We start from the raw sequence: 57,671 nt of genomic DNA on the forward strand, positions 1-57,671 counted from the left end.
GCAGATCCTGCTCGCTACGAATCTCCAAAATGGCCTTCGAATAGGGTGAGAACTCCTCCACCCGCGCACGCGGATAGGCCAGCACATAGCGCTCGGCCCGCTCCCAATCGTCCACATTTCGGTGCATAAAGGCGGCGCGAATAGCTTGGGTTTCACCGCCCTTCTGCAATATAAGTGGACAGAATTTGAAGGAACGATGGATATCGAAAATACCTTCACGGTTCTCGAAACCAAACAGCCACTGCCAGTCACAATGACTAAGGAACAGCTCGCGCAGGTCAGTAGTACCCTTGTCGGTATAGATTCCGCTGGGCACGATCATGCCCATGCGGCCTTGCTTGCGTAGCAGGGCGTGGCTGAGTTCCAAAAACATCTTTTGCAGGTACGGCTTGCCTGAGCCCTGGTGAATAAAGGGATGCGCTGGATCGGCAAAGCCCTTGTTCTTTTTACGCTGCTGCTGCCATTTCTTGTGCTCGGCCGCCGAGGCTTCGAAGCTCTTTTTACCACGTCCTCCCAGATTCAGGTCGTGTCTCTTATTGCCTTCCTTATCTTCAGTGACCCGGTCACCAAAGGGTTTCCCTGCCGCATTCATCCAGTTGGCAAAGGCTTTGAAGCCTGCCATGTAGGCAATCCAGTCAGTCTCCAATTGCGGCCAGGCGCGGAAATATTCCAACTGCTTGGCCAGCGCATCCTGCTTGCCGTAGGCACGGTAGAGTGGATCGTGGTTAGAGAAAAACTCCTTAGAATTGGGCTGCATGGTTTCCCACGGAGGATTACCCAATAGTGCATCAAAGCCACTTTGAGAGCTTGTGAACACATCCGGGAACTCCAGCTCCCAGTGGAAGAAACGCTGACGGCGCGCCACCTCGGCGACAATGGCCAGAGCCTGCTCATTGGGGTCGGCAAATTCCCGCGGTAACGGTGCAAGTTCAATCTCTTCGCCGGGCCAGAACCAAAGCGCGCACCATAGGTCCATGCGCGCTTTCAGAGCGTGGTAGTGCGGATTGTTCAGCACCTCATTACGATAGACTTCGGAGCGTTTCTCGCTTTCGTGTACAGGCAGGCGATGCAGCTTCTTGAACACCTTAAGCAGCTCGTCATGCACATTACCGGCATCCATCGCGGCATCAAGGTTCATCTGTCTATTGATGACCGCCTGCAACTGCTTGGGCACAGCTTTAGACCGAGCTTTGATGGCATCGGTAAATACATCACCCTTGCGCTTGCCCTTGGCATCTTCGTACCAGTGATTGATCAGGTTGTCAGCCTTCTTCTTCTGGTAGTCCTTGTCGCCGCCTTCCCGCTCCCAAGCCATGACCGGATAGTCACGGTAGGTATCAAACCAAGTACCGACCAGGGCGTTGCCAACCTTGAGCTTGTGATCGAGGAAACCGAAGGGCAGGTCGCGATCCATGGTTTCCACCCACAGCGCCATGCGCCCCAGCTCCACAGCCAGAGGGTCGAGATCCACTCCGTACAGGCAGTTTTCTACAATATGACGCTTGAGTTGAGCGCGCAGTGCATCTTCAAACCCATCATCCTTGGGATTGAGCTTGGTCAGTTCATCACTGAGCAGTTCAGCCAATTCGCCATCGGCCATACGCGGCACACCGCCGTCTTCGCTGCGTTCGATCAGCTTGTGATGGAACAACGACTGAGCCAGTGCGTCGGTTAGGTAGCGCAACGCCCCCGCAAGGAAAGAGCCGGAGCCCATGGCCGGATCGCATACCTTGAGTGCCAAAATCTGCTCGGGCCTTTTCGGCGCCCACTCCACTACAGTGTCCAGACCGGTGCGCGGGTCGGTTTCACTGCGCACGGCTTCATAGGCCAGCGGCTGCAGGGTGCGGCGTACGGTGGGCGCGGCCAACTGCGGTCGGGTGTAAAAAGTGCCAGCACCTTTACGGGTACCACCCCAGCGCACCAAGAAAAACTGACCAGGCGTAACCATACGGGCGCACAGCTGTGTACCAGCTTTTTCCAGTGCCAGTTGTTCTTCATCGCCAGTGGCGTTAGCTTTGCGCCCACGGGGCTTTTTCACCAAGCCAACAATCTGGGCAGCACGTTGCAACCAGGTATTGGCGCGTGCCTGGTGGTCCTCGCTGAGAGTGAGCTCATCGCCACTGTCTTCGCTGGTGGCATTTTCTTCTTCGCTTTCGTCTTCGATAGACTCAACGTCTTCGTCGGCGCTGTCTTCGCTGTCATCGGTCTCGTCAGCTTCCTCGGCATCTTCTTCACCTTCATCGCCGCTGTCATCTCCTGACTTGTCCTTTTTCTTCAGAGCCTCGAACAACTGCTTGATAGCCTTGTCGCCCATCGCCTCCAACTGCGAGAGGGTGAGGGCCGGCTGGTTACCCACGGCAAGGAAGATCACCGGGTCATTGTCGCTGGCCTGTTTGAGCTCGAAATCGAGCAAGCCTTCGTAAAGAATCCCAATATATTCCGAAGACAGGGTGGAAAAATCCACTGGCGCATCCACCCAGCGGCTACTGCGGCCCTGACGCACCTTCATCTTAGTGCGGGTCAGCAGGCGCAGTAGTTTGTGCACCTGTAGATCGCTGACCATATTCTGATTGCTTTCCAGCAACGCCAGCGCGCGGGAGATGCCATCGTTACTGGACGGGTTACCCGGCTCGAACAGGGCACCACCATACTGAGGAACGGCAAGGCGCTCATGGGCCGAGCCTTCGTGGATCAGGTTGAACAAACTTATCAGCCGCGGCCAGGCGCTGCGGCCCTGGCTCAGGCGTTCGTTGCCGCGGCCACCGGCCCGGCGATCCAGCTGATGGCGTAATCCTTCCAGGCTGTAGGCTTGCTGATATATAGGGTTGTCGACTGGCATCAAGCCACGGGCTTCGGCAAACAGGGTAATGATGCAGCGCATGATGATGCGCGAGCCGGCGACGTACAGATCTTTGTAATCATTCGCCTGTCCTTGCTGTTGAGCCTGTTCGATGGCGATATGGGAAGCCGTGATCAGTTCCTCGACACCCTGGCGAACACGCTCACCCAGTACACTGGACAGCTCCGCCTGGCCTTTGCGCGAGGCGCTAATAGCCTGCAGGATTTGGCTTTGGCCGTGCTCAAACAGGAGAGCATTTCGGTTGAGCAGGGTACGCCATACTACGGTTTGGGCAGAGGGCTGACCTTCGTTGAACCAAAGGTCGATATCCCACTCACACCAGGCGTCGTAATCAGTACCGGCATGCACGAGGCGCCATTGGCGACCATTGGTTACCAGCGCTAGTGCCTGTCCAGTGCGACGCAACCACTCCACCACCCGCCCAAGCAACTGACGTGAGCGACCTACTCCAAGACGACTGGCAAACTGACGTGAGCCACCATCATCAGGTACGAATAATGCCAGAACTTCCCCGTTTGGCCCCTGCCACAGGCGACGAGGCTTGATTTGGGCACCCGTAAAGCTGCGCACAGCCCAACGGCTATCGACACCTTGGGCCTTTTGCCATTCCTCTGCTGGCAACCCTGAAAGATCCTGCAGGATGTAGTCCAGCATACTGCTCAGGGTTTCATTGCTGCCGTCAAAGGCCGTGAGTGCTCGCCGGAGCCTCTCAGCCTGGTAGTCGGACATCTTCGCAGCTGGTTGCGGAAAAAACTCATCCAGTTTGGACGGAGAAATCAGTAGGCCGCCGTGCTTGAGTTGCGTCCATCCTTCTGCATGCAAGCTCATGCAACCACCTCCGGAAATCGAATTTCAATAGTGACCGGGAAGACTTGAGCTTCGCCTCGCAGGGAAAAGCGACGAGGTAGCACCTGCTCCAAAATGCGCCGCTTCTCTTCGGTCAAGCGTTCTTGTAAATCACCTAAATGGTTCTGACGACGTTTGAGCTCATCCTCCAGATCACGCAGACGCTTTTCCGCCAGTGCATCGGCATCGTCGAACAATTTCTGTTGGATACTGGCAACGCGCTGCTCTTCGATCGCTCGCTTCAGCTTCTCGATACTCTGTGCTTTCTGCAGCGCGGCGACCTCACGAATACGTTGCTCGAAGGCTTCCTTTTCATGGTTTTTCGCCTGCTCATACGCGGTCTTGAGTTGGCTGCGCAGGATCTGAGTCAGCTCATCTCGATAACTGCCCACTAGCGCTCTGATGTCGTCTTGCACCTCGTCCCATACCTCACGAGCACAAGCTACGTCGGCAACGCTTTGCTCCGCCAACAAACCGTGATGTGGCCCGTTGAAGGACACGGGTTCACCTAACATGCGGTTGCTCACTGGCAAGGCCAGGGTGCGGGTCCAGTGGTGGAAGGTTTCACGTAGATCGTTGACGGCCATCTCTTCAACGGTGAACAGCACCAATGCATCGACGCCGGCCGGAACCTGGCCGCGAGTAACCAACCATCGGCTAGGCGGTTGGAAGTCGGCCTGCCCGCCAGGAAAGCGCAAACGCGCAAAAGCATTGAGCGACTGACGCAGCAACGGATGCCCCAGATGCAACAGCACGGTATCTGGAGATGGGCGGAAGACTGGGCGTCCATTGATGTTGTGGATAAAGAAGTGGTTGTCGAACACCAGCCAAGGCATGGCGCCGCTGACACCTCTCTGCGAAGGTAAGCGTAGACTGTCATCAACTACTGCCTGCCAACGCATTGGTAGTGGTGTACGCAAGCGCATGCGACCCTTAGCATCCGGGCCATCCAGTACTTCGCGCGAGACTCCTAGACTCATGGCGACACAGAGTGTGTCCTTGAGCGTTTCGGGGCTCAGATCCAGGTCCGCCAAGAGTTGCTGAAGACGCTGCTTTTCGTCTTCACCTCGCTCTTGGGTGTGTACCTGGGCGTCTTCGGTCGCACTTCTGCGACTGCTGATCTGATGATCGAGATCATCTAGCACATCGCGGTCTTGATTCATTTCCATCATGCGGCGCTGGAACGCTGCATCGAACAACTCACCCACCGAACCCAAATCCTCACGGATATCGTTGACCTTGCTAAGCACACGGGCAACGAACTGCAAGTCACTGTCATCTTCGCTGGTGAAGTGAAAGATGGTGACATCTCGAGATTGGCCATGGCGGTCGATACGGCCGTTTCGCTGTTCAAGACGAGAGGGGTTCCACGGAATCTCGTAATGCATCAACAAGCGTGCGGTGTGCTGCAGGTTAAGACCTTCAGAAGCAGCATCGGTCGCTATCAGGATTCGTACCGGGGCATCAGGGTCGTTAAAGGCGCGTTTTACCGCCTCTCGCTCGTCCTCATGCATACCACCATAAAGCTGGCAGATGCTGCCGGACTCAGCCCCATATTCGGCATTTAACCGGTTCACCAGGTAATCGAGCGTGGTCTTGTACTCGGTGAAGATGATCAGGCGCTCATCGACTTTCCATTGCTCAGCGTTACGCAGCTCCTTGCCAATCAGCTCGCGCAGTCGATCAAAGCGGGCATCAGACTTAGGCTTTGCTTGAATCACTGGCTGCTTGTCGAGCCCCAATGACTTCAATGCAGTATCAATTGCCTCAATTTCTGGCTGCAGTAAAGCCACGTAGGGGTGCATCCAGGCGCCGACGACCTGAGCGGCATGACGGCTGCGGCTCTCACGCTCCTGATCATCATCGATATCTTCTTCACTGGCACGGCGTGCCGCTGCAACCTCAATAGCCTGCAGTGCCTCTTTGGCGGCCAAACCCTCTCTAAAACGCAACCAGCTGTCAGCAAAGGCTACAGGACACGACAGCAAGCGCTTGCGCAGAATCTCGATGGCGAAATTGAGCACCATGCGTGCTTCAGGCGCGGTGCGGATAATGCCTTTTAACTGCGAACAAAACCTGCGAACGGCAACCGCCAGCTCCTGCTCCGGCTTGAACATGTATAGAGGCAGGGGTTCGAGATAGCGTTTGGCAAAACGTGGCACCCTACCAGCCTGGCGATCCTGGTCGTTGATCTCGCTTTTCAGCCGCCGGATCAGCACATCGCCGATCATCTTGCGTTCTTTGTCGGTAAAATCCGGTGTTTGAGTGAAACGTACCGGGTCAAGCTGTTCCAACAGACCAGAGAAACAACGGGTATGGCCATTGTGGGGGGTTGCGGTCAAGAACAGACGATGTTCAAAGTACGGCGTAAGGACCCGCAGCATCTTCGCTAGGTCGCTGTCCTCACCGAAGTTAGACGGCATCAGGTTGTGGGCTTCATCGACAATCAGTAGATCCCAGGGCAGTTGTGCCCCACCGCGCTGCTTGATGGATTCACAGTTGGCGATGAACTGCTCCAGCACATCTGGCTGGCGCAAGTAGTGGTAGGACGTAATGATTCGCGGCAATGCGCGCCAGGGATTTGCATCCAGCCCCATCTCTTTTTGCAGCTTGTGAGTGGCAGCTTTGTCGACAATATCGAAGCCGAGAGAGAACTTTTCCTCCATCTCCTGCTGCCACTGGGTGCGCAGAGCCGCTGGGGTGATGATCAACACCCGACGTATACGACGCTTACGGATAAGCTCAGCCAGAATCAGACCGGCTTCGACGGTTTTACCCAAACCCACATCATCGGCCAGCAGTAGAGAGACACGTGGCATGCGCATGGCTCGCGCCAAAGGCACGAGCTGGAAGTCATCAACGCTGACCGCTCCATATACCGGTGCAGTTGGCACTGACTCAGAACGCTCATAGGGATCACTTGCGGATAAGAACGGAGTAAGGGCGCTCCAGCGAGCGGCACGCTGCAAAGCCAGGAATTCTCTCTGCTGCATCGGCGCTTCGCGATCAATTTTGGGCAGCGCATTCGGCTCCAACACCACCGGGCAGCGCTCACGCTCCCAAAGTAGGGACTCTTCCGCATCACCATCGGCATCGCTGAACTCGATAGTAACCAGATGCAGCAAAGCAGACGTCTTGCTATCACTGAAGGGTTCTACAGAGGAGATCACACCGCGGCGGTTACGGACGGTGGCAAGCATGCCAACCCGAGGTAGATGACTGACCGCTGTGTCTGAATTGTTCATTGGTGATTCCGTTCGATTTGAAGTCGGCATAATGGCTATTAAGAACTGGATCTCTAGCTCTGAGCGAGGCAATCCTCAATAGCCACAAGAGGATACGGTTTACGCAGATTCTAAACGTTAACCGTCTGGAGCGGATCGAGCCAGAGCCGGTTTGTTGAGTTCCAGATCTAATTTTATCGACGAGGTAGCCTCAGCTGACCAGTCCGTAGACACCGAGCCCCATCGGGCCTCAAGCGCAGGTGCTGAGCATCCTTGACAAGATACTTCACTGCCTTGTGCACATGACGCCGAATGACTCGATCACTCCTAAGGATGCGGCCGATACCACACCCGTCTCCGTATTGCTCCTTATCGTGGTTACAACTGTATATGTACCCCTGACCGTGCGTAATGCCCTCCCACAACTCGCCGAGCTGGATGGCCTTATAGACATCACCCTGCACCTCGTTGCCATTGAAAAAGTAGGCTGCATGGACGTGGTAGCCCCCACCATCATTTCTGTCTCCCTGCTCCACCGAATAAATGTGGCCGATGAGGTGCTCAAAGATCACATTGTGCCTGTGCTTGGCAATCAGTTGATCCAGATCATCGAACACATGCTCAACTCGCAGCCTGGCCTGTGCCTCACAACGGTAGTGGAAGTCGACCCTGATGATAGTGATGCGCGAGTAGAGCTCACACAAGGCATCGACGTAGCCGCATACTTGAATCTCCTGCTCCTTGGCCTGGTGTCGGAGATCATGCTTCCTACGGAGATACCATCGTTCACGAGTCAACTGACGGATCCGGGCGACCAAAACGTTCATGCTGTGATGATGATCCAGGTAGGCCGTACCCCGCTCATTCAGACAAGCAGGGCCATCAGGATGGCGCTCCAGCCCAACGTCCTGACATGCAGCCCTGAACGCCTGGAGGTGCTCGTTGTATCTGTATTCGATACGGTCTTCGAATAAGTCGACCATCTGCTGGATATGATCGAAGTACCGAGAGAGCCGAGTCTCTTGGATGCGTTCGTAGCCCGATCGCACCGGCTTGATTCGGAATGCCGGTGAATCGGAATCTCCGATGACCTGGACAAGCCGCTCAATCTGAAGAGCAATGTCGGATTGGGAAAGGTGGGTGTAAGTCTCGCGAGTGGTCATAGATGGGTCACCTGGTTGGTTGTTGTGCATACCAGGCATGGGTTGTGTATTTTTTAACCGATTACCTATACCTGCCTGCGCAGTAGGCGCAGCACTAGATAAATTTCAACGGCTATTGACACATTAGACATTGATAGACTTGGCTAGCTATTGGCTATATCAATAGAAGCAGCCCAGCACATTACCGATCCGACCGGGGAGAGCTGGCAATAGTGAGCAACATTGCCTCCTTGCCGAGAGATTTGCCGGATCGCATCCTGGGAGAGTTAGCTGAGAACACGGGATCTACCCGAAGCGGCATAAACGCCATGACCAGCCGTAGCCAGTCATGGCGTAAATTGTCAGTTCTAGCTGGCCAGAGCGCGCACCACAGTACCCTCCTCCAGGTCACGCTCCTCGATTTTAGCCAAGATCCAGTCATGCACCTCGCTGTGGACCCAACCGACGCAGCGATCCCCCAGCGAGACAGGTTTAGGGAAGGTGCCTTCCGCGATGTATTTGTATATGGTCGACCGCGCCAGGCCAGTCGAGTCGACAACTTCTTTCAGGCGGATGATCCTCATGAACGGGGCTCCTCTTTTTCGTTCAGAGAATCGGGTTGTCCTGTAAGAAAATACTACACATGCCTGAGCGAGTATTACTGAAACTGATGCTACTGAGAACGCACGCGTACTTTCCTCTGTTCTCCGTCGCTCATTTCATGGCCAACAGTTTACCGCTGAACGAGAGGATCAGCAGTCGTTGCAAGCCTTGCACCTTGTCCCACCTGCCTTCTCGTGTTGCATTGGTGATACGGACCTAGAGTCGTTTTACTTGCGACTCGACCTGGCTCCAGTGTAGGAGTCAGGCCGATATTAAGTTCAAAGGCGCAGGCCCTTGTCTCGCAGGTAGTCGTTGAAGGTTTCAAGAATCCCAGCCGTCAACTAGTATTTCTCCTGGAGATGCCTGAAATTCATAATCTTAGTGGCTTCAGGGGTCGGGCGCTGAGCATATTTCCGCAGGAGGCAGACTGCCTGTGCTGTTCGGAGTTTCCCTAGCGCAGTCTTTTCCATGGCAAATTCCGGTCGACTCCGGACCGGAGTACAAGCATTACAGCATCAGGGCTATGTGAAAGCACAATTCTGTGGACTTGCAAAGAATACGGCGTAACTGAGCACACTGTTTGCAGTGTCAAACCTGTGGATGGTAAGCGGGCATTTTTTGACTCCTGCGGAAGAGGTGCGTCCGTAAGGAATGATCACCAGGATCTGCCCTAGTTCTTCAATAATCAGCGCCTAAAGATCGAGCCTTTGCTGAGACAAAAAGTCGGCCATTTTCGGCTGCTGGGCGACTTGATCGAAGCCTTCCGAGCCTCCTAGTGATTTCTTTCTCTTCATAGTGGCTGCTCTTTTGAGAGAGATCGCGGATCTGTGTCTTTCCATTTCGCTGATGAGGGAACACCCTTCAAAATTCGCGGCAGATTTTATTCGGCTTAGGCCGTTTTAACCGGTAGGCGGGGGTAGCTAGTGGATTCTACTCTCAGCTTGCGCGGGCGTAAGTCGACTCTACTGGGAGCAGCATTGACTGCACCTTGCTCCAGAGGTGTCTCCGACGCGCAGGAGGAGAGTGTAGCTTCAAAGAAGAATGCCCATAGCCCCAGGTTTTCGGGCACAAACGGTAAACTACAAAGCATAGAAAATTCCTAGAATGAACAACGAATATTTATAGAGCAGGCAGTAAAAATTCATAGGTAGTGGATAGGATTGAAACAGAATCTGCTAGAATACATCGAATGATAGATTTTTTATTTGCACAACCTCACTCTAATAGAACAAATACATGAAACAAAAAGATAGTTTTATCCTGGCAGACGACTGGAATGACGATCTGGCTATCCTGCTTGAGGACGTGCGAAACGATCCGCGCCGGGACATATGGCTATGGCTATACCTTGTCATTTATAAGAAAGCTCAACTCCCATATGCATCCTGTAATGGGTCAACCATGCGAGAGGAAATCGCCCGTTTTGTGGAAAGTAGGCAATCCATCCTCAGGCGGCTAGGGGAACTTACGGACCATCATCTACTTTCCACTGAACGTATAAAATGGATAGATCAGAGCGAACGGCAATACCGATGGCTGCAACCCAGGATTCAGAGAATGACTACAGAGGGAACTCATTCGGGGTTGCCCCAGGGATTAGTGCACCTAACCGGCAGGAGTCGTCTCATCGCCATGATCGATCTTTGGGACGTCTACATTGCAGAGAAAGCTGAAAAAATCGAGCTTCTCCACAATGAATGGCTACAGCACAAGGCACGAGACAGTGATTTCGAATGGTTTGGAGAAAAAAAAGAAGGTCCCCTACGCTGTAAATGCGCTTGGGACTGGCTGAAAAAAAATCGTTTACCCCCACATTTAATAGCTACACCTATAACGAACTACACTGAACTAGTTATGTTCTTCGACCACGCTGACTATGGCCCTACTGAGCAAAAAGCAATCATTAAGGCGATCAAGCAGTTGTGGAGTCGGAGACAATTCGATGTGCGCGCAGTAGATAAGAAGCAGGTTAACGTCATGCTGGCAAAAAGCGCCATCAGCCTACTCGATGGGCTAGCAGAGAAGCACAAACTGAAACGAGCTGAAGTCCTGGAACGGTTGATAACCATGGAGTCCGAGACCGGGGAGTATTTAGCAGGCAAACCTTAGAACCGTGGGAGACCTAAAATATTTACTCTGCAACCAACAATGCACGGCGTCTCACCTCAGTTTGGTGAGGTTTCCAGCTGACTATGGCGTCGAAACCGGGGCATAGCACCCGCAGCGGTCAACAATTTCCGCCGCCGCGCGATGCGATCAACGCCACCAATCAGCTTCACGGCACACCCGTTCTATTTCGGCCAGGAAACGCTCGCAGCGGGACTGCTTGCGTTTTTCGCCTATTCGAAATTGGAAGCTCATGTGACTATGGGATAGGGCTGATGTTGGGAGGCTGAAATATCCGAAGCTCACAGGGGATATATCCACGGCAGAGACACAATCCGACGCCTACCTTCCTCTTCCGTCGACAACCCTGACTCCGGTATTCCAAAAAGTATTCCACGCGAATTCAGACAATCAAAATAATCTTTCAAATCAATCCATTGCACGACAAGTTCAAATGCCCCCGGCACTAGGCATCAAAAAACTCAGCACTAACCGACGCCCAGCCTCTAGCCAGCCCCTCTCCCCGACAAGCACACCTCTAACCGTTCACCCAAACCCCAACCCTCACTCCATAACGCCCTCTTCTTTAAGGCTCAGCCGAAAAGTATCCCGAGCAGTCTTCCCCACATACTTCGTCAACGCATAATTCGCCGTGCCGCCCACTACAACCCCAATCCCAAAAGGAATCACTTTAGCGGCAGCCTTCTGGGTGAACGTAATCCCGATCTTCTTGAACAAATCCTTGATCACTTGCAAAACCGGACCCGTGAGGTACTTCTTGACCATCCGCACCCCAGCCTTGCTGGCGATTCGGGTCGTTCCCGTAGTCCCCATCTGCTCCAGGGAACCGTAGAGGGCGATGATGTACGACATGTGCTTGGCGTCCTCATTGGACATCTTCCCGTTGATCGCCACCGCCAGGCACATCGTCATATCAATCTGAAGCTTCATGCACACCGAAATGTCCGCCAGCCCGCCGCCCACAGCACTCACCGCAGTTCCGATACCCGGGATAACACCCGGCAGTGCAGTGGCAGCACCAGAGGTGGCGGCCAATTTTGAGTAGCGGCTGATAATCTTGTCGACCACCGTGTCCTCGATTTTCTGCTCCGAGGCAGACGGCGAGGCCTTGCGCGCCTGCGCCTGGTACTGGGCGACCAGCTCCCGCGCATCTTGGGGACTAATGGCGATGGCTTCCACCATCTTCATCAACGATGAGCTGCTTTCTACTACTTCAGTGGTCATGCCGGATTCCGTTCGTAAAATGGTTTGCCAACTGCCCGCAAAAGCGAAGCATGGGTATCAAGGCGGTCAACATGGCGTCTGGCGCAGGGTCTCACACAACCCGATACTGGCTGCGCCGCTAAAGGTCCGTGCCCCGCGCAGGGTTGCAGCAGCCCTTAGCGCTCAAGAAGCCGCATGGCTGATGAGGCATAATGCCATCATTTGATTGCAAGTCTCCACCGGGCCAGGTGAAATCGGTTTTAAACCGTTCCATAGGCATTCAGCACTGCACCTGCCCAAGCAGCGGCCTATTCAAAAGCCTCCCTTAACGGCCTTGTGTCACAGCCATGTCCTGCAAAATGACCACCTTGCGCTGCAACTGCGCAACATGCTCTCGCTCCGCCCGCAACGCTGACCGTAGCTCGCGGTTTTCCATCTCCCAAATTTGCAACCAACGCAAATCCCGCTGGCAGTGCTCCACCTTCTTGCCAAGCTCCCCCAGCTTCAACCCTTGCTGGATCAGCACCAGCAGGATGATCCCCATTGCCACCAAGGCCCCCGTCGCAATCACTTCCGGCATCGTCATGTTCATGTCCTTTGATGCCTCCGATGCATTCCGAAGGCGAGCCAAAGGTATGTAATGAAAAACTACACGTCTAGAATGTAGACTTATACAGGTAAAGTAATCGCGCACATGGAGAGGGTATGAAACGCAAGCAATCCATCGAGCAGGTACGCTGGGACCTGGCACTTCGCTATCGTTTGATCGAGACCGTTGCCTGGTGGGAAGGCCGGCTGACCACGGGGCACCTGATGCAGAGCTTTGGCATCAGCCGCCAGCAGGCGTCTAAGGACATCAATACCTACATCACCGAGCATGCGCCCGAAAACTTGACGTATGACAAGCAGATAAAGGGGTATGTACCGAGCGAGCAGTTCGAGCCACGGTTCATCGACAACAGCGCCAGCGCCTATTTGCACCTGCTGTACCAGAACAATGAGCGCGCCCCGCACATCGACGGGCTGGCACTGGCCTATGCACACACCCGGGTGCTGGAAGTACCCGATCGCCCTATTCGGCCAGAGGTGCTGCGCCCCTTGCTCAAGGCCTGCCGTGAAGGCCTGCGCCTGGAAACCGAATACGTGTCCTTCAACACCCCCAACGTCGAGGTACGCCTGATCGCCCCGCACACGCTGGTGTACACCGGCATGCGCTGGCACGTGCGGGCTTATTGCGAAAAGAACGGCCAGTACCGCGACTTCGTGCTGAGCCGCTTGCGCGGGCAGCCGGACTTGCTCGACGCATCGCCGAACACGCGCGAGCAGGATGAAGACTGGAATGTGGAAGTGCCCGTCATCTTCGAACCTGATGGGCGGTTGAACGCGGCGCAGAAGGCAATCATCGAAACCGACTTCGGCATGACGGATGGGCAATTGGTGGTACCCAGCCGCAGGGCGTTGGTGAAGTATGTGTTGCAGCGGTATCAGATCGACCACCGCAACATGGCGATACTGCCCGAGGCCCAGCAACTGGTGGTAAGCAACCTCAAGGAATTGAAACAGTGGTTGATGAATGACTAATAGCTGAGTACCGGGGCCGGGAGTTGCTGCCGCAAGTCTCAGCCCGGCAACCGCGCTCAGCTACGACCACCTGTTCCATTGCTTGCTGGGGTTATCAGGGCTCATTTGCGCAGCAATTCGTGCCTGAAACGTGCTTCCAGCGAGGGGATTTCAAGCAGCACATCTTCGTCTTCCCACACATCGTAGGAGCGTTCCATCTCAATGTTTCCGGCCATGAAATCTTCATCGAACGGAGCATCATCATCGATTTCCTCGTAGAGCGACGAGGTGTAGCCCTTGATCCAGAGCTTGCGCTTTTCTGCACTGACCACATAGCCGGAAGAGTACTCACTACCCAGCAGGCGCTGGGGCTCCGCAGAGCCTTTACGGCCAAGGGCGGTAATGGCAATGACCAGATGCGCCAGTTCATCCATGTCTGGGCAGACGAACTCATGAAACGCTGGCCAAAACTCCATATCGGCGTCAGAAGCGCGCCAACCTTTCGCATCGTTGACCTCGCTCAGGTCTTCGTAGGGGTGCGAATGGAACGTGCCGATGAGCTCCAACTGCGGCCAGTACTCTGCGAAGAAGTCGCGCTTCATCGCGATGGATTCGAAATCGGGCTTTACCCATTCCGAGTGCCTGAGTGCCGAGGTTTCGACCGTGGCGACCACCGCAACCAAGCGGGCAGGAAGGTTGTTGCGCACGGGTAAGGCATACCCCCACAGCAAGCCGAATGTTTCGAGCTTCTTATTGCTTCGTCCCCGCGCGTGCGCCCTGTGCGACACCTCGTACGCCTCAATCGCCGAAGTAAGCAACTGCGGCAGGACATGATCCTCAATAATTACCTGTGTGCGCATTTATTCCTTCCTGGGCGTTGTTGATGGCTTGCGCCGCGTTATCAATGCCCAAGACACGCCAGGCAGATAATGGCAAATAGCCTTTATCCTACCTCATTTAGCTGATCAGAATACGGTGGAGGCTGGCTGAATGCCCAGCGTCCACTCGGTACACATTTCCCCTACCAGCTATAACTCACCTTCGCCGTCACCTCACGCCCCGGGTTGTAGTAATTCGCCGTCCCCGACCCCACCACATGCTGCTCGTCAAACAGGTTGCTCACATTCAGCGCCAGGTCGGTCCCTTTGGCGATCTTGTAGTTCAGCGCCGCATCAAACAATGTGGTCCCATCGCTCTTCTTGGTATTGGCAGCATCCATGTAGTACGCCCCCACATACCGCGCGCCCAGGCCGACGCTCACGTCAGTGCCAGGTATGTCGTAGTAGCTCCACAGCGATGCAGTGTGTTTGGGCGCCGTCGTGAACTCATTGCCCTTCAAGGAAGAACCGTCATATAGCGACCCGCGCAGCACCTCGGACTCCATGTAGGAGTAAGCACCAATCACGCTGATGTCTTGCGTGACTTGTGCCTTGGCTTCCAGGTCAAGGCCTCGCACGCGTGACTCGCCCACCGTCTGCTGCTCGATGATGCCGCTTGGCAACACCACGGCAATGGTGACGTTTTCCTGGGTCAGGTCATAAACAGCGGCGGAGAAGAGTGCGTCCATGCCCATGGGCGAATACTTGATGCCCACTTCGTATTGCTTGCCGGTCTGCGGGGTAACGCCAACTTGCGGGGGCGAGACGGACTCCACCATGCTCACGTAGGTAGACACTTCATCGTTAACGATATAAGTCAGTGCCGCGCGGTAGGAGGTTTCGGAGAAGTTGTCCTTTTCCGTCTGCTCGCCACCGATGTATTCCTTGCTCGACAGGTCCATCGAGTCATTGCGCACGCCTGCGGTCGCGATGACGCGGTCAAAGAACGACAGGTTCTGCTGCAGGAAAACCGCCTTGGTGGTGGCGTCATTCTTTTTGCGGGTATAGGGCGTGATACCGCCAGGCACGCCGGTGAATACCGGGTTGGCGATGTCGATGGAGGGCGCCAGGCCGTAGACCGAGCTCTGTTTGGTAGTCGAGTCGAGGTACTCGACGCCCACCAGCGTGCTGCTATCGATGTGCTCGAACTGGGCATCGTACTGCAGCATCAAGTTGCCATTGAGCTGATCGGCATCGCTGTCGGTGCCGAAGACATAGCGTGGAATGGTGGTGCCTACGCGCGAGGCGTTATCGCTCAGGTAAGCGTAGCCAAAGTCATCGGTCAGCTCGCTGTAGCGCAGGTTGCTGCGCAGGGTGAAGCCATTGTCGAAGTCGTGGGTGATGTTGCCACTGAGGCTGGTGCGCTCGACGTTGTGGAAGTTGTAGCCGGGCTCGCCATAGAAATCGCTGCGGTCGTATTCCTTGTCCAGCGGGTAGCCGCCGCTGTTCGGCGAGCTGTCGGTTTTCAGGTAGTCGAGAATTAGGGTAGCCGAGGTGTAGTCGGTCGGCGCCCAGGTCAGGCCGCCCATCACGAAGCGGTTGTCGTCCTGGGAGTGGTCGTACTCGCGGTCGCTGTTCTGCATCTTGGCCGTGAAGCGGCCGGCCAGGGTTTGTTCGTCGTTAAGGGCATCGCCCACGTCGATCCCGGTTTCGGCATGGTCATAGGAGCCGTAGGTCACGTAGCCTTGGCCAAACTTCTCGAAGCGCGGTTGCTTGGTCACGAAGTTGACCGAGCCACCCGGGTCGGCCGGGCCGAACAGGGTGGAGTTGGCACCCCGCAGAATTTCGATACGCTCGTAGGCGAATGGGTCTTCGCGCACACCGCGCATCGAGCTGAGGGTCAGGCCGTCTCGGTAGGTGGTGGCCTGGAAGCCGCGGATCAGGAAGTAGTCGTTGCGGTCGTCTGAACCGTAGTAGTCGCTGACCACGCCGGGGGTGTACTGCAGCGCCTCTTCGGTGGTGCTGACGCTGCGCTGCTGCATTTCCTTGTTGGTGACCACAGACACGGACGCGGGGGTGTTGAGGATGCTGGTCGCCACCTTGCCGCCTACCCACAGCTCCTTGGCCACCACCGAGTTGGCGTCATCGTCGGCGCTGGCCTTGACCTTGGCGTTGATGATGACGGGCGCCAGGCGGTAGTCCTCGGTGGCGCCAAGTTCCAGCGGGCCGGTAGGCTTTGGTTGTGGAATCACCAGGTAGGCGTTGGGGCCTTGCTGCTCGACTTGTAATTCGGTGCCTTGCAACAACGACGACAACGCTGCCGACGTTTCCAGGTTGCCCTGAACGCCCTGGGTGCTGCGGTTAGCTACATTTTGGGCATCGAAGGACAGGCTGATACCCGCCTGGCGAGCAAAGCGGTCGAGCGCCGGTGCCAAAGGGCCACCCGGAATGTTCCACTGCTGCAGCTGGTTGTTGTGCTCAGCGTTTACGGCTTGTGCAAGCGATGGCAACGCGTAGCTGCTGACAACCATACCCAAAAACGCGCCGCGCACGGCACGGCTCAATGGATGGCGCTGTGGAACCGGGGTCAAACTCATTTTCTCGCTCCGTAGAGTGTCGGCGGGCTGGCCTGTATTCCGGCCTTCTCTACAAGCCGAACGAGAATGAGAAAACACCTCATTTATTTTTCGGGTAGCGGGAGGCACCACATCGCGGGCGCCTCCAGCACTTAAACCTTATTCGCTTTCGCGGCTCGCAAACGGGTCAAACTCGGGGTCGTTCAACTTCAGGATGTGGTTCTTGATGGCATAACCGGCCAGCTCGACGTATTCCATATAGAAGTCTTTACCCAGTTGCCGCAGCGGTGAGCCCTTCAATGAATCAGCGACAGCTCTTAACGTTATGCTCCCGGATTCTTCAGCGATGGATTCCACACTGCGCACACGCCTTTCAGGGTGGTCATAGGGCTTCTGGTACCAGGTCGCGATCTGATACTGGATATCCTCTCTTTCCAGCGCCTGATACAGATGGCTGGCAAACGCGATGCTGGTTTCGCGAATCAGGCCCGGGTCGATATCGAGCTTTTCAAGTAGCGTTTCAGTGGGTTGGTAGGCAACATAAAGCAGGTCGGCGATGGTGTAGCCCGGCATCGGCGGGAAAACGCCTGGCGGTAGTTGGTCCGCCGGGATTGATAGCTGGTCGGAATAGTCGTCGTTGTGCACAGGAAGCTCCTTGCCTCGGCATAGTTTTACTGGCCAGCGCCAGCATCATCCTCGCGCCATTGCTGGCGCGCAGTTAAATGACATTCTCCGGTTGTATTAGTTGCGCGCAAGGGTGAAATAACTGCGGTCAGCTACCTACTCATCCGAGTGCGGTTTCAAAGCGGTTTTGCCGGTGCGGGTACATGCCTTTTACAGGGGTTGGCTTTGCGCCAGTAGCGTTTCCTGCGTAGCGGGCAGCGGGCGGCTCAGCAGCACGCCAACCACCACCGCGAACACCAGCGCTGCAAGGCCCGCAACCTGCAACACGGCCTCGAAGCCACCCACGAACGCCTGGCGGGCCAAGGGTGCCACCGCTTCACGCAAGCCCGGATCAAGCAGCGCCAGGGCCGCCTGCAGGTCGCCCGCCGCTACCCGCGTGGCCATCGCAGTAATCTGGCCCACTTGCGATGGCGCTACGGCAACCAGGGCTTCGTGAAGCAATTGCCCGCTGCGGGCGGCCAGTACGCCGCCCAGTAAACCGATAGCCAGGACGATGGCCCCGAAGCGCGTAGTTGTACTCAACCCGGAAGCCATCCCGGTACGCTGGCGCGGCACACAAGCCATGATGTTTTTCTGGGTGTCGCCATTCAGCAGCCCGGCCCCCGCCCCCAGCACCAGGCTGGCCAGGGCAAACGCTGCATAGCCGCCAAACCCGGCGGCCCAGGCACACAGCAGGTTGCCCACCCCCACCAGCACCAGGCCAAGGGCGAACACCTGCGCCGGGCTCAAGTGCGCCGCCAGGCGCATGCCCAAGCGCGGTGTCAGCAACATGGCCACGGCAAACGGCAGCATGCCGGCCCCGGCTGCCAGTGCGGACAGTTGCAGGCCGTTTTGCAGGTACAGCGGCAGCAAAGTCATCATCACCTGGGCGCAGGCGGCGTAGGCGAACATGCCCAGCAAAGCACCCACAAACCGCCCGCTGCGCATCAGCTGAAGGTCGATCATCGGCCGTTCCTGGTGGCGTTCGACCATGATAAACAGGCCAAACAGGAAGGCACTGATTAGCAGCCGGCCCAGGGTTTGGGCACTGCCCCAGCCCACCTGGTTGGCATCGATCATCGCCCAGATCAGATAGCCCAGGGCACCCGCAAAAGTCAGGCTGCCCCATGGGTCAAGCCGGGCCGCCGCGCTGTCGCGGGACTCTTCGACACTGCGCAGCACCATCACTGCCAACAACGCCACCAACGGCAGGTTGATGTAGAAGATCCAGCGCCAGCCCAAGGTACTGGCGATCACCCCGCCGAGCAGCGGCGCAAAGGTGATGGTGGCGCCCATGCAGGCACCCCAGAAGGCCCAGGCGCGCATGCGTTCCTGCGGCTGGTGGAAGCGGTTGCCGATGGCGGCCAGTGCCGAGGTCAACAACAGGGCCGCGCCGATGCCCTTGGCGGCCCTGGCCAGGTCGAGCAATAGCAGGCTGGGCGCCGCGCCGCAGGCTAGCGAGGGCCAGGCCGAGCAGCAGCATGCGCCGGCGGCCAAAGCGGTCGGCGAGGCTCCCGGCGGGCAGCAGGCAAGCTGCGAAGGCCAGCAGGTAGGCACTGACTACCCATTCGATATCGGCGAACGAGCCCGACAGGTCGCGGGCGATACTGGGCAGGCTGACCGCGACAATGTTGGTGTCGAGGATGATCAGGGCGCAGACCAGGGAGGCGGTAAGCAGGGTGAAGCGTGCAGAGGGCATGGTGGGGCTCCAGAAGCTGAGCTGGTTGGTTTGGAGTGCCTTTTACCTGCAGGATCGCCGGGACCGCACAGCGGTCCCCTGCAACCTGCGGATAATGCATAGCCCTTGAATGTTGTGCGGTCCCTGCAATTGCACAGGCAGGCTTTGCCGCCAAGCCACCAGCCTTGTAGTGTTGGCCTTACCATACCGCCGCCTGCGCCAAGGCTTGTTAGCCCCGGCGGCCCGCGTTATTACCCTGCAGGTAACACCTGATGGAAATCCGCCATTTCCGCTATTTTCTCTGCGTGGCCCGCCACGGCCATTTCACCCGGGCCGCCGAGCAGTTGGGCATCGCCCCGCCCACCCTCAGCCGGCAGATCCAGGACATGGAACGCGAGCTGGGTGTGCGCTTGTTCGAGCGCAGCCAGCGCGAGGTCAACCTCACCGCCGCCGGCCAGGCGCTGTTGATTGAGGCCGAACAGGCCGTGCGCCAGTTCGACGCCGCACAGCTGGGTGCACAACGCGCAGCCCGTGGCGAAAGCGGGCGTATCGAACTGGGCTACGTGGCTTCGGCCGCCTACTCGGGCATGCTCCAGCAGCAAGTCAGCCGCTACAGCGAAACCTGCCCTGGCGTGCGCCTGAATATCCGTGAACTGCCCATGGCCGAACTACCCGGCATGGTCCGCGACGGCTTACTTGACCTTGCCTACGTGCGCTCACCGATGGAGCTGCCTGACCGGCTGGAAGCCATCGCCTTGCACCAGGAAGGTTTCGTTCTCGCCCTGCCCGCCAGCTCGCGGATCAACGAAGTGCCGCAGATCCCGGCCTCGCGCCTGGCCAACGAAACCTTCATTCTGCCCGAGCAGATTTCCGGCACGCTGGAAGTGGCGGCGCAAGGTGGCTTCGTCCCGATGCTTGGCCCACAACCCGGCAGCCTGGTGGCCGTAATTACCTTGGTATCTCTTGGGCAAGGCATTGCAGTGGTCCCGGAATCGGTGGTGCAGCGCATCAACCTGCCGCAGGTGAATTACCGGCGGGTCGTCGATTGCCAGGCTAGCTCGTGGCTAAGCCTGGTTCACCGGCGCTTCGAGAAAGCGCCGGCTGTGATGCGATATGTGCAAAGCGTGCTGGGCGGCACTTGATGGCCGCTCAAGTACGCTGATCTTCTAATGGAAATCGAGCTTGCCCAGGTACTCAGGCTCGAAGCGGGGTATTGGGAGCCAAAGAAGCAGGAATCCCGGCCCAACTCCATCCAAGCCAGCGCCCGGTCGCCCGCACCGCCAGACAAGTGTTTCAAAAAACAAAGGGCACCCATCCACGGGTGCCCTTTGCCTTACAGCCAGGTGAACTGAATCACCCCATCGATCGCGCGCCCACTGGTTGCGCATGGCCCCTCGACGTCACGATCCCCAGGAAGGAAATCACGATCGCCAGGCCCAATGTCGAGCTCACTTCTGCCCGGTGCTCAGGCGTGTACATCATCACCGCCAACGCCCCGGCAATGAAAATGATCACCGCCCAGGTCAGGTACGGGAACAGCCACATGCGGAACTTCAGCTCGGTGTTCTCGCGCTCCAGACGGCGGCGCATGCGCAGCTGCGAGATGGCGATAACCATGTACACCAACAGGGCGATGGCGCCGGAGCTGGCCAGCAGGAACTCGAACACTCCCTTCGGCGCGAAGTAGTTGAGGACTGCGATGGCCGCACCGATCAGGGTGCTGCCGAACACCGCAGCACGCGGTACACCAACCTTGGAGGTCTTGTTGAGGAAGGCCGGGGCGTCACCGCGCTTGGCCAGCGAGAACATCATCCGCGAAGCGATGTAGATCGACGAGTTCATGCAGCTGGTAACTGCGACCAGTACCACTAGGTCGACCATGAACGCCGCGTTGGGGATGTTCATGATTTCCAGCGCACGCTGGTAAGAACCCACCACCGCCAATTGCGGGTCGTTCCACGGTACGACTGAGATGATCACGAAGATCGACAGGATGTAGAAGGTGCTGATACGCCAGATCACCGAGCGGGTGGCCTTGGCGATGTTGCGCGACGGGTCGCTGGACTCGGACGCGGCGATGGTCACCGCCTCGGTGCCGATAAAGCTGAACATCACAGTGATGAACGCGCCGACCACCGCCGACCAGCCCTTCGGTGCAAAGCCGCCGTATTCGGCCATCAGCCCGCTCAGCCCACTGACCTCGCGGTTGGGCAGCCAGCCCATCAGCGCGGCGAAGCCCAGGCCGATGAAGCCCAGGATGGCAGTGACCTTGAGGATCGCGAACCAGAACTCGAACTCGCCGTACTTGGCCACGCTGAACAGGTTGGTACCGGCCAGCAGCAACACCGAACCCAGGGCGAAGATCCAGCTGTCCACCTGCGGGAACCAGGCGTTCAGCACATGCCCGGCAGCCAATGCCTCGATAGGGATGACCAATACCCAGAACCACCAGTACAACCAGCCGATGGTATAGCCGGCCCAGCGGCCAATGGCCTGGTCGGCATAGGTGGAAAACGATCCGGTGTCGGGGTGTGCCACGGCCATTTCGCCGAGCATGCGCATGACCAGTACCACCAGGGTCCCGGCCACGAAATAGGAAATTATGGTTGCTGGCCCGGCTGCCGCGATGGCATGGCCAGAGCCGACGAAAAGTCCGGCGCCGATGATGCCGGCGATGGACAGCATCGTTACGTGACGTGGCTTGAAACCTTGTGCAAGGTTGCCATCAGATCCCACGGTGTTCATTGATGTTGTTCTCTTTTTGCTGACACAAGGAAGGACGGGCAGGCGTAGGCGAAAAATATCTCCTTTGAAATCAATAAGTCGACACGTTGTTCGCGCGCTGTTGTTGATCTTTGGCACGCGTCACAGAGCAAGGTGTCAGTGCGGTTCGGGGTTCATTTAATCCCCGCATGGCTGTGGGGAATTACACGAGAACGCCACGGAACTGTTCGATCACGACAGGGCATTTCCATCAACGCCAGATGTCGCGAATGGCATATCTGATCGCGCCACAGGCCCAAATGGAGGTTTTGTTTTTCATTTGGATGTGTGTTGCCTGTGCCGGCCCTTTCGCGGGTGAACCCGCTCCTGCGACGGTGCGGGGTGAGGCCACCGGTTGATGAATGCGGGGGCGGCTGGGACGGGGAATGACTGGGGGGGGGTTGGCTGGCAGGTCTGGCCTATTCGCGGGTGAACCCGCTCCTACGACGGTGCGTGCGAGGCCACCGATCGATGTAGGAGCGGGCTTGCCCGCGAAGAGGCCGGCAGCCTCAACGCACCAGGCAGGGCCGTTTGTTATCGAAGCGCCAACCCGGAATCAGGAACTGCATCGCCACGCTGTCATCGCGCGCCCCCAGCCCCATGTTGCGGTAGCACTCATGGGCCTTTGCCAGCTGGTCTTCATCCAGTTCCACGCCCAGGCCCGGCCGCGCCGGCACCCGCACATGCCCGTCGACAATGCGCAGCGGCTCACGGGTCAGGCGCTGGCCATCCTGCCAGATCCAGTGGGTGTCGATCGCCGTGATTTCACCCGGCGCCGCAGCCGCCACCTGGGTGAACATCGCCAGCGAAATGTCGAAGTGGTTATTGGAATGAGAACCCCAGGTCAGCCCCCAGTCGTTGCACATCTGCGCCACCCGCACCGAACCCTGCAAGGTCCAGAAGTGCGGGTCGGCCAGCGGGATGTCCACCGATTGCAGCTGGATGGCATGGCCCATCTGCCGCCAGTCGGTGGCGATCATGTTGGTCGCGGTGGGCAGGCCGGTGGCACGGCGGAACTCGGCCATCACCTCGCGGCCCGAGTAACCGTTCTCGGCGCCGCACGGGTCTTCGGCGTAGGCCAGCACATCGTGCTTGTCGCGGCACAGGGCAATGGCCTCCTTGAGCGACCATGCGCCATTGGGGTCGAGCGTGATGCGCGCTTCGGGGAAGCGTTCGGTCAGCGCTGTCACGGCCTCCATCTCTTCTTCACCACGTAGCACGCCGCCCTTGAGCTTGAAGTCGCTGAAGCCATAGCGCGCCTTGGCGGCCTCGGCCAGCCGCACCACCGCTTCCGGGGTCAGGGCCTTTTCGTGGCGCAGGCGAAACCAGTCGTCATCGCTGTCGGCTTCGTTGCGGTAAGCCAGGTCGGTCTGCTGGCGGTCGCCGATATAGAACAGGTAACCAAGCATCTTCACCGCATCACGTTGCTGCCCCTCGCCCAGCAGTGCTGCCATCGGTACGTTCAGATGCTGGCCGAGCAGGTCGAGCAACGCCGACTCGATGGCCGTTACCGCATGCACGGTGATGCGCAGGTCGAAGGTCTGCAGGCCGCGGCCCGCCGAGTCACGGTTGGCGAAGGTCTGGCGCATGGCATTGAGCACACGCTGGTAATGGCCGATCGGCTGGCCGACCACCAGGCTGCGGGCGTCCTCCAGGGTCTGGCGAATGTTCTCGCCGCCGGGCACTTCGCCCAGGCCGGTATTGCCGGCGCTGTCGCGCAGCACCACCACGTTGCGGGTGAAGTACGGGCCATGGGCGCCACTGAGGTTGAGCAGCATGCTGTCATGGCCGGCCACCGGGATCACGCGCAGGTCGGTGACCACCGGGGTACTGGTGTGAAGGGTCTGCATATTCATGAGGGTTGTCTCGCAGTCATCAGTGGGTATGGCCCAGGGCCGAGGAGGCCTTGAGGTCATCGGTAGGGACGCCTTTGGGGCGGGTGCGTACGAAGAAGATGGCAATCGCCGCCAGCACCGAGGTCACCGCCAGGCCATACAGGCCGCCCTGGATCGACCCGGTCTGCTGCTCCAGCAGCCCGAAGGTGGTAGGGGCGACGAAGCCGCCGAGGTTGCCGACCGAGTTGATCAGGGCAATGACTGCCGCCGCGATACGCGCATCCAGATAGCCCTGAGGGATAGGCCAGAACAGCGAAGAGGCCGACTTGAAACCGATGGCCGCAAAGCAAACCGCAACGAAGGCAAAAACCGGCCCGCCCGTCGTGGACATGAACATGCCAATGGCAGCGATCACCAAGGCGCCTGCCACCCAGGCCTGCTGGAACCTCCAGCGTGCGGAACCGGCAGCAAAGGCGTACATGGCCAGGATCGAGATCAACCACGGGATGGAATTGAAGAAGCCCACCTGCAGGTCACTGAGGTCGCCCATGCGCTTGATGATGCTGGGCAACCAGAAGGTGGCGGCATAGATGGTCAGCTGGATGCAGAAGTAGATCAGGCAGAACAGCAAGATCTGCCGGTCCTTGAGCAGGCTCCAGGCCGATGGCTTCACTGCGCCGGTCGCCTCGCGCTCGCGCTGCTCGCGGTCAATGGTCGCCACCAGCGCCTCCTGCTCCGCCGGGTTCAGCCACTTGGCGTCCTGCGGCTTCGAGTCGAGCCAGAAGAACACAAAGAAGCACAGCGCCACCGAGGCCATGCCTTCAATGAACAGCATCCACTGCCAACCATGCAGGCCCAGGCCCTGGATCTGCATCAGCGCCCCGGCCAACGGCCCGGAAATCAGCGATGCCAGTGCAGAACCGCTGAGGAAGATAGCAATGGCCTTGCCGCGCTCGGCCGCCGGCAGCCAGCGGGTGAAGTAGTAGATCACTCCAGGAAAGAAGCCTGCTTCGGCCACCCCGAGCAGAAAGCGCAGCACGTAGAACTGGGTTTCGTTCTGCACGAAGGCCATGGCCGTGGCCACCAGCCCCCAGGTGAACATGATACGGGTCAGCCACAGCCGGGCACCGACCTTTTGCAGCAGCATATTCGAAGGTACTTCGAACAGCGCGTAACCGATGAAGAACAGTCCGGCACCAAAACCAAACGCCGCAGCGCTGATGCCCAGGTCGCTTTCCAGGTGCGGGCGGACGAAGCCAATGTTGACGCGATCAAGGTAGTTGACGATGAACATGATGACGAACAGCGGCAGGACGTGGCGTTTGACCTTGGCCACGGCACTGGCCAGCGCGTCGCCTTCATGCCGGGCAGACGGAGCGAGGGTGTCGTTCACTTGCGGATCTCCCACTAATTGTTTTTGTGCGGGTCGGGTTGTCTGACAGGGCAGTGGGGAGGAGCTTATTCGCAGCGAGGTTGTACGACAAGATCATCAAAGTAGGCAAAATACCAAAATACAAGCTGTCATAAGGCCAATTTGCTCCTAACATGCAAAAACAGACCAATTACACGCTGAATTGAACGCGTGAAAAATCGGCAAAAAATATTTCTATCGATTAACTTGTCGTACAAGTAAATCAAGAAGCGGATCACACATGGAACCCGAACACGCTCGCAAACGCGGCCATAGCCGCGCCCATGACCTGGTCTCCAGCCTGACCCAGCAAATTCTGCTGGGCACCTTCAAACCAGGCGACAAACTGCCTTCGGAAAACACCTTGGTGCGCGAGCACGGGGTAAGCCGCACAGTGGTTCGCGAAGCCTTGTCGAAGCTGCAGGCCTCTGGGCTCGTGGAGCCGCGCCACGGGATCGGTACGTTCGTGATGGAGCGCCAGGCCCAGGCCGGCCTGCGCGTTGCGGCGGAGAGCGCGGCGAATGTGCGCGATCTGCTGGAGCTGCGTATTGGCCTTGAAGGCCAGGCAGCCGCGCTGGCCGCACTGCGTCGTGATGAGGGGCAACTGGCGCGCATGCGCCAGGCGCTGGATGACTATCAGGACCTGGCCGCTGCAGGCGACAGCTGCATCGAGGCCGACCGACGCTTTCACCTGCTGATTGCCGAGGCTACCGGCAACCTGTATTTCACTGAGATGCTGCTGCAGCTGGGTAACGGCCTGATCCCGCGCAACCGCATGGCCCTGGCCGAGCGCGCGGGGGCCAAGCTGGCGCGGCAAGCGTACCTGGCCAACCTGGAGCACGAGGCCATCCTCAATGCCATCCGCAGACAGGACCCGGATGCCGCGCGGGCGGCAGTGTGCCTGCACCTGTCCAACAGCCGCGACCGGCTATTGCCGGACTGATTGTCAGACCGTGCAACGCCCCCACTTCACCAGGTCAGGCAGATCTTGCCGAAATGCCGATTGCTCTCCTGGTAACGGAACGCCTCGACGATCTGTTCCAGTTCGAAATGCTTGTCCACCACCGGTCGCAGACCGTTGGCATCGATTGCCCGCACCATCGCCTGCTGCTGCGCCCGGCTGCCCACCAGCACCCCTTGCAGGCGAATCTGCCGCACCAGCGCCTGCACCAGCGGCAACTGCCCGGCCACCCCGGTAAGGATGCCGATCAGCGAAACATGCCCGCCAATGCGCGCAGCAATCATCGACTGCTCCAGCGTCGCCGGGCCACCCACTTCAATCACATGATCGACACCGCGGTTGCCCGTCAGCTCGCGTACTTTCTCGCCCCATGCCGGGGTGCTCTTGTAGTTGATCAGGTGGTCGGCACCCAAGGCCTTCAGGCGCTCCAGCTTGGCATCGCTGGACGAGGTGGCGATCACGGTCGCGCCCGCCAGCTTGGCGAACTGCAGGGCGAAAATCGACACACCGCCGGTACCCTGCACCAGTACCGTGTCGCCGGGCTTGAGGTGATCATCGCTCATCAGCGCGCGCCAGGCGGTAAGGCCGGCGGTGGTCAGGGTGGCAGCCTCGGCATGGCTGAAACCCTGGGGTGCCAGGGTGAATGCGGTGGCGCGGGCAGTCACCTGCTCACGGGCGTAGCCATCGATGCCGTCGCCGGGCACCCTGGCAAAGCCCTCGACATTGGCCTGGCCATCGAGCCAGTCGGGGAAGAAGGTGCTGACCACATTGTCGCCGACCTGGAAGTCAGTGACGCCAGCCCCCACCGCCACCACCTCGCCGGCACCGTCGGCCATGGGGATGCGTCGCTCGCTCGGCCCCCACATGCCGCTGACCACGGCGAAATCGTGGTAGTTGAGGGAACTGGCGTGCAGGCGCACGGTAATCTCGCCGGCCTTGGGGGCCTGGGCCTCGCAGCTGCCGACCTCGACCTTGTCGTAGCCGCCGCCGGGTTGTACGTAGATGGCCTTGCTGCTCATGGGTAGGTCTCCGTATCAGAGCAAAGAATGGGGTTCAGCATAGACAGGTCCGGCCTCTTCGCGGGTACGCCCGCGAAGAGGCCCGCATTGCCAACACACGCATCAGCCCAGCATCACCTTCAACGCTCGGCAATCCGCCGCATGCCAATCCACCAGCTCTGGCCAGGGATTGTCCGGCAGGTTCACCAGCACCGTGCGTGCCCCCGCCGCCCGCCCACAGTCCAGGTCAAAGCGGTAATCCCCCACCATCACCAGTTCGCTCGGCGTCACGCCCCAGGCGTTGGCAATCTTCAGCAACCCATCCGGGCTCGGCTTCGGTGCAGCCTCGTCACGCCCGAGAATATGTTCCACCGGGAAGCAGTCCGCCAGGCCGATGGCCTCCAGCGTTACATGCGCCAGCTCACGCGCATTGCGGGTCAGAATGCCCAGCCGGCACCCGCGCCCGGCCAGCTCGCGCACCAGTTCCACCGCCCCGGTAGCCGCCGTGGAGGCCGTTGCCAGGTCCCTTTCGTGCTCCAGCAACCAGGCATGCTTGGCCGCCGCTTCCGCTGCCGGCAAGGCCGCCAGATGGGTGAGGATGTCGTGTTCGGCCGGGATGTCCAGCGCCACCCGAATGGCGGCGAAGTCGTGCACGGCCACGGTCAGGGTGCCGTCCATGTCGAACACCCAGTTGCGCACCTCGCCCAGGCTCATGCCCAGTCCTTGCGATGGCGAATCAGGCCTTCCTGGGTCGACGATGCCACCAGTTGCCCGGCCTGGTTGAAAATGCTGCCGCGGCAGAAGCCACGGGAATTGCCGGCCCAGGGGCTGTCGGTGGCATACAGCAGCCACTCGTCGGCGCGCAGGTTGCCGTGAAACCACAGCGAGTGGTCGAGGCTGGCGATCTGCATGTCGCGCTGCCACACCGATTTGCCATGGGGCAGCAACGCCGTGGTCAGCAAGCCGAAGTCCGAGGCATAGGCCAGCATGTACTTGTGCAGGGCAGGCACGTCAGGCAGGTTGCCGTCGGCGCGGAACCAGGCGTATTTCACCGGGTCGCCCGGCTTGGGGTTGAACGGGTCGCGCTCGGTGACCGGGCGGATCTCGATCGGCTTGGCGCACAGCACCTTGTCGCGAATGCGCTCGGGCAGCTGGTCGGCCATGGCACGGGCCAGTTCGACCTCGGTAGGCAGGTTTTCCGGGCCAACCACGTCAGGCATCTGCGCCTGGTGCTCGAAGCCTTCCTCGTCGTACTGGAACGATGCGCTGCAGGTGAAGATGGTCTGGCCCTTCTGGATCGCCGTCACCCGCCGCGTACTGAAGCTGCCGCCATCGCGCACGCGGTCTACCGAGTACACCACGGGTAGGCTGGCATCGCCCGGGCGCAGAAAGTAGCCGTGCAACGAATGCACATGGCGCGCGTCCTCGACTGTCTGACTGGCAGCCGACAACGACTGACCCAGCACTTGGCCGCCGTAAAGCTGACGGAAGCCCAGGTCCTGGCTACGTCCACGGAACAGGTTCTCCTCGATGGATTCGAGGCTCAACAGGTCGACCAGGTCGTCCAACACATGACTCATCGGCGGTTCTCCGTAGGCGCGAGCCTAGCTCGCGATGCGCCGCCCGAGCGGCGTTCGATTTCACAGGCGCTGAACGTGTTACGGCAAGCGCCTTCCAAGTAGGCAAATGATACAGCGTTTGTCATTCGCGCCGGGCATGGCCGTGCATTCAGGCGCGCAGGGTACGCTCCCAGTGCGCGCGATCGATCCGGTACAGCACATGCGGGCGCAGCGGGTGGCCGATGGGCAGGCGGGGGTGCTCGAAGCTGCCGTGCAGATCCTGCTGCATGCCGATGGCTTGCATCACCTTTTGCGAAGGCAGGTTGCTCTCGCTGGTGAACGACACGACCTCCTCCAGGCGCAACTGGGCAAAAGCACAACGCAGGCAGGTCCATGCCGCCTCGCTGGCAAAGCCCAGGCCCCAGTGGCGACGTGCCAGGCGCCAGCCGATCTCCACCGCCGGGGCAAAAGGCGCGTCGAAGTTGACATTGAGCAACCCGGTCATGCCGATGAACGCGCCACTGTCCTTGCGCTCCAGGGCCCACAGACCAAAACCGTACTCATTGAAATGCCCACGCACACGGCCGATCAACGCAGCCGCCTCAACCCGCGTCAGCGGCGCCGGAAAGTAGCGCATTACCTGTGGGTCGGCGCACAGTGCGGCGAACTCGCGCAAGTCATCGTCATGCCATTGGCGCAGCACCAGCCGTGCGCTTTCGAGTTCAAGGGTGGGGGTCATCGGGCCTGCTCCGGTTTTACCGCCTTGCAGTTTACAGCGTAGGCGCGGGCGCGGGTTTCACCCAGCCGGCAGCCGCCAAATGCAATTTTCACACGCCCTTCACCGGCCCCCGACAGGCCGCTTGGCAGGATGCCGCCATCCACCACCGCGCCAGCCGCGGTACTGCCAACGGAGCAACGCATGCTATCGAGCAACACCCTGGGGCACCCTGCCATTCATGCCCGGCGCAAGCGACGCCTGACTCACAAAGCCGTCGGAGCCGCCCTGGGCCTGTGCATGGTCGTGGCGGCGTTGACCACCTGGCTGGCGACGAGGACGCACATCGTGGACCTTGGTAACGAGCAACAACTGAGTGACAGCGGCCTGCTGCAGGACTGGGCCGACGGTGCGGTGATCGTGATGATCCGCCACGCCGAACGCTGCGACAGTGCCCCCGGCCCCTGCCTGGACAACCCCGCCGGCATCACCGTGGCCGGCAGCCAGGCCGCTGGCCGCGTTGGCCAGGGGCTACACCAACTGGGCCTGAACAACGCCGACATGCTCAGCAGCCCGAAGCTGCGCACCCGGCAAACCGCCCACTTCATCCTCGGACAGGCGGTGGCCAGCGAGGACTGGCTCGAAAGCTGCGACAGCCAGTTCGCCAACGAAGCACTCGCACAAAAACGCGCGGGCCATAACCTGGTGCTGGTGACTCACAACGGCTGCATCGACCACTTTGCCCGCCAGCAGCACGTTGCCGGCGGCGAACGTCAAAGCAACTATGCCAGCGCCCTGTTCGTGTCGGTGGATGGCAATGGCAAGGCACGCATCCTCGGACGACTGAACGAACCTGACTGGCAACGCGTATTGGCCAGCACAGGTAAATAGCCTCTATGGGAGCGGCGCAAGAAACCGGTACTCCCGCAATCACCCGTCATGGCAAGATCAGCACTGGCCCCGATTGCGACCCCATCCATGCCGTTGCCGTTGATCTACCATGAAGATTACAGCCCGGAGTTCCCCGCTGAACACCGCTTTCCGATGGACAAGTTTCGCCTGCTGCACGATCACCTGGTCGGCAGCGGGCTGACCACCGACCAGGCCCTGCTGCGCCCCGACATCTGCCCCAACGACATCCTTGCCCTGGCCCACGACCGCAGCTACATCGCGCGCTACATGAACGGCGAGCTGTCGCGCGAGGACCAGCGCCGCCTCGGCCTGCCCTGGAGCGAGGCCTTGGCCCGACGTACCGTGCGCGCCGTCGGTGGCTCATTGCTGACTGCCGAGATGGCGCTGCAGCACGGCATCGCCTGCCACCTCGCCGGTGGCACCCACCACGCCCATTACGACCACCCCGCCGGCTTCTGCATTTTCAACGACCTGGCGGTCATCAGCCGCTACCTGCTGGAAGCAGGCCGCGTACACCGGGTGCTGATCTTCGACTGCGACGTGCACCAGGGTGACGGCACTGCGCGCATCCTGCACGACACGCCCGAGGCCATCACCGTGTCGCTGCACTGCGAGCAGAACTTCCCCGCCCGCAAGGCACAAAGCGACTGGGACATCCCCCTGCCCCGAGGCATGGGCGACGCGGCCTACCTGAAGGTGGTGGACGACGCCCTCAACTACCTGCTGCCGCTTTATCAACCCGACCTGGTGCTGTATGACGCCGGTGTCGATGTGCACAAGGATGACGCCCTGGGCTACCTGCAGCTGACCGACGCGGGCGTTGCCGCCCGTGACGAAGCCGTGCTGCGCCACTGCATGGGCCGCGATATCCCGGTAATGGGCGTGATCGGTGGAGGCTACAGCAAGGACCGCACAGCCTTGGCCAAACGCCACGGCATCCTTCACCACAGCGCGGCACGTGTCATAGGTTGTTCACAATGACTGTGGAACCGCTTGTGGATAACCTGCGCGAAAGCCGCTGTAGCCCTTTACTGGCAAGGCCTGCGTGACACTGGCTATTTTTTGACCAGTGCTTCCGTGTGCAGCGCTGCGGTAGAATGCGCCTCTTTTCCACAGCCTGCTGCCCACCATGCCCGATCTAACCCCCGCATCCCCTCCCCCCGCTATCGTCATCGGTGGCGGCCCCGCCGGCCTGATGGCTGCCGAAGCACTGGCCAAGGCAGGCCTGGCGGTCGAGGTGTACGATGCCATGCCTTCAGTGGGCCGCAAGTTTCTGCTGGCGGGTGTCGGCGGCATGAACATCACCCATTCCGAGCCCTACCCGGCGTTCGTGGCACGCTATGCCGAACGCCAAGGCGAAATCGAGGCCCTGCTACGCGACTTCGATGCGGACGCGTTGCGCCAGTGGATTCATGGTTTGGGCATCGAAACCTTCGTCGGCACCTCGGGCCGGGTGTTCCCCACCGACATGAAAGCCGCACCGTTGCTACGTGCATGGCTCAAGCGCCTGCGCGACAACGGGGTGGTTATCCACACCCGCCATCGCTGGCTGGGCTGGAACACCGATGGCAGCTTGCGCATTGCTTATCCACAGGGCGAACGGCAGGTGAAAGCCTCGGTCGTGGTGCTGGCGCTGGGTGGCGCCAGCTGGGCGCGCCTGGGTTCTGACGGCAGCTGGCAACCGCTGCTGGCAGAACGGGCTGTGGATATCTCGCCTTTGCAGCCGAGCAACTGCGGTTTTGAAGTAGCGGGCTGGAGCGCGCTGCTCAAGGACAAGTTCGCGGGCGCACCGTTGAAGAACATCGCCCTCAGCGTCCCGGGCAGCGCACCGCGCAAGGGCGAGTTCATCCTCACCGCTCAAGGTGTGGAAGGCAGCCTGGTGTATGCCTGGTCGGCACCGGTCCGCGAGGCCATCCACCGTGAAGGCCGCGGGGTGCTGTTGCTCGACCTGCTGCCGGACAAGCCTGTGGACAAGATTGCCCAGGCGCTGGCCAAACCACGCGGTTCACGCTCCATGGCCAAGCACCTGCACAGCCAGCTGGGGATTGATGGGGTCAAGGCGGCGCTGCTGCGCGAGCTGACCGATCAGGCGACCTTTGCCGACGTTGATGCGTTGGCTCGGGCCATCAAGGCATTGCCCATCACCCTGGTACGCACACGGCCGCTGGATGAAGCGATCAGCAGCGCCGGCGGCGTCCGCTTCGAGGGCCTGGATGAGGGGTTGATGGTCAAGGGCATGCCGGGGGTATTCTGTGCCGGCGAAATGCTGGACTGGGAGGCGCCGACCGGGGGCTATCTGCTGACAGCATGCTTTGCCAGCGGCTTGCGCGCCGGACGGGCAGCGGCGGATTGGGTGCGGGCTTCCTGACAGATTGCCGGGCCCATGTGGGAGCGGCCTTGCATCGCGAAAGGGCCGCAAAGCGGCCCCAAAACCTCAAGGCTTACGCTTGCGCGGCCCACCATTGAAGCTCGGCACCTTGCGTACAGCCTTCACCGCCGGTTCCGCACTGCCGGCTTCAGTGCTGTCCATCCAACGCCCCAGCCCGCGCTTGGCGCTGTTTTCTTTCGGCTTCTTGGGCTTCTTCGGTTTCTTGATAACCTGCCCACTGGCATCGGTCATCGGCACCCGGTGCTCGGGGATGAAATCCGGCTCTTCATGACGCGGCAGGGTCTGCCGGGTCAGCACTTCAATGGCCGCCAGCAGTTGCACTTCATCCGCACACACCAGCGAAATTGCCTCGCCCTTGTTGCCCGCCCGCCCGGTACGCCCGATGCGGTGCACGTAGTCTTCGGCAACGATCGGCAGGTCGAGGTTGACGACCAGCGGCAAGTCATCGATATCCAGGCCACGGGCTGCCACATCGGTCGCCACCAGCACTTGCACCTCACGGGCCTTGAAGCTGTCCAGCGCACGCTGGCGGGTCGCCTGTGGGCGATCACCGTGGATGCCGTCGGCATTCACGCCTTCGGCCAGCAAGCGCTCCACCAGCTGATCGACGCCATTGCGGGTCTTGGCGAATACCAGCACCTGCTTCCAGCGCTGCTTGCGCAGCAGGTGGCAGAACAGGTCGGCCTTGCGCTTCTTGTCCACAGGCACCAGCCACTGCTTGACGCTGGCGGCCGCGGCGTTGCGCGGGCTCACTTCGATACTGAGCGGGTCATTCAGCGCCAGCCCCGCCAGCATGCGAATCTGATCGGAGAAGGTGGCGGAAAACAGCAGCGTCTGGCGCTTGCGCGGCAATGCCGCATACACCGACTGCAGCTCTTCGGCAAAGCCCAGGTCAAGCATGCGGTCGGCTTCATCCAGCACCAGCGTCTGCACCTGGTTGAACTTCACGGCGTTCTGCCGGAACAGGTCGAGCAAGCGGCCAGGGGTAGCCACCAGCAGGTCGACACCCCGGCGCAGGCGCATCATCTGTGGGTTGATACTGACCCCGCCATACACCGCGTAAGTGCTCAGCGGCAGGTTCTCGGCGTATTCGCGCACGTTGTTGTGCACCTGCTCGGCCAGCTCGCGAGTGGGCACCAGCACCAAGGCGCGGATCGAGTTGCTGGCCACCTTCTCGCCCTCCAGCGCCAGGCGCTGCAGCACAGGCAGGGCAAAGCCTGCGGTCTTGCCGGTACCGGTCTGGGCTGCGGCCATCAGGTCGCGTCCGGCCAGCACGGCGGGGATGGCTTTGGCCTGCACCGGGGTCGGGGTGGTGTAGTCCAGTTGCTGCAGCGTGCGCAGCAGCGGTTCGATCAGGCCGAGTTTGGCGAAATTCATGGCAATACCATCAGGGGGTTCAGCGAAGGCGGCAAGTTTACCGCATCGCCCCTGCCTACTTGCAGATTTCACCTTTCAACGGTTGCACAGGTTCAGGTGCCTTGCGCCACTGCGGCAGGCCGATCAGCACCACCGCGCCGATGATCACGGCCATCGCCACGCACTCTTCAGCGCCAATCTGCTCACCGGCAAAGACGATACCCAGCAACACCGCCACCGCCGGATTGACATAGGCGTAGCTAGTGGCCGCTGCCGGGCGCACATGCTTGAGCAGGTACATGTAGGCACTGAACGCCAGGATCGAACCGAAGAACACCAGGTAGGCCAGCGCACCCCAGCCAGCGGCGGTCGGCATCTGTGTCATGCGCTCACCCGATAGCACACTGCCCAGCAACAGCACCGCACCACCGACCAGCATTTCCGCTGCGCTGGCCATCGGGCCCTGGGGCAGCGGCAAGGTCTTGCTCCACACCGAGCCGAACGCCCAGGACGCCGCCGCGAAGATGATCAGTGCCGCACCTATCGGGCTGGCCTGCAGGTTGGAGCCCAGGTTAAGCAGACCGATGCCCACCAGCCCAAGGGCTATCCCCGCCCATTCCAGCTTCGAATTGCGGTGCCCGAACAACAGGCCGAACAGCAAGGTGAACAGCGGCACCGTCGCCACTGCCAAAGCCGCCACGCCCGAAGCCACACCCGCATGCTCGGCGACGGTCACCCCACCGTTGCCACAGCTGAGCAGCAAGAAACCGATCGCCCCTGCCGCCCGCCATTGTGGCCAGGTAGGTGCCGGCACGCCGCGCCAACGCAGGAAGCCGTACAGCAGGCCACCGGCGATCAGGAAGCGCACACCGGCCATGAGCATCGGAGGCCAGCTCTCGACGCCGATGCGAATGAACAGGTATGTAGAACCCCAGACCAGATACAGGGCCAGGAAGGCGCCAATCAGCAACAGCGGGAAACGACGGGAGGCAGGCATGGGGAAAACTCGAAATCCGTTTACGGGTGAGTCAGTTTAACGGCCTGCCTGGGTGAAGGGACGTTACAGAACGGGTTCAAATGAGCGGCACAATTCTGGTGCGTTCGACCGAGGCGACACTACCAGACGTTCACTTGCTAATCCCTGCAGTACTTTGCCAGCGTTTCGCGCAGCTTCGCAGCCGGGGACTTCTGCAGCCGGCAAAGCAACTCGTGCGACAGTCGCTGAACGCCGTGGTCCTGGCGCAACACACCCGCCAGATGTTGCAGCAGGTTGGCGGCCATTTCGGCATCGGCCATGGCCCGGTGCGCGGTCCCCGTGTCCGGCAAGCCGGCCCAGCGTGTCAAAGTGCCCAGCTTGTGGTTCGGCGCGGCGGGCAGCAGGCGCCGTGACAGCAACAGGGAACACGCGAAGGGCTGGCTGCGGCTGCGGCCGATACGGCTCAGCTCGTAGTCCCAGAACTTCTGGTCGAAAGCAGCGTTGTGCGCCAACAACGGGGTGCCACCGACGAACTCGGCCACCTCGTTCATCACTTTGTCCACTGGCGGCGCACTGCGCAACATGGCGGTGGTGATGCCGGTCAGCCCTGCGACGAAGGCCGGCACCGGCACGCCAGCGTTCATCAGGCTTTGGTAGCGCTCGACAATGCGCCCACCTTCAAGCATTACCACCGCCACCTCGGTGGCACGGCAGCCGGTACCGGGGGAAATGCCGGTGGTTTCAAAGTCGATGACAGCGATGCGTTCCATGAAAAGACCTTAGTGTTTAAGCAACAGCGCGCCTTCGATGGGCACGTAGCGGGTGGCAGCGCGGATCAGTGACAACGCCGTAAGCCCCGGCACGCCATACACCAACGCTTCGGTGCCATGGCGCTGGATTACCCGCTCCAGCAGCAGGTCGAAATCACCGTCACCGGAGGCCAACACCACCTGGTCGACCCGGCTGGCCGCGTCGATCACATCCAAAGTGATGCCCACATCCCAGTCACCTTTGGCCGAGCCATCGCTGCGCTGGATAAACGGTTTGAGGCGCACATCGAAACCGAGGTTGCGCAAGATCTGCTGGAACTGCTGCTGTTTGCTGTCGCCACGGTCGATGGCATAGGCCACGGCCTCGACGATCTGGCCTTCGCGGCTGACATCGGCCCACAGGGCGGTGTAGTTGAAGTGGCAACCATGAGCTTGGCGCACGGTGTAGTAGAGGTTCTGCACATCGGCGAACAGCGCGATCTTTTTCACCTGGGAACCTCATGTAGGGCCTGGAGTGCTGGGGGGCGTGCCCACGAAGGGGCGCAAAGCGCCCCCGGAAATGCCAGCAGTATGCCAGACCTGTCAGACGTAAGAATCGTCGTCCGAGAAGAACCCGCCGTCATCGCTGCCAAAACCACCGTCGGCGTATCCGCCCTGGTCACTGCCCCAGCCACCGTTGTCAGCCACTTGCTGCTGCTCGCCCTGGTCGTTCCAGCCGCCACTGTCACTGGCTGGCACCGGCTCTTCCTTGATCACCTCGACCACTTCTTCCGGTTGCGCGTTGTGGTTGAACAGGCTGCTGATACCCTGCGCCAGCAGCACACCACCGGCCACACCGGCGGCGGTCTGCATGGCCCCGCCAAGGAAGCTGCTGGCCCCACTGCGCGCAGGCGCGGCGCCGTAGCCAGGCTGCGGCGCCTGAGGCTGGGCGAAACCAGGCGCCGACGGTTCGCGCCAGCCACCACCGGACGCTACAGCGGGCGCCGAAGGACGCTGTGGCTGCACCGCCGGCGCTGCGCTGCGCCCACCCGAACCAAAGATGCTGGACAAGAAACCACCCCCGCCATTGCTCGGCGCACTGCTGGCGGCTTGTGCCGCCTGAGCCTGTGCACGGGCCTGCTGCAGCTCGGCTTGCAGCTGCTTGTTCTGTTCGTCGAGGCGCTTGATTGCGGCCTCCTGCACCAAAATCGCCTGGGCCATGTAGTAAGGCGCCGCCGGTTGCTGACGCAGGTGCTGCTCGATGCACGCCTGAGCTTGCGCGTCACGCGGCTGGCTCGGGTCTTCGGCTTGCTTGAGGCGGCCGAACAGGCCGTCGATCAGGGTTTGTTCTTCAGTGTTCATGGGGCGACCTCGTGGGGTAGCGGGACATCGGACTGCGTCAAAGATGGGGCGTACAGGCGCGGTATTCAATCACTGCTGCGGTGAAACTTTTTTCAGCAAGTGACAGCCCCAGCCCTGCTTTGGGCTAAAGTTAGGCCCCTGTTTTTACTGCCATGCGATGTTGACTGATGAATCCGCTGAGCGTTCTGCGCGACTCCCTGTACTTCTTCCGCCGTCACCTGCCGAACATCCTCCAGCTGTGCCTGCCGCTGGTGGTGGTGGAAGCCCTGCTTACCCAATTGCTGTACCGGCAGCTGGGCGACCAGGCATCACCGGCCTACGGCATGCTGGTCAGCCTGTTGTTCTACCCGCTGTACAGCGCCGCCCTGATCCTGTACCTGGACACACGCAGCAACGGCCAGGAAATCGCCAAGCGCGACCTGTTTGCCCGCGCCCTGCAGCTGTGGCCGCAACTGGCCCTGCTGATCCTGATCAGCTCGCTATTGATCATGGCCGGCCTGGCGCTGTTCATCTTCCCGGGGGTGTGGATCATGATCAACCTGGTGTTCGCCGAGTACCTGCTGGTGCTGCGCGGCCGGCCGGTGGTGCAGGCGATGCGCGAAAGCGCAAGCATGACCACCGGGCATTTCATGCGCATCATGATCTGCGTTGTAGGCGTGCTGGCGCCGATCTGGCTGATCGACGGGCTGCTGCTGATGGCTTTCCCCGAACCATCACCGGGGATGGAACTGGCCATGGACAGCCTCAGCGGCTTCCTGCAACTGTTCAGCACCGTGGTGCTGTATCGCCTGTTCATGCTGCTGGAAGCTGAAGCCAGCACCTGAGCTTACCGAGGAATATTTTCGGCCTGCCGGGCTGCCCAGCCTTGGCGCCAGAGTGCACATCCTCAATGCTATCCAAGGAGTGCACCATGAACGAAACCATTCAGGCCGGGTACGCCAGGTCGTTTCGCGGCAAGCTGTACATACGCGCCGTCGCCCGAGATATCCCACTACGCCTCAGCCGCAGTTCAGACAAGTTCGGCTGGGGCATTACTCCAGAGGATGACTGGTTGCAGGCGGGGGGAAGGCAGGACTCGCCGGTGATGGACTTTCATTACCACTCGCGGACCAACGATCGCCTGCACTACCACATCAGCATCCCTGGGCGCCCGGAGACCAAGAAACTAGGGGTCAGCCGCAATGGTTATCTGGGCTTTTACTGGCATGCAGACGTTAGCGAATACTGGAAAATCGAGCCGCTGGCGCTGACAGATGAAGGCCTTGTCTGCCATCTGCGCGACCAGCGAGGTTACAGGGTCGGCGCTCTCACGGATGCGCCTCACCGGAGTGGGGAGTGGGTAGCCTTGCTCACCGTCGAGGAAGGCGAAGTGATCACCTTCCTGCTGAAGCAGGCAGATCAAGCTTCACTGACAGCGCAATAGGATGAATGGCGCGACCCCTGACACGTCTTGGCCAGTGCATTTTTCTCGGCCTGCCGCAGTCGGTGTTGTGCATCAGCTGCCTCTCGGCTTGGCCCTCGCCGTAGCCTCGGCCACCAGCGGGTCGTCCGGCCAGTAATGCTTGGGGTACCGCCCTTTCAGGTCTTTCTTCACCTCGGCATAGGTCGTGCGCCAGAAGCTGGCCAGGTCCTGGGTCACCTGCACCGGTCGACGGGCCGGTGACAGCAGGTGCAGCTTGACCTGCTGCCGGCCATTGGCGATGCGCGGGGTGTCGGCAAGGCCGAACAGTTCTTGCAGACGCACGGCGAGAATCGGCGGGGTTTCGCTGTAATCCAGGCGGATGTTCGAGCCGGACGGCACGGCCAAATGCGCCGGGGCCTGCTCTTCCAGGCGTTGCGGCAGCGGCCAGGGCAGCAGGTTGCGCAGCATCGACGGCAAGTCCAGCGCAGCAAAGTGGCTCAGGCGCGATACTTTGCCCAGGTATGGCTGTAACCAGTGTTCCAGGCTGGCCAGCAGGGCCTCGTCCCCTAGGTCAGGCCATTCACTGTGGCCGTCCTTCTGCAGGTCGAGCTGACGCAGCAGCGCCACACGCGCCTGCCATTGCCGCAGTTCCGGCGTCCAGGTCAGCAGGTTCAAACCTTTGCGCCGGACCAGGCCAAGCAGCGCCCGCGCCCTGGCTTCGTCATCCAGCCCGGGCAGAGGCTCGCGGCTGAGGATCAGTTCGCCAACCTTCACCTGGCGCTCGGCGCGCAACACCTGCTCGCGCTCGTCCCAATCAAGGATATCGACCCGTTCGACCTGCTCGGACAGCACACCCTCGAGCAACGCCGGATCGAATTCGGCTGCCAGATAGATCCGCTCCTCACGCTGCCCCTGGCGGCTACCCAGGTCGGCGATCACCAGCCATGGGCACTTCATCAATGCATCGACTTCGCCAAACAGGGCCGCACGGCCGTTGGCGAGCCGATACTCCGCCCCGCCCGCCCGGCGCTGCTGGGCGACCCGGTCAGGGTAGGCCAGCGCCAACAGCGCGCCCAGCCAGCGTGGGTGGTCCGGGTCGGCAACCGGCGCACCGACCTTGCCACGCAACAGGCCACGGTACTGACGCGCCAGCTGACGAGCACGCTGCACGCCCCCCTGGCCGCTACGCGCAGCCTTGCTCTCACCGCTGACCAGCGCTAGCCGGCTGTGCAAGTCGGCACCACCGCCACGCTGGATGTCCCGCTCCCCGAGCAGTGCAGCCACATCGCATGCCATCTGTGCCAGGCCCAGGTCCTGACCACGCAGCAACAAGTGCGCGATGCGTGGGTGAGCCGGCAGTTCGGCCATGGCCTGGCCATGTTCGCTGAGGGTGTCGCGGCTGCCCGGCTTGAAGGCACTGAGCCGCGCCAACAGGTCCTGTGCCTGGGCGAACGCCGCAGCCGGCGGCTGGTCGAGCCAGCGCAACTGCTCGGGGGTTACACCCCAGCGCGCCAGCTGCAGGGCCAGCCCGGCCAGGTCGGCCTGAAGGATCTCGGCACTGCCATGGGCGGCCAGCTGGTCATGCTGGGCTTCGGACCAAAGGCGATAGCACACGCCGGGCTCCAGGCGGCCGGCACGCCCAGCGCGCTGGGTGGCACTGGCGCGGGAAATGCGCTGGGTGTCCAGGCGGGTCATGCCGCTGCCGGGATCGAAGCGCGGCACCCGGGCCAGGCCTGCGTCGATCACCACGCGCACGCCCTCGATGGTCAGGCTGGTCTCAGCGATGTTGGTGGCCAGCACCACCTTGCGCAACCCCTTGGGCGGCGGATCGATAGCGGCACGCTGGGCATTGAGGTCGAGCTCGCCATGCAGCGGGCACAGCAGAACCTCGGGGCGCGCCCCCAGTACTTCCTGAAGGCTTTGGTGAACCCGGCGGATCTCGGCTTGCCCAGGCAGGAACACCAGCACGCTGCCGGACTGGTCAGCCAGCGCATGCAGCACGCTGTCCACCACCCGTGGCTCGATGAACTCGCCAGGCTGGAACGGCCGCCCCCAGCGGATATCCACCGGATGCATGCGGCCTTCGCTGCTGACCACCGGGGCATCGTCCAGCAACCGCGACAGGCGCTCACCTTCCAGTGTCGCGGACATCAGCAGAATCTTCAGTGGCGGGTCGTCACGCAGCAACTCGCGGCCGTTAAGGCTCAGCGCAAGCGCGAGATCGGCATCCAGGCTGCGCTCGTGAAATTCGTCGAAGATCAGCAGGCCCACCCCTTCCAGCGCCGGGTCGGCTTGCAGGCGGCGGGTAAGGATGCCCTCGGTCACCACTTCGATACGGGTTTTCGGGCCGACCTTGCTGTCCAGACGGATGCGGTAACCCACCGTTTCCCCAACCTGCTCGCCCAGCTCACTGGCCAGCCGTTCGGCCGCTGCCCGCGCAGCCAGGCGCCGTGGCTCGAGCATGAGGATGGTCTGCCCGGCCAGCCACGGTTCTTGCAGCAGCGCCAGCGGCACGCGGGTGGTCTTGCCAGCGCCGGGCGGCGCTTCAAGCACCACTTCGTCACGGTTTTCCAGAGCCTGGCGCAGGGCGGGCAAAGCGGCGTCAATGGGTAATGAAATCATGGTGGTCCTCGAACAGTCTCGCGAGTATAACGGCGAACCCAGCCTGCTCTATCATGGTCTTATCATCAGGCGCAGGCGCTTCGCTTGCCCTGCTGAACACTTTTCGGAGATTTACATGCGTATCTCGACCCGCGTCATCGGTGGCGCCCTGATCGCCACCCTGCTGACCCAACTGACGGCCTGCGGCACCATTTTCTACCCGGACCGGCGCGGCCAGATCGGCGGCAAGATCGACCCTGTGGTTGCCGCCATGGATGCCATTGGCATCCTGTTCTATGTCATCCCGGGGCTGATTGCCTTCGGTATCGACTTTGCCACCGGCGCCATCTACTACCCAGGTGGCCGCACTGCCCAGGTTGACCCGGCCAAACTGCAAGAAGCCGTCAACCCCGATGGCAAGGTCGACAACCTGAAGCTGCAGGCCATTCTGGAAAGCGAACTGGGCCAGCGCCTGCCGCTGAACGACCCACGGCTGATCCAGCACCGCGGCAGCATCGAACAACTGGCCAGTATGGGCCTGGTACCGGCAGCCTGAACCACACGGACACTGACCACGGATGATCACTACCCCGGCAGAACACCAGCGCCTGCTCCGCCTGGCCACGCGTGCGTCACTGGCGGTGGCCGGCATCCTGGTGCTGAGCAAGGCGCTGGCCTGGTGGCTGAGCGGGTCGGTGAGCCTGCTGGCCGGGCTGACCGACTCGGCACTGGACGCCGTGGCCTCGTTCCTCAACCTGCTGGCGGTGCACTACGCCCTGCGCCCGGCCGACGACGATCACCGGTTCGGCCATGGCAAGGCCGAGGCCTTGGCCGGTATGGCTCAGGCGCTGTTCATCGGTGGCAGTGCGGTGCTGATCGGGGCGCAGGCGGTCGAGCGCCTGTACACCCCGCAGCCGCTGGGAGATACCTCCATCGGTATCGCGGTGATGCTGCTTTCGCTGGTGCTGACGGTCGCCCTGCTGGCGCTGCAGCACAAGGTCATCCGGCTGACAGGCTCCACTGCGGTACGGGCAGACTCCCTGCATTACCGCTCGGACTTGCTGCTCAACGGCAGCATTCTGCTGGCCCTCTTGCTGGCGCGTTTTGGCTGGCCGCAGCTGGATGCGCTGTTCGGCCTCGGCATCGCGTTTTACATCCTCTGGAGCGCGCTGCAAATTGCCCGCGAAAGTACGGCGATCCTGATGGACAAGGAGCTACCCTGCGATGTTGGCGAGGACATGACCGCACTGGTGCTGGCCGTTGCAGGCGTGAAAGGCGTGCATGACTTGCGCACACGCGTGTCGGGCAACCAGTGGTTTGTGCAACTGCACCTGGAACTGCCGGGGCAACTGCCGCTGCATGAGGCGCATGGCTTGTGCGTGGAGGCCTCGCGGGTGATCCGCCAGCGTTACCCACAGGCGGACGTGATGGTGCACGCCGACCCGGTATGAGGTAACCACGCATGCCCCACCGATTGCGCAATCCTCTGTAGGCGCGGGTTCATCGCGAAAGGGCCGGGGCTGCTGGCCAATTTCCACCTGCCGATCACCGTTGCCGCCGCTACCGTATTCGCGGGTAAACCCGCTCCTACAGGGGGGCCGTGCAGGGTTCAGTTGATGCTGTAACCCCGACCACTGAAACAGGCCCCCAGCGCCCGCTGGTAGTGGCTGAGCACCGTGGCCGCCGGAGCGTACGTCGCCGTCGCCGGGTCGAAGCCCGACTGGCTCACCGCCCAGCGATGGCACTGGTAGCGGTCCTGCTCCTGCTGTTCCTGACCCTGGCCATACATCGGGTAGGCCACCACGTCATACCCACCATTTGCCGGCCGCCCCGGCACGGGCGACGGCACGCCGGCTGGCGGGTTGACCACCATATATTCCTGGCTGTCTGCCAGGTACTGGTAATAGGTATCGGCCACCAGAAAGAACAGCGCACCACCCAACCACACTTCCCGCGCATAAGGCGGCAGGTAGTTGACACGCACGCCGTACGGCGGGGTCACCACGATGTAACTGCCCCCGTGCGGGCGGTACCAATAACCCCCCGAGTAGAAATAATCAGCGCCCCGGTAGGGTACTTTCCAGTAGCGGTCAGCAAAATGGTCCACCGTGTGCCCCGGACGATACTGCGGCCCAGGCCCCCAGCCATTGCCGTGGCCGTCCGGGCGCCCCCGCCAGTCGCCACCGGGCCGTTGCCCCGGGCCACCGGCTTGCCAGGGATGATCATCACCATGACGCCGGGGAATGTCCTGGTAATACCCCTGGCGCGGCGGCTGGGTCTGGCGCACTTCGTCGCGCGAGTTGAGCGAGCGCCCCGGCCCGCCCTCCCCCTGCCCCTGCTGGCCCCGTTCACCGTGCCCCTCGCCGGGCCCTTCAGCCAGGGCCCCAAGGCTGATGCTCAAACCCAGCAAACCAACACCTGCCAACTGCCAGATGCGCGACGTCATGGTGTTCCTCTCGGTAGAAAAAACTGCAACCAACGCCAGTCTACCGCGCCCACCACACAGGCCAATTAAAATTCCCGACATGAAAAAAGGGAGGCCACAGGGCCTCCCTTCAGGAATTGTCGTCCGTGCTCGGCACTTGTGGCGCCGGCTCACCTCACACCGTCTTCTGGAGGGTGTGTAGCCCGGGGGCCTGCAGATCCTGTTGGATGGCTGGCCGCAACCGCCCGCCTAGGGCGCGTCGCTGTGGACTGATGTCCGGGCAGTGATTCTGGTGATAAAGATACCGGACAGGTTGCGACAGAGGATTGCGAAGATTGCTCAGATAAATAGCACTTGCGCAATTTTTCACCCTGGATTGATAATTCGCAGCAATCCGAACAGAAAAGGCAAATGCCATGAGCAAACTTGACCGCTACGACCTGAGCATCCTCGCCGAATTGCAGCGCGATGCGCGCATCTCCAACCAGGAATTGGCCGAACGCATCGGCCTGTCGCCATCGCCATGCTCGCGTCGGGTCAAGCAACTGGAGGACGACGGCTACATCTCGCGCCAGGTAGCCCTGCTCGACCGCAAGAAGCTGGGCCTGAGCCTGACCGCCTATGTGCTGATCGGCATGGACCGCCACACCCCGGAGCGCTTTGAAACCTTCGAGGCCGCCATCCGCAACCTGCCGCAGGTGCTCGAATGCAGCCTGGTCACTGGCATGGATGCCGATTACCAGCTGAAAGTGGTGGTGCCGGACATGGACCACTACCAGAAACTGCTTCTCGGCAGCCTGACCCGTATCGAAGGCGTCACCAGCGTGCGCTCGAGCTTCGTGCTCAACCAGGTGCTGGCCAGCACCGAGCTGCCATTGACCCACCTGCGTTAATTGCCCGCGCCAGCAAGCGTATAATCGGGCGCTCAACCCGCCTGGAGAACACTGATGGATCCCGCCGTATTCGAAGAATGGATGATGATCATCCTGGTCACCGTGTTGATCGGTTTCATGGGCTTCATCGTCTGGGACCTGGCGAAAAAGTCCAAGGCAGGGAAATTCGGCACGCTGATCCTGTTCTTCGTGCTGGGGCTGGGGGTGCTGGCCTTCATCATCAAGAGCGTGGTGGTGGGATTTCTCGAAGGCGTTTAAGGCTCAGGAATGCCGGGAGCGCTTTGCGCTCCTTTCGCGACGCAAGGCCGCTCCTACAGGGAATCCACATGCCTGAGGTTGGCCATGAACTGTAGGAGCGGCCTTGTGTCGCGATGGGCCGCAAAGCGGCCCCCGTTATCGCTGTAGCTTCGGAACGACTTCGCGCCAGCAACCCTGCTCCAGCCCATCCAGCGCCCAGTCACCAATCCGCACCCGCACCAAGCGCAAGGTCGGCAGCCCCACCGCCGCCGTCATCCGCCGCACCTGGCGGTTACGCCCTTCGCGAATCACCAGCTCCAGCCAGCTGGTCGGCACGCTCTTGCGAAACCGTACTGGCGGGTTGCGCGGCCACAGCTCGGGTTCTTCAAGGCGCCGCGCCTCGGCCGGCAAGGTCGGCCCATCGTTCAGCTCCACACCCTCGCGCAAACGCTGCAACTGCTCGTCACTCGGTTCGCCTTCCACCTGCACCCAGTAGGTTTTGGCCAGCTTGTGCTTCGGGTCGGCAATCCGCGCCTGCAACCCGCCATCGTTGGTCAGCAACAGCAAGCCTTCACTGTCACGGTCCAGCCGCCCGGCCGGGTATACGCCCGGGATGTCGATGAAGTCCTTGAGCGTCGCGCGCCCTTCACCGTCGCTGAACTGGGTCAGCACGTCGAACGGTTTGTTGAACAGGATCAGGCGCGGCTCGGCCGGTGGCGCCTTGGCCTGGCGACGCGGGCCAGCGGCAGGCCGCGCCTGGGGGGGGCGCGGCTTGTTACGGGGTGGCAGTGGCATGGGTCCTCAGCGGAACGGCGGCTCATCGAAGCTGCGCAGTTTACGCGAGTGCAGCGAGTTCAGCTCGGTACGCAGCAGGTCGAGGGCAGCAATACCGATCTTCAGGTGCTGGCTGACCGCCCGGTTGTAGAAGGCGTTGGCCGAACCTGGCAGTTTGATCTCGCTGTGCAGCGGCTTGTCGGACACACACAGCAAGGTGCCGTAAGGCACGCGCAAACGGTAGCCCTGGGCAGCAATGGTGCCGCTTTCCATGTCCACCGCCACGGCACGCGACAGGTTGATCAGCGGGCGTTCCTGGGCCCAGCGCAGCTCCCAGTTGCGGTCGTCGTAAGTCAGCACGGTGCCGGTGCGCAGGCGCTTTTTCAGCTGCTCGCCACGCTCGCCAGTAACCTGCGCGGCAGCCTCCTGCAAGGCCATCTGCACTTCAGCCAGGGCCGGGATCGGGATATTCGGCGGCACGACCCGGTCGAGAATGCCGTCACGGCGCATATAGGCGTGTGCCAGCACATAGTCGCCGATGGTCTGCGACTGCCGCAGGCCGCCGCAGTGGCCGATCATCAGCCAGCAATGCGGGCGCAGCACGGCCAGGTGGTCGGTGATGTTCTTGGCGTTGGATGGGCCCACACCAATGTTGACCAAGGTAACGCCATCGCCGTCGGCGGCAATCAGGTGGTAGGCCGGCATCTGGTAGCGGTGCCAGACCACACTGGCCACCAGGGCCTGGGTTTCGCCATGGTCCATGCCCTTTTCGATCACGACGTTGCCCGGCAGCACCATACGCACGAAGCGCGGGTCGTCACGCAGTTGTTCCAGGCCATGGCTGATGAACTGGTCGACATAGCGATGGTAGTTGGTCAGCAGGATCCACGGCTGTACATGGCGCCAGTCGCTCCCGGTGTAGTGCACCAGGCGGCGCAGCGAGAAGTCGACCCGCGCGGCATCGAACAACGCCAGTGGCATGATTTCAGCACGGTCCCAGTCGTACAGGCCATCAGCGATGTTGTCGGTGGCCGCCGACAGGTCGGTGCTGGGGAACACCCGCGCCAACTGCGCAGCGGTAATGCCGCTGCCGGCCAGTTCGTCGCCCTGGTCGACCACATAGGGATAAGGGATGTTCTGCTCGCTGACGCCGACTTCTACCGTAACCGTGTAGTCATGCATCAGCGGGCGCAGTTGCTCCAGCAGGTAGCCACGGAACGCAGCGGGCTGGGTAACGGTGACGCTGTAGGTACCGGCAACCTGGACCTTGGCATAAGCGCGGGTGGTGGCGGCGACTTCGCCATGGCTATAGTAGGTCAGGCGCAGTGCCGGGTAGCGGAACAGGTCGCGCTCATCGGCATCGGGCTCGGTACGGTCCTTCAGGTAACGCTTCAGGGCCTGACTCAGGGCACCTGTGGCCTGTTCATGCAAGGCCGCCAGACGGTCGACGGCCTGTTCGGGGGTATCAACGACTACAAAAGCGTGGCTCACACTGTGCTTCCTGTCTGGACATGCATGTGGTCCATCTTGCCTGCCTTCTTGGTTAAATACACCCCCATTGATGGGTGTTGGGTTCATTCGCGGGCAGGCCGGCTGCTACACCGGCCAGGCGGGCGTAGCCCTTGCTACCAATGCCGCCACATCCACACCTCGCGGCAGCGCCCCGTACACCCGGCCCCCCCCGGCCAACCGGCTGCCGATGAACGCATCACTGACCGCCGTATTCCCCGCCTCCAGCAGCAGTTTGGCCTGTAATGCCAGGGCAATATCCTCGGTCAGTTGCCGGGCGCGGTACTGCATGTCACCGGTGTCGGCAAACGCCCCCTTGAGATTGCCGATATGCGCCGCCAGGCGCGGGTCGCCATGCCCGTCACCCAGCTCGGCAAACAGTGCATCGAGCACGCCCGGCTCCTTGGACAAGGCCCGCAGCACATCCAGGCACTGCACGTTTCCAGAGCCCTCCCAGGTCGAGTTGACCGGTGCCTCGCGGTACAACCGAGGCAGAATGCTGTCTTCCACATAACCTGCGCCACCCAGGCATTCGGCGGCCTCGTTGATCATGGCCGGCGCACGTTTGCAGATCCAGTACTTGCCCACCGCCGTGACCAGCCGGGCGAAATGCGCCTGCTGCGGGTCGTCCAGTTGCTCCAGCGCCTGGCCCATGCGCAAGCTCAGGGCAAGCGCAGCCTCGCTTTCCAGGGCCAGATCGGCGAGCACGTTCTGCATCAATGGCTGCTCGTTCAGCACCCGCCCGCCGACCTTGCGATGCGCGCAATGGTGGGCCGCCTGCGTCAACGCCTGGCGCATAAGCGCGCTGGAGCCGACCATGCAGTCGAATCGGGTCATGGCGACCATCTCGATGATGGTCGGCACGCCGCGCCCCTCTTCGCCAATCATCCACGCCAGCGCACCGCGGAACTCCACCTCACTGGAGGCGTTGGAGCTGTTGCCCAGCTTGTTCTTCAGACGCTGGATATAGAACTGGTTGCGGTTGTCGTCCGGGCGATGGCGCGGCAGCAGGAAACAGCTCAGGCCTTTTTCGGTTTGTGCCAAGGTCAGGAAGGCATCGCACATGGGTGCCGAGCAGAACCACTTGTGCCCGACCAGTTCGTAGGCCTGGCCCGGGCCCGGCGCACCGACCGGGTAGGCCCGGGTGGTGTTGGCGCGCACATCGGTACCGCCCTGTTTCTCAGTCATGGCCATGCCCAGGGTGACCCCGGCCTTGTGCCGGTCACCGACGTTGCGCGGGTCATACTCGCAGGCAAGGACTTTTGGCAGCCAGTACTCGGCCAGCTCGGGCTGAAGGCGCAGCGCCGGCACTGCGGCGAAGGTCATGGTCAGCGGGCAGCCAGTACCGGCTTCGGCCTGGCTGTGCAGGTAAGTCATCGACGCGCGTGCCACATGGGCGCCAGCGCGGGGTTCGGCCCATGGCAAAGAAGGCAGGCCGTGTTCGACGGCGGTACGCATCAGCTCATGGTAGGCCGGGTGGAACTCGACCAAGTCAATGCGATGGCCGTAACGGTCATGGCTGCTGAATTCGGGTTTGTGGGCATTGGCCAAAAAGCCCGCCTGCATCAGTGGGCCGCCGGCCAGGGCCCCATAGGCATCGATCCGCGATTCGGCCCAGCCGGCACCAAAACGCCGCGACCATTCCTGCAACGGCAGGTCGAGGCGGTACAGATTGACACCGTCGAGCGGCGGCGGCTGGTTGGTGACTTCGTGGGTTTCAGCGTACTGGTGCAGGTTCATGGCGGGCTCCTGGATCCGGGTAGGCTTGAGAGACCCAGTGAAGCACTGCTTGCGGGGTAGTCAAAGGGGTATTAATGACTAAACATGTGGTCGCTGGTGCATGTGCACGTGTAGGAGCGGGTTTACCCGCGAATACGGTGGTGGCGGCAACGGTGAACGGCGGGTGGAAATTGGCCAGCAGGCCCGGCCCTTTCGCGGGTGAACCCGCTCCTACGACGACCTGCGCGCCTGCAGAATGTTCGGGCTCATCTGCACCTGCGAAATAGCCACATTCAAACTCAACTCGAAGCGGCTGCCCAACCCGCGCGTCGACTCATGCGCCAATCTGGCCCCCAGCAACTCCCCCATCTGCCGGCAAATCGACAACCCAATCCCCAAACCGCCATACCGCCGAGTCATCGAACCATCGACCTGGAAGAACCGCTGGTACAGGGTCGACTGCTCCAGATCATCGAAACCGATACCGCTGTCGCTGACGGTGAAGGTCAACGCCAGATCATCCGGCCCCACCCGGCGGCCGCGCACCTGGATCATCACCCCGCCCTGATGGGTGAACTTCAAACCGTTGTCCACCAGGCAATCCAGGCAGTGCGCCAGTTTCTGCCCGTCACCGAGCAACCCGTCCGGCAGGTCGGCCGGAATATCCAGGCTCAGGTACAAGCCTTTGCCCAGCGCCTGCCCGGCATAACCGGCGCGCAAGCCCTGCAACAGAGTGCGTAGGCTGAACGGTGCCGGCTGCGCCCGCAGGCGGCCGGCCTGCAATTCGGACAGGGTAAGAATGGCATCGACCATATTCATCATGCCTTGGGCAGACCCCACCGCCGTGTGATGGTACTGAGCCATTTCAGCCCCCATCGGCAGGGTGTGCATCAGCTCGAGCGAGCCAATCACCCCATTCATCGGGGTGCGCAGTTCATGAGTCACGCTGGCCAGGAACTCGTCCTTCAGGCGATTGCTTCTGGCCAGTTGCAGGTTCAGTTGTTCCAGCGTACGCCCAGTGTCACGCAAGGTCTGCGCCTGCTGCTCGCGCAGGCTGTTGATGCGGTCGGCCAGCGCCAGCGACAGCAAGGCCACTTCCAAGGCCGAACCCAGCTGGCTGGCATACATGGTGATGAACACGTTCGGCAGGTAACCCAGCACCATCAAGGTGTTGACCAGGCCACCAAGCAGGAACGCGGTCCAGGCGATGATGAACCAGCGCGCCACTCGCAAGCCGCGCCACCAGGCATAAAGGCCGGCGCTGAAGATGCTTATGGTGAACAGCAGTGCCAGCAGCGTGGCCATGCGCAGAGCAATGCCGTAGGGCATGCTCACCGCCAGTACCATGACCAGCGCGCCACCCAGCATCAGCAGTTGCAACAGGCGGTCAAAACCACGGTTGATGCTGCCCAATTGCAGGAAGTGCCGGGCGAACTGGCAACCGAACAGGCCGGCTGCACCGATGAACAACGGCGTGGAGGCATTCGCCCACCAAGGGCTGTCTGGCCAGAAATAGGCTACCCCGGCGCCGTTCACCGAGACCTGGTAAAAGCCGAACGAAGCGATGTAAAGGATGTAATAGAGGTAGCTGACGTCTCGCACGCTGAGGTAGATGAACAGGTTGTACACCAGCATCACCAGCAATACGCCGTAGATCATCCCCAGCACATACAGGCGCGTGGGCTGCTCTTCCAGGTAGGCTTCAGGGGACCATAGCGCCAGCGGCGCCTGCACCGAACCCTGGCTTTGCAGCCGCAGGTACGCGGTGGTCACCTGGCCAGGTGGCAGTTGCAGTTCGAACAAGTAGTTGTTCTGCTGGATCTGCCGGCTGTCGTAGGGCAAGGCATCGCCGGTGCGCTGCGCCAGGCGGTACAAGCCGTTGCTGTCAGGCAGATACAGTTCGAGGTGATCCAGCGGCGGGTAGGCCAACTCCAGCAGCCATGACCGCGGGGCAGCGTTGGGCGCGGCAGTAGGGCGCAGTTCGACCTTGAGCCAGAACACCGAGGTGGAGTAACCGGCGTTCAGCACATCCTCATGGTTGGGCTGAAAGTGTTTGGCGAAACCGGGGGCACTGACCTGAGCGATGCTGGCATTGCCATCGGGGTCTTCATAAACCTGCATGGCCTTGCCCAGTGGGAGATGCCGGGTAGCGTCGTCGAAATCGACCGCTCCGGCCAGCACGGGCAGCAAACCCATCAGCACAATCAGCAAATAGCGCATACAGCCCCAGCATGGCCTGCCCGGTCGCGTCGCGGTAGCCTCCCATCCGTTTGAGACGACGTGATCCTGCAGCACCCGTTTGTCGAGTTATCCGAGCACTCTAGCATAGCCTCACAACCTGGCAATCGGCCACATAAAAACACAAAGAAAAGGCTCTAAATCAATGGTTTCAATAGAAAACCAAACAACAACTTGACCGTTCGATCAGCAAAACTCGTTTGTCGGACGATCCGCCCAAACAGGTTTGGTGGTAAGCTCGCCGACCATGAATACCTACAGCTCCCGCCCCGTTGTCCTCTGTCTCTCCGGCCACGACCCCAGTGGCGGCGCCGGCTTGCAGGCAGATATCGAAGCCCTGATCGCCCAAGGCTGCCACGCTGCACCTGCAGTGACCGCCCTGACCGTGCAGGATACCGTCAACGTTTCCGACTTCCGCGTGCTCGACCGCGAGTGGGTGCTGGCCCAGGCCAACGCCGTGCTGGCCGACTCCACGGTGGCCGCCGTCAAGCTGGGCATGCTCGGCTCGATCGAGATGGTCGACACCGTCGCCGAACTGCTGGCAGCCCACCCCCACCTGCCGCTGGTCTGCGACCCGGTGCTGCGTGCCGGTGGCGGTGGCCGCCTGGGCAAGGACGAAGTGGGCTACGCCCTGCGCGAACGCCTGCTGCCGCTGGCGACCATCGCCACGCCGAACCTGCCCGAAGCACGCATCCTCGCCGAACTGCCCGAAGGTACGGCTGACGAATGTGCCGAGAAACTGTTGCCGTTCTGTAGACACCTGCTGATTACCGGCGGTCACGGCGATGAAGACGAAATTCACAACCGCCTGTACACCCAGGACGGCCAGCACTTCACCTGGACTTGCCAGCGCCTGCCAGGCAGCTACCACGGTTCGGGCTGCACCCTGGCCAGCGCCCTGGCCGGCCGCCTGGCGCTCGGCGAGCAGCTGGAAAGCGCCGTGCGCACCGCCCTGGACTACACCTGGCGCACCCTGCGTGACGCCGAGCAACTGGGCAAGGGCCAATACGTGCCGCGCCGCCTGCCCTTGGACTTCTGCTCCTGATACGAGGCCTTCAATGAAGCTACGCGGTCTGTACGCCATCACCGACAGCCAGCTGCTCGCCGGCCGTTTCCTGTCTCATGTCGAGGCGGCCCTGGAAGGCGGCGTGTGTCTGCTGCAGTACCGCGATAAGAGCGACGATGCAGCGCGCCGCCTGCGTGAAGCCGAAGGGCTGATGAAGCTCTGCGAGCGCTACGGCACCCAGTTGCTGATCAACGATGACGCCGAACTGGCCGCCCGCCTTGGTGTCGGCGTGCACCTGGGCCAGACCGACGGCCCGCTGACCCCGGCCCGCGCACTGCTCGGCCGTCAGGCCATCATCGGTTCCACCTGCCACGCCAGCCTCGAGCTGGCCAGCCAGGCTGCCAGCGAAGGCGCCAGCTACGTGGCCTTTGGCCGCTTCTTCAATTCTGTCACCAAGCCGGGCGCGCCCGCTGCCAACGTCGGCCTGCTTGAGCAGGCCCGCGCCCAGGTGAAACTGCCGATCGCCGTGATCGGCGGCATAACCCTCGACAACGCCGCCCCGCTGGTCGCCCACGGCGCAGACCTGCTGGCGGTGATCCACGGCTTGTTCGGTGCCGATAGCGCGCAGGAAGTCACCCGCCGCGCCCGCGCCTTCAACGCCTTGTTCGCATCCTGATTCGAGAGATACTTCCATGTCCCGTTCCGAAGCCCTGTTCGCCCAAGCCCAGAAGCACATCCCAGGCGGGGTCAACTCGCCAGTCCGCGCTTTCAAGAGCGTTGGCGGCACGCCGCTGTTCTTCAAGCATGCCGAAGGCGCCTATGTCGTTGACGAGGATGACAAACGCTACGTCGACTACGTCGGCTCCTGGGGCCCGATGATTCTCGGCCACGGCCACCCGGACGTGCTGGACTCGGTACGCAAGCAGCTGGAGCACGGCCTGTCTTACGGCGCGCCGACCGCCATGGAAACCGAGATGGCCGACCTGGTCTGCTCGATCGTGCCGTCGATGGAAATGGTGCGCATGGTCAGCTCGGGCACTGAAGCCACCATGAGTGCCATCCGACTGGCCCGTGGCTACACGGGCCGTGATGCCATCATCAAGTTCGAAGGCTGCTACCACGGCCACTCCGACAGCCTGCTGGTAAAAGCCGGCTCCGGTTTGCTGACCCAAGGCGTGCCCAGCTCGGCAGGCGTGCCGGCGGACTTCGCCAAGCACACCCTGACCCTGCCGTTCAACGACATCGCCGCCGTCGAGAAGACCCTGGCCGAAGTCGGCCAGACCGTGGCCTGCATCATCGTGGAGCCAGTGGCCGGCAACATGAACTGCGTACCACCGGCACCGGGTTTCCTCGAGGGCCTGCGCGAGCAATGCGACAAGCATGGCGTGGTGCTGATCTTCGACGAAGTGATGACCGGTTTCCGCGTCTCGCTCGGCGGCGCCCAGGGCCATTACGGCATCAAGCCAGACCTGTCGACCTTCGGCAAGATCGTCGGTGGCGGCATGCCAGTCGGCTGTTTCGGCGGCAAACGTGAAATCATGGGCTGCATCGCTCCGCTCGGCCCGGTCTACCAGGCCGGCACCCTGTCGGGCAATCCGCTGGCCATGGCCGCCGGCCTGACCACCCTCAAGCTGATCAGCCGCCCAGGCTTCCACGCCGAGCTGACCGACTACACCAGCCGCATGCTTGATGGCTTGCAGCAACGCGCCGATGCCGCGGGTGTGCCATTCGTCACCACCCAGGCCGGGGCCATGTTCGGCCTGTACTTCAGCGGCGCCGACGATATCGTCACCTTCGAAGACGTGATGGCCAGCGATGCCGAGCGCTTCAAGCGCTTCTTCCACCTGATGCTCGAGGGTGGTGTGTACCTGGCACCGAGCGCATTCGAGGCGGGCTTCACCTCCATCGCGCATGGCGACAAGGAGCTGCAGATCACCCTGGATGCGGCTGAGAAAGCCTTTGCTGCCCTGAAGTGATGCCCAGCCTGTACCGGCCTCTTGGCGAGCCAACCCACTCCTGCACTCCTGAAAGCGACGCCCCCTGTAGGAGCGGGTTCACCCGCGAAGAGGCCGGCACAGGCCATAATTACGCACGCACAATCAGCTGACTTCCCCAACCAAGCAGAAATTCGAGTAAAACTTTGTAAGGTTGGCGCTGCTTATCCCATAATGTGCCACCAGAGACATTGGCCGCAGCTTTGCAGAGGTAAGTCGATCCCCATGAACCGCACCGGCCGCGCCCTGACCCTGGGCTGCCTGTTGCTTCTTCAGCCCCTGCTGGCCCTGGCGGAGGGCGGTAACTCGTTGCTGATTCCGGCGACGGGCCGCTGCACCTTGAACGTTCAGCCTGAAGACCTGGCAAACGCCCTGAAGGCCTGCGAGCAGACGGCGACTGCGGGGGATGCCCAGGCGCAATTCGAACTGGGCGAGTATTACTACACCCAAACGCCAAAAAACCTGGGCAAAGCCCTGGACTGGTTCCAGAAGGCATCGCTGCAGGGCCAAGCCGACGCCCAATACCGCCTGGGTGCCATGTTCTTCCATGGCGAGGGGGTCAAGGCCAATAACGTGCAGGCCTACATCCTGCTGAAAATGGCTGCGGTCAACGGCGCCGAAGATGCGCTGGACATGGCCGACGAAGTGACCGAGCAAATGCCCCGCGACGAACTGGAGCATGCCACCCAGGTGCTCGGCCAGATTTTCCGCAAGTACCTGCTCGAACTGCAGAACGCCGAAGGGCGCACGCCGTTCTCGCCGCTTCCCTGAAGGTCACTTTTCCGGCATTGGCATCGGGAACGGCATCACATTGCCGCCGCCCTTGGCCTCGCTGATCTTCGCCGTGCCCAGGCGCTCCACCTCATCGATGCGCACAATCGAGTGCATCGGCACGAAACTGCGGACCACGCCGTCGAACTGGCTCTTGAGCTTCTCCTCACTGGGGTCCACTACCAGTTGCGAGCGCTCTCCGAACACGAACTCCTCGATTTCCAGAAAGCCCCACAGATCACTCTGGTAGATCTGCTTGGCGTACATCTCGAAGACCTGGCCCTGGTTCAGGAAGATCACTTTATAGATGGCGGGTTCGCGTTTGCTCATGTTCGGCGGATAACACATGCGTAAGAAAAGACGGGGATCATACCTGTACTGACCCCTTCGCGGGCAAGCCCGCGAAGAGGCCAGAACAGGCACGCTATACCTTCTGCCAACCCTTGATCGTTTCAGTGCTTTCGCCACTGCCATTCAAGGGTTATTCTTGAGTTCAACTCCATCGCCGTCGAGCGGCTAAAAACGACCTTGAACGCACCCATAGAACCCCATCGTTTCATCCTCGAACCCTTCGAGGCCCACCGTTTCGCCAACTTGTGCGGCCAGTTCGACGAGCACCTGCGCCTGATCGAACAGCGCCTGGCCATCGAGATCCGCAACCGCGGCAATCAGTTCGAACTGATTGGCGAACCCAGGACCACCTCTGCTGCCGAACAGCTGCTGCGCCGTCTCTATCGCGAGACCAAGGCCACCGACCTGTCACCGGAGACCGTGCACCTGTATCTGCAGGAGTCGGCTGTCGAAAACATCGACAACCCGGCCGTCAACGAGGTCAGCGTGTCGCTGCGCACGCGCAAGGGCAACATCCGCCCGCGCGGGGTCAACCAGCAGCGCTACGTCAAGGAAATCCTGGCCAACGACATCAATTTCGGCATCGGCCCGGCCGGTACCGGCAAGACCTACCTGGCCGTAGCCTGCGCCGTGGACGCGCTGGAACGCGAACAGGTGCGCCGCATCCTGCTGGTGCGACCGGCAGTCGAGGCCGGTGAAAAGCTCGGTTTCCTGCCCGGCGACCTGGCACAGAAAATCGACCCGTACCTGCGCCCGCTGTACGACGCCCTGTACGAAATGCTCGGCTTCGAACACGTGGCCAAGCTGATCGAACGCCAGGTGATCGAAATCGCCCCGTTGGCCTACATGCGTGGCCGCACCCTGAACAACAGCTTCATCATCCTCGACGAAAGCCAGAACACCACGCTCGAGCAGATGAAAATGTTCCTGACCCGCATCGGTTTCGGCTCTACCGCGGTGATCACCGGTGACATCACCCAGGTCGACCTGCCCCGGGGCACCAAGTCGGGCCTGGCGCACGTCATCGAGGTGCTGAAGGACGTTCCCGGGATCAGCTTTACCCATTTCCAACCCAAGGATGTGGTTCGTCACCCACTGGTGCAGCGCATCGTCGAAGCCTACGACCGCTTCGAAGCCCGCCAGTCCAAGCCCGAGGCGCCCGGCAAAGATGCTTGAACTTGATATCCAACGGGCCACGGATGCTGCCACTCCAGATGACGCCGCCTTGCGCCGCTGGTGCGAATTGGCGTTGCGCCAGCGCAGCGCCGACTCGGAAATGACCATTCGCCTGGTCGACGAAGCCGAAGGCCGGGAGCTGAACCACACCTACCGGCACAAGGACTACGCGACCAATGTGTTGTCGTTCCCGGCCGATGTGCCCGATAACCTGCTCGATATCCCGCTGCTGGGCGACCTGGTGATCTGTGTAGCGGTGGTCGAGCGCGAAGCGGCCGAACAAGGCAAATCGCTGGAAGCACACTGGGCGCATTTGGTCATTCATGGTTGCCTGCACTTGCTCGGCTATGACCACATCGAGGATGAGGAGGCCGAGGAAATGGAAAGCCTGGAACGGGAATTGCTGGCAGAACTGGGTCACCCCGACCCGTATGCCGATGATGAAACCGACTCAATCACACACTGATACACGAAGGATCACGAGAACCGCCATGAGCGAAGATCGATCGAGCAACGGGCAGAAGTCCTGGCTGGGTAAACTGACCCAGGCTTTTGCCCATGAGCCGAAAAACCGCCAGGAGCTGCTTGAGCTGCTGCGCGAAGCCCATCAGAACAAACTGCTGGACAGCGAAGCCCTGACCATCGTCGAAGGCGCCATTCAGGTCGCCGACCTGCAGGTTCGCGACATCATGGTGCCGCGCTCGCAGATGAACAGCATCAAGGCCGGCCAGTCGCCTCGCGAGTTTCTGCCGGCGGTGATCGACGCCGCGCACTCGCGCTACCCGGTCATCGGCGAAAGCCATGACGATGTGCTCGGGATCCTGCTCGCCAAAGACTTGCTGCCGTTGATCCTCAAGGAGAACGGCGACAGCTTCAACATCAAGGACCTGCTGCGCCCGGCCACCTTCGTCCCCGAGTCCAAGCGCCTGAACGTGTTGCTGCGTGAGTTCCGCGCCAACCACAACCACATGGCCATCGTCATCGACGAATATGGCGGCGTGGCGGGCCTGGTCACCATCGAGGACGTGCTGGAGCAGATCGTCGGCGATATCGAAGACGAGCACGACGTCGAGGAAGACAGCTACATCAAACCACTGCCCAGCGGTGATTTCCTGGTCAAGGCGCTAACCCCGATCGAGAACTTCAACGAGTTCTTCGACAGCGAGTTCTCCGATGACGAGTTCGACACGGTCGGCGGCCTGGTGATGAGCGCCTTCGGCCACCTGCCCAAGCGCAACGAAACCACTGAGATCGGATCTTACAAGTTCCGTATTCTCAACGCCGACAGC

The 57,671-nt window shown here is 61.1% G+C and carries 50 protein-coding genes and 3 pseudogenes (1 of these 53 running past the window's edge); 21 read left to right on the plus strand and 32 right to left on the minus strand.

What is annotated here, in order from left to right:
• The 6 genes and pseudogenes from LVS58_RS00005 to LVS58_RS25160 form a co-directional block, all read right to left on the minus strand.
• A partial coding sequence (locus tag LVS58_RS00005; RefSeq protein WP_442796418.1) for an Eco57I restriction-modification methylase domain-containing protein occupies positions 1-3,688 on the minus strand: 3,688 nt, incomplete at its 3' end.
• Complete coding sequence (gene drmD / locus LVS58_RS00010) at positions 3,685-6,951, minus strand: DISARM system SNF2-like helicase DrmD (RefSeq protein ID WP_233689392.1); 3,267 nt, start codon at positions 6,949-6,951, stop codon at positions 3,685-3,687. The genes LVS58_RS00005 and drmD, both read right to left, overlap by 4 nt.
• Positions 6,952-7,124: 173 nt before the next feature.
• Entirely contained in the window at positions 7,125-8,093 is a 969-nt protein-coding gene (locus LVS58_RS00015; protein ID WP_233689393.1) for an inovirus-type Gp2 protein, read from the minus strand.
• Between the two features lie 347 nt (positions 8,094-8,440).
• Positions 8,441-8,656: a helix-turn-helix transcriptional regulator gene (locus LVS58_RS00020; protein WP_233689394.1), complete on the minus strand. Its 216-nt coding sequence runs from the start codon at positions 8,654-8,656 to the stop codon at positions 8,441-8,443.
• 130 nt (positions 8,657-8,786) lie between these two features.
• Complete coding sequence (locus LVS58_RS25035) at positions 8,787-8,885, minus strand: reverse transcriptase N-terminal domain-containing protein (RefSeq protein WP_276217120.1); 99 nt, start codon at positions 8,883-8,885, stop codon at positions 8,787-8,789.
• Positions 8,886-8,956: 71 nt separating this feature from the next.
• Positions 8,957-9,073: pseudogene (locus LVS58_RS25160) on the minus strand (IS5/IS1182 family transposase); the annotation flags it as partial.
• Positions 9,074-9,194: 121 nt separating this feature from the next.
• Between LVS58_RS25160 and LVS58_RS25165 the strand changes: the two are divergent.
• Together LVS58_RS25165 and LVS58_RS00025 are read left to right on the plus strand one after the other, a co-directional pair.
• Positions 9,195-9,323: pseudogene (locus tag LVS58_RS25165) on the plus strand (IS5/IS1182 family transposase); the annotation flags it as partial.
• A gap of 588 nt (positions 9,324-9,911) precedes the next feature.
• Complete coding sequence (locus tag LVS58_RS00025; protein WP_233689395.1) at positions 9,912-10,784, plus strand: hypothetical protein; 873 nt, start codon at positions 9,912-9,914, stop codon at positions 10,782-10,784.
• Between the two features lie 561 nt (positions 10,785-11,345).
• On the opposite strand, the gene LVS58_RS00030 is transcribed toward LVS58_RS00025, so the two are convergent.
• Both LVS58_RS00030 and LVS58_RS00035 read right to left on the minus strand, forming a co-directional pair.
• Entirely contained in the window at positions 11,346-12,026 is a 681-nt protein-coding gene (locus LVS58_RS00030) for an EcsC family protein (RefSeq protein WP_003249877.1), read from the minus strand.
• 304 nt (positions 12,027-12,330) lie between these two features.
• Positions 12,331-12,591 carry a hypothetical protein gene (locus tag LVS58_RS00035; RefSeq protein WP_070096287.1) on the minus strand — a complete coding sequence of 87 codons (261 nt, stop codon included), beginning with the start codon at positions 12,589-12,591 and terminating at the stop codon, positions 12,331-12,333.
• A gap of 119 nt (positions 12,592-12,710) precedes the next feature.
• Between LVS58_RS00035 and LVS58_RS00040 the strand changes: the two genes are divergently transcribed.
• Entirely contained in the window at positions 12,711-13,586 is an 876-nt protein-coding gene (locus LVS58_RS00040) for a WYL domain-containing protein (RefSeq protein ID WP_014859377.1), read from the plus strand.
• Positions 13,587-13,687: 101 nt separating this feature from the next.
• On the opposite strand, the gene LVS58_RS00045 is transcribed toward LVS58_RS00040, so the two are convergent.
• From LVS58_RS00045 to LVS58_RS00060, 4 genes and pseudogenes are all read right to left on the minus strand, one after another.
• Positions 13,688-14,425, minus strand: coding sequence for a hypothetical protein (locus LVS58_RS00045; RefSeq protein ID WP_003249871.1), 738 nt, complete (start codon positions 14,423-14,425; stop codon positions 13,688-13,690).
• Between the two features lie 161 nt (positions 14,426-14,586).
• The gene (locus tag LVS58_RS00050) at positions 14,587-16,980 is read right to left on the minus strand and encodes a TonB-dependent siderophore receptor (RefSeq protein ID WP_233689396.1); all 2,394 of its coding nucleotides are present in this window, start codon (positions 16,978-16,980) and stop codon (positions 14,587-14,589) included.
• Positions 16,981-17,118: 138 nt separating this feature from the next.
• Positions 17,119-17,604 (minus strand): hypothetical protein, encoded by a 486-nt coding sequence (locus tag LVS58_RS00055; RefSeq protein WP_233689397.1) that lies wholly within the window; start codon positions 17,602-17,604, stop codon positions 17,119-17,121.
• A 189-nt stretch (positions 17,605-17,793) separates the two neighbouring features.
• Positions 17,794-19,321 (minus strand): annotated as a pseudogene (locus LVS58_RS00060) (MFS transporter).
• 251 nt (positions 19,322-19,572) lie between these two features.
• Between LVS58_RS00060 and LVS58_RS00065 the strand changes: the two are divergent.
• Positions 19,573-20,442, plus strand: coding sequence for a LysR family transcriptional regulator (locus tag LVS58_RS00065; protein ID WP_233689398.1), 870 nt, complete (start codon positions 19,573-19,575; stop codon positions 20,440-20,442).
• Positions 20,443-20,653: 211 nt separating this feature from the next.
• On the opposite strand, the gene LVS58_RS00070 is transcribed toward LVS58_RS00065, so the two are convergent.
• The 3 genes from LVS58_RS00070 to LVS58_RS00080 all read right to left on the minus strand — a co-directional run bounded on the left by LVS58_RS00070 (position 20,654) and on the right by LVS58_RS00080 (position 25,291).
• The gene (locus LVS58_RS00070; RefSeq protein WP_233689399.1) at positions 20,654-22,045 is read right to left on the minus strand and encodes an amino acid permease; all 1,392 of its coding nucleotides are present in this window, start codon (positions 22,043-22,045) and stop codon (positions 20,654-20,656) included.
• Between the two features lie 527 nt (positions 22,046-22,572).
• Complete coding sequence (gene gudD, locus LVS58_RS00075) at positions 22,573-23,919, minus strand: glucarate dehydratase (protein ID WP_233689400.1); 1,347 nt, start codon at positions 23,917-23,919, stop codon at positions 22,573-22,575.
• Between the two features lie 19 nt (positions 23,920-23,938).
• Complete coding sequence (locus LVS58_RS00080; RefSeq protein WP_233689401.1) at positions 23,939-25,291, minus strand: MFS transporter; 1,353 nt, start codon at positions 25,289-25,291, stop codon at positions 23,939-23,941.
• Between the two features lie 259 nt (positions 25,292-25,550).
• On the opposite strand from LVS58_RS00080, the gene LVS58_RS00085 reads away from it, so the two are divergent.
• Positions 25,551-26,252 carry a FadR/GntR family transcriptional regulator gene (locus LVS58_RS00085; RefSeq protein ID WP_003249857.1) on the plus strand — a complete coding sequence of 234 codons (702 nt, stop codon included), beginning with the start codon at positions 25,551-25,553 and terminating at the stop codon, positions 26,250-26,252.
• Between the two features lie 26 nt (positions 26,253-26,278).
• On the opposite strand, the gene LVS58_RS00090 is transcribed toward LVS58_RS00085, so the two are convergent.
• From LVS58_RS00090 to LVS58_RS00110, 5 genes are all read right to left on the minus strand, one after another.
• On the minus strand, positions 26,279-27,289 hold the full coding sequence (locus tag LVS58_RS00090; RefSeq protein WP_233689402.1) for a zinc-dependent alcohol dehydrogenase family protein: 1,011 nt from the start codon (positions 27,287-27,289) through the stop codon (positions 26,279-26,281).
• Between the two features lie 102 nt (positions 27,290-27,391).
• Positions 27,392-27,982, minus strand: coding sequence for an HAD family hydrolase (locus LVS58_RS00095; RefSeq protein ID WP_233689403.1), 591 nt, complete (start codon positions 27,980-27,982; stop codon positions 27,392-27,394).
• Positions 27,979-28,848 carry an acyl-CoA thioesterase II gene (tesB, locus tag LVS58_RS00100; protein ID WP_233689404.1) on the minus strand — a complete coding sequence of 290 codons (870 nt, stop codon included), beginning with the start codon at positions 28,846-28,848 and terminating at the stop codon, positions 27,979-27,981. Before tesB ends, LVS58_RS00095 begins: the two co-directional genes overlap by 4 nt.
• 148 nt (positions 28,849-28,996) lie before the next feature.
• Positions 28,997-29,566 (minus strand): GNAT family N-acetyltransferase, encoded by a 570-nt coding sequence (locus LVS58_RS00105; RefSeq protein WP_233689405.1) that lies wholly within the window; start codon positions 29,564-29,566, stop codon positions 28,997-28,999.
• Positions 29,563-29,748 (minus strand): hypothetical protein, encoded by a 186-nt coding sequence (locus tag LVS58_RS00110; protein ID WP_233689406.1) that lies wholly within the window; start codon positions 29,746-29,748, stop codon positions 29,563-29,565. The genes LVS58_RS00105 and LVS58_RS00110 overlap by 4 nt, the downstream gene beginning before the upstream one ends.
• On the opposite strand from LVS58_RS00110, the gene LVS58_RS00115 reads away from it, so the two are divergent.
• The 3 genes from LVS58_RS00115 (at position 29,747) to LVS58_RS00125 (ending at position 32,822) form a co-directional block, all read left to right on the plus strand.
• Positions 29,747-30,433 (plus strand): histidine phosphatase family protein, encoded by a 687-nt coding sequence (locus tag LVS58_RS00115; RefSeq protein ID WP_233689407.1) that lies wholly within the window; start codon positions 29,747-29,749, stop codon positions 30,431-30,433. The genes LVS58_RS00110 and LVS58_RS00115 overlap by 2 nt on opposite strands.
• A gap of 87 nt (positions 30,434-30,520) precedes the next feature.
• Positions 30,521-31,435, plus strand: coding sequence for a histone deacetylase family protein (locus LVS58_RS00120; protein ID WP_233689408.1), 915 nt, complete (start codon positions 30,521-30,523; stop codon positions 31,433-31,435).
• 148 nt (positions 31,436-31,583) lie between these two features.
• Complete coding sequence (locus LVS58_RS00125; RefSeq protein WP_233689409.1) at positions 31,584-32,822, plus strand: TIGR03862 family flavoprotein; 1,239 nt, start codon at positions 31,584-31,586, stop codon at positions 32,820-32,822.
• Positions 32,823-32,888: 66 nt separating this feature from the next.
• On the opposite strand, the gene LVS58_RS00130 is transcribed toward LVS58_RS00125, so the two are convergent.
• From LVS58_RS00130 to LVS58_RS00150, 5 genes are all read right to left on the minus strand, one after another.
• Positions 32,889-34,220 carry a DEAD/DEAH box helicase gene (locus LVS58_RS00130; protein ID WP_233689410.1) on the minus strand — a complete coding sequence of 444 codons (1,332 nt, stop codon included), beginning with the start codon at positions 34,218-34,220 and terminating at the stop codon, positions 32,889-32,891.
• Positions 34,221-34,275: 55 nt separating this feature from the next.
• Positions 34,276-35,196 carry a drug/metabolite exporter YedA gene (gene yedA / locus LVS58_RS00135; RefSeq protein WP_233689411.1) on the minus strand — a complete coding sequence of 307 codons (921 nt, stop codon included), beginning with the start codon at positions 35,194-35,196 and terminating at the stop codon, positions 34,276-34,278.
• A 137-nt stretch (positions 35,197-35,333) separates the two neighbouring features.
• Positions 35,334-35,945, minus strand: a complete 612-nt coding sequence (locus LVS58_RS00140; RefSeq protein ID WP_233689412.1) for a 3'-5' exonuclease — start codon at positions 35,943-35,945, stop codon at positions 35,334-35,336.
• Positions 35,946-35,954: 9 nt separating this feature from the next.
• Complete coding sequence (locus tag LVS58_RS00145) at positions 35,955-36,434, minus strand: LabA-like NYN domain-containing protein (RefSeq protein ID WP_233689413.1); 480 nt, start codon at positions 36,432-36,434, stop codon at positions 35,955-35,957.
• Positions 36,435-36,527: 93 nt separating this feature from the next.
• On the minus strand, positions 36,528-37,286 hold the full coding sequence (locus LVS58_RS00150) for a DUF2076 domain-containing protein (protein WP_233689414.1): 759 nt from the start codon (positions 37,284-37,286) through the stop codon (positions 36,528-36,530).
• Between the two features lie 167 nt (positions 37,287-37,453).
• On the opposite strand from LVS58_RS00150, the gene LVS58_RS00155 reads away from it, so the two are divergent.
• Entirely contained in the window at positions 37,454-38,110 is a 657-nt protein-coding gene (locus LVS58_RS00155) for a YciC family protein (RefSeq protein WP_233689415.1), read from the plus strand.
• A gap of 86 nt (positions 38,111-38,196) precedes the next feature.
• A complete protein-coding gene (locus LVS58_RS00160; RefSeq protein WP_233689416.1) occupies positions 38,197-38,709 on the plus strand; it encodes a hypothetical protein in 513 nt (170 codons plus the stop codon).
• Between the two features lie 72 nt (positions 38,710-38,781).
• Here the strand turns inward: LVS58_RS00160 and hrpB are convergent, their stop codons facing one another.
• Positions 38,782-41,310, minus strand: a complete 2,529-nt coding sequence (gene hrpB / locus LVS58_RS00165; RefSeq protein WP_233689417.1) for an ATP-dependent helicase HrpB — start codon at positions 41,308-41,310, stop codon at positions 38,782-38,784.
• A gap of 115 nt (positions 41,311-41,425) precedes the next feature.
• Between hrpB and LVS58_RS00170 the strand changes: the two genes are divergently transcribed.
• Together LVS58_RS00170 and LVS58_RS00175 are read left to right on the plus strand one after the other, a co-directional pair.
• Complete coding sequence (locus LVS58_RS00170) at positions 41,426-41,845, plus strand: polyribonucleotide nucleotidyltransferase (RefSeq protein WP_233689418.1); 420 nt, start codon at positions 41,426-41,428, stop codon at positions 41,843-41,845.
• Positions 41,846-41,867: 22 nt separating this feature from the next.
• Positions 41,868-42,740 carry a cation diffusion facilitator family transporter gene (locus LVS58_RS00175; protein ID WP_267954179.1) on the plus strand — a complete coding sequence of 291 codons (873 nt, stop codon included), beginning with the start codon at positions 41,868-41,870 and terminating at the stop codon, positions 42,738-42,740.
• 158 nt (positions 42,741-42,898) lie between these two features.
• On the opposite strand, the gene LVS58_RS00180 is transcribed toward LVS58_RS00175, so the two are convergent.
• Positions 42,899-43,735 carry a DUF6515 family protein gene (locus tag LVS58_RS00180; protein ID WP_233689419.1) on the minus strand — a complete coding sequence of 279 codons (837 nt, stop codon included), beginning with the start codon at positions 43,733-43,735 and terminating at the stop codon, positions 42,899-42,901.
• A gap of 395 nt (positions 43,736-44,130) precedes the next feature.
• On the opposite strand from LVS58_RS00180, the gene LVS58_RS00185 reads away from it, so the two are divergent.
• Both LVS58_RS00185 and LVS58_RS00190 read left to right on the plus strand, forming a co-directional pair.
• Positions 44,131-44,607, plus strand: coding sequence for an Lrp/AsnC family transcriptional regulator (locus tag LVS58_RS00185; protein WP_003249795.1), 477 nt, complete (start codon positions 44,131-44,133; stop codon positions 44,605-44,607).
• A 54-nt stretch (positions 44,608-44,661) separates the two neighbouring features.
• Positions 44,662-44,865 (plus strand): DUF2788 domain-containing protein, encoded by a 204-nt coding sequence (locus LVS58_RS00190; protein WP_003249787.1) that lies wholly within the window; start codon positions 44,662-44,664, stop codon positions 44,863-44,865.
• 135 nt (positions 44,866-45,000) lie between these two features.
• On the opposite strand, the gene LVS58_RS00195 is transcribed toward LVS58_RS00190, so the two are convergent.
• The 4 genes from LVS58_RS00195 to LVS58_RS00210 all read right to left on the minus strand — a co-directional run bounded on the left by LVS58_RS00195 (position 45,001) and on the right by LVS58_RS00210 (position 51,066).
• Positions 45,001-45,639: a pseudouridine synthase gene (locus LVS58_RS00195; protein ID WP_233689420.1), complete on the minus strand. Its 639-nt coding sequence runs from the start codon at positions 45,637-45,639 to the stop codon at positions 45,001-45,003.
• Between the two features lie 6 nt (positions 45,640-45,645).
• Positions 45,646-47,109 carry an AMP nucleosidase gene (gene amn, locus LVS58_RS00200; protein ID WP_233689421.1) on the minus strand — a complete coding sequence of 488 codons (1,464 nt, stop codon included), beginning with the start codon at positions 47,107-47,109 and terminating at the stop codon, positions 45,646-45,648.
• A 105-nt stretch (positions 47,110-47,214) separates the two neighbouring features.
• Entirely contained in the window at positions 47,215-48,867 is a 1,653-nt protein-coding gene (locus tag LVS58_RS00205; RefSeq protein WP_233689422.1) for an acyl-CoA dehydrogenase family protein, read from the minus strand.
• A gap of 210 nt (positions 48,868-49,077) precedes the next feature.
• Positions 49,078-51,066 carry a sensor histidine kinase gene (locus LVS58_RS00210; protein WP_233689423.1) on the minus strand — a complete coding sequence of 663 codons (1,989 nt, stop codon included), beginning with the start codon at positions 51,064-51,066 and terminating at the stop codon, positions 49,078-49,080.
• A 265-nt stretch (positions 51,067-51,331) separates the two neighbouring features.
• Here LVS58_RS00210 and LVS58_RS00215 point away from each other — a divergent pair, with 265 nt between their 5' ends.
• The 4 genes from LVS58_RS00215 (at position 51,332) to LVS58_RS00230 (ending at position 54,855) form a co-directional block, all read left to right on the plus strand.
• Positions 51,332-52,129, plus strand: coding sequence for a hydroxymethylpyrimidine/phosphomethylpyrimidine kinase (locus tag LVS58_RS00215; RefSeq protein ID WP_010955404.1), 798 nt, complete (start codon positions 51,332-51,334; stop codon positions 52,127-52,129).
• Positions 52,130-52,142: 13 nt separating this feature from the next.
• A complete protein-coding gene (thiE, locus tag LVS58_RS00220) occupies positions 52,143-52,766 on the plus strand; it encodes a thiamine phosphate synthase (protein WP_233689424.1) in 624 nt (207 codons plus the stop codon).
• Positions 52,767-52,782: 16 nt separating this feature from the next.
• Positions 52,783-54,066, plus strand: coding sequence for a glutamate-1-semialdehyde 2,1-aminomutase (gene hemL, locus LVS58_RS00225; protein WP_233689425.1), 1,284 nt, complete (start codon positions 52,783-52,785; stop codon positions 54,064-54,066).
• A gap of 243 nt (positions 54,067-54,309) precedes the next feature.
• Complete coding sequence (locus tag LVS58_RS00230; RefSeq protein ID WP_004576914.1) at positions 54,310-54,855, plus strand: tetratricopeptide repeat protein; 546 nt, start codon at positions 54,310-54,312, stop codon at positions 54,853-54,855.
• 3 nt (positions 54,856-54,858) lie between these two features.
• Here LVS58_RS00230 and LVS58_RS00235 read toward each other — a convergent pair whose 3' ends face one another.
• Positions 54,859-55,185: a DUF1820 family protein gene (locus LVS58_RS00235; protein ID WP_003249769.1), complete on the minus strand. Its 327-nt coding sequence runs from the start codon at positions 55,183-55,185 to the stop codon at positions 54,859-54,861.
• A gap of 198 nt (positions 55,186-55,383) precedes the next feature.
• Between LVS58_RS00235 and LVS58_RS00240 the strand changes: the two genes are divergently transcribed.
• The 3 genes in view from LVS58_RS00240 to LVS58_RS00250 are tightly spaced (at most 25 nt apart) and all read left to right on the plus strand, a layout consistent with a single transcriptional unit that may run on beyond the window.
• Complete coding sequence (locus LVS58_RS00240) at positions 55,384-56,382, plus strand: PhoH family protein (protein WP_233689426.1); 999 nt, start codon at positions 55,384-55,386, stop codon at positions 56,380-56,382.
• Positions 56,375-56,848: an rRNA maturation RNase YbeY gene (gene ybeY, locus LVS58_RS00245; RefSeq protein WP_233689427.1), complete on the plus strand. Its 474-nt coding sequence runs from the start codon at positions 56,375-56,377 to the stop codon at positions 56,846-56,848. Before LVS58_RS00240 ends, ybeY begins: the two co-directional genes overlap by 8 nt.
• Positions 56,849-56,873: 25 nt before the next feature.
• Positions 56,874-57,671, plus strand: partial view of an HlyC/CorC family transporter gene (locus LVS58_RS00250; RefSeq protein ID WP_003249762.1) — the 5' portion only. It continues 42 nt past the right edge of the window; only the first 798 of its 840 coding nucleotides appear in the window; it begins with the start codon at positions 56,874-56,876; the stop codon falls past the right edge of the window.

Source organism: Pseudomonas sp. JR33AA, from assembly GCF_021378985.1.
Classification (GTDB): domain Bacteria; phylum Pseudomonadota; class Gammaproteobacteria; order Pseudomonadales; family Pseudomonadaceae; genus Aquipseudomonas; species Aquipseudomonas alloputida.

Coding starts and splice junctions, on each gene's coding strand:
- drmD (WP_233689392.1), bottom strand. CDS start 6,951: ATGAACAATTCAGACACAGCGGTCAGTCATCTACCTCGGGTTGGCATG.
- LVS58_RS00015 (WP_233689393.1), bottom strand. CDS start 8,093: ATGACCACTCGCGAGACTTACACCCACCTTTCCCAATCCGACATTGCT.
- LVS58_RS00020 (WP_233689394.1), bottom strand. CDS start 8,656: ATGAGGATCATCCGCCTGAAAGAAGTTGTCGACTCGACTGGCCTGGCG.
- LVS58_RS00025 (WP_233689395.1), top strand. CDS start 9,912: ATGAAACAAAAAGATAGTTTTATCCTGGCAGACGACTGGAATGACGAT.
- LVS58_RS00030 (WP_003249877.1), bottom strand. CDS start 12,026: ATGACCACTGAAGTAGTAGAAAGCAGCTCATCGTTGATGAAGATGGTG.
- LVS58_RS00035 (WP_070096287.1), bottom strand. CDS start 12,591: ATGACGATGCCGGAAGTGATTGCGACGGGGGCCTTGGTGGCAATGGGG.
- LVS58_RS00040 (WP_014859377.1), top strand. CDS start 12,711: ATGAAACGCAAGCAATCCATCGAGCAGGTACGCTGGGACCTGGCACTT.
- LVS58_RS00045 (WP_003249871.1), bottom strand. CDS start 14,425: ATGCGCACACAGGTAATTATTGAGGATCATGTCCTGCCGCAGTTGCTT.
- LVS58_RS00050 (WP_233689396.1), bottom strand. CDS start 16,980: ATGAGTTTGACCCCGGTTCCACAGCGCCATCCATTGAGCCGTGCCGTG.
- LVS58_RS00065 (WP_233689398.1), top strand. CDS start 19,573: ATGGAAATCCGCCATTTCCGCTATTTTCTCTGCGTGGCCCGCCACGGC.
- LVS58_RS00070 (WP_233689399.1), bottom strand. CDS start 22,045: ATGAACACCGTGGGATCTGATGGCAACCTTGCACAAGGTTTCAAGCCA.
- gudD (WP_233689400.1), bottom strand. CDS start 23,919: ATGAATATGCAGACCCTTCACACCAGTACCCCGGTGGTCACCGACCTG.
- LVS58_RS00085 (WP_003249857.1), top strand. CDS start 25,551: ATGGAACCCGAACACGCTCGCAAACGCGGCCATAGCCGCGCCCATGAC.
- LVS58_RS00090 (WP_233689402.1), bottom strand. CDS start 27,289: ATGAGCAGCAAGGCCATCTACGTACAACCCGGCGGCGGCTACGACAAG.
- LVS58_RS00095 (WP_233689403.1), bottom strand. CDS start 27,982: ATGAGCCTGGGCGAGGTGCGCAACTGGGTGTTCGACATGGACGGCACC.
- tesB (WP_233689404.1), bottom strand. CDS start 28,848: ATGAGTCATGTGTTGGACGACCTGGTCGACCTGTTGAGCCTCGAATCC.
- LVS58_RS00105 (WP_233689405.1), bottom strand. CDS start 29,566: ATGACCCCCACCCTTGAACTCGAAAGCGCACGGCTGGTGCTGCGCCAA.
- LVS58_RS00115 (WP_233689407.1), top strand. CDS start 29,747: ATGCTATCGAGCAACACCCTGGGGCACCCTGCCATTCATGCCCGGCGC.
- LVS58_RS00110 (WP_233689406.1), bottom strand. CDS start 29,748: ATGCGTTGCTCCGTTGGCAGTACCGCGGCTGGCGCGGTGGTGGATGGC.
- LVS58_RS00120 (WP_233689408.1), top strand. CDS start 30,521: ATGCCGTTGCCGTTGATCTACCATGAAGATTACAGCCCGGAGTTCCCC.
- LVS58_RS00125 (WP_233689409.1), top strand. CDS start 31,584: ATGCCCGATCTAACCCCCGCATCCCCTCCCCCCGCTATCGTCATCGGT.
- LVS58_RS00130 (WP_233689410.1), bottom strand. CDS start 34,220: ATGAATTTCGCCAAACTCGGCCTGATCGAACCGCTGCTGCGCACGCTG.
- yedA (WP_233689411.1), bottom strand. CDS start 35,196: ATGCCTGCCTCCCGTCGTTTCCCGCTGTTGCTGATTGGCGCCTTCCTG.
- LVS58_RS00140 (WP_233689412.1), bottom strand. CDS start 35,945: ATGGAACGCATCGCTGTCATCGACTTTGAAACCACCGGCATTTCCCCC.
- LVS58_RS00150 (WP_233689414.1), bottom strand. CDS start 37,286: ATGAACACTGAAGAACAAACCCTGATCGACGGCCTGTTCGGCCGCCTC.
- LVS58_RS00155 (WP_233689415.1), top strand. CDS start 37,454: ATGAATCCGCTGAGCGTTCTGCGCGACTCCCTGTACTTCTTCCGCCGT.
- LVS58_RS00160 (WP_233689416.1), top strand. CDS start 38,197: ATGAACGAAACCATTCAGGCCGGGTACGCCAGGTCGTTTCGCGGCAAG.
- hrpB (WP_233689417.1), bottom strand. CDS start 41,310: ATGATTTCATTACCCATTGACGCCGCTTTGCCCGCCCTGCGCCAGGCT.
- LVS58_RS00170 (WP_233689418.1), top strand. CDS start 41,426: ATGCGTATCTCGACCCGCGTCATCGGTGGCGCCCTGATCGCCACCCTG.
- LVS58_RS00175 (WP_267954179.1), top strand. CDS start 41,868: ATGATCACTACCCCGGCAGAACACCAGCGCCTGCTCCGCCTGGCCACG.
- LVS58_RS00180 (WP_233689419.1), bottom strand. CDS start 43,735: ATGACGTCGCGCATCTGGCAGTTGGCAGGTGTTGGTTTGCTGGGTTTG.
- LVS58_RS00185 (WP_003249795.1), top strand. CDS start 44,131: ATGAGCAAACTTGACCGCTACGACCTGAGCATCCTCGCCGAATTGCAG.
- LVS58_RS00190 (WP_003249787.1), top strand. CDS start 44,662: ATGGATCCCGCCGTATTCGAAGAATGGATGATGATCATCCTGGTCACC.
- LVS58_RS00195 (WP_233689420.1), bottom strand. CDS start 45,639: ATGCCACTGCCACCCCGTAACAAGCCGCGCCCCCCCCAGGCGCGGCCT.
- LVS58_RS00205 (WP_233689422.1), bottom strand. CDS start 48,867: ATGAACCTGCACCAGTACGCTGAAACCCACGAAGTCACCAACCAGCCG.
- LVS58_RS00210 (WP_233689423.1), bottom strand. CDS start 51,066: ATGCGCTATTTGCTGATTGTGCTGATGGGTTTGCTGCCCGTGCTGGCC.
- LVS58_RS00215 (WP_010955404.1), top strand. CDS start 51,332: ATGAATACCTACAGCTCCCGCCCCGTTGTCCTCTGTCTCTCCGGCCAC.
- thiE (WP_233689424.1), top strand. CDS start 52,143: ATGAAGCTACGCGGTCTGTACGCCATCACCGACAGCCAGCTGCTCGCC.
- hemL (WP_233689425.1), top strand. CDS start 52,783: ATGTCCCGTTCCGAAGCCCTGTTCGCCCAAGCCCAGAAGCACATCCCA.
- LVS58_RS00230 (WP_004576914.1), top strand. CDS start 54,310: ATGAACCGCACCGGCCGCGCCCTGACCCTGGGCTGCCTGTTGCTTCTT.
- LVS58_RS00235 (WP_003249769.1), bottom strand. CDS start 55,185: ATGAGCAAACGCGAACCCGCCATCTATAAAGTGATCTTCCTGAACCAG.
- ybeY (WP_233689427.1), top strand. CDS start 56,375: ATGCTTGAACTTGATATCCAACGGGCCACGGATGCTGCCACTCCAGAT.